At 43.3% G+C, this 57,671-nt stretch carries 56 protein-coding genes and 2 pseudogenes (2 of these 58 running past the window's edge); 27 read left to right on the forward strand and 31 right to left on the reverse strand.

From position 1 onward, the window contains the following. The 5 genes and pseudogenes from myaer_RS09265 to myaer_RS09285 form a co-directional block, all read right to left on the reverse strand. Positions 1–432: the 5' end (the start) of an ABC transporter ATP-binding protein gene (locus myaer_RS09265; RefSeq protein WP_046661875.1), read on the reverse strand. Its footprint begins 462 nt before the window's first position; 432 of the gene's 894 nt are visible here — the first part of the coding sequence; it begins with the start codon at positions 430–432; the stop codon falls past the left edge of the window. Positions 433–659: 227 nt separating this feature from the next. Further along, positions 660–1,433: an ABC transporter permease gene (locus myaer_RS09270; protein WP_008201791.1), complete on the reverse strand. Its 774-nt coding sequence runs from the start codon at positions 1,431–1,433 to the stop codon at positions 660–662. Between the two features lie 84 nt (positions 1,434–1,517). Continuing rightward, entirely contained in the window at positions 1,518–2,804 is a 1,287-nt protein-coding gene (locus tag myaer_RS09275; protein ID WP_046661876.1) for an RNA-guided endonuclease InsQ/TnpB family protein, read from the reverse strand. Positions 2,805–2,943: 139 nt separating this feature from the next. Beyond that, entirely contained in the window at positions 2,944–3,591 is a 648-nt protein-coding gene (locus myaer_RS09280) for a HEAT repeat domain-containing protein (RefSeq protein ID WP_046661877.1), read from the reverse strand. 148 nt (positions 3,592–3,739) lie between these two features. Then, a pseudogene (locus tag myaer_RS09285) lies at positions 3,740–4,003 on the reverse strand (DUF29 family protein); the annotation flags it as partial. Between the two features lie 208 nt (positions 4,004–4,211). On the opposite strand from myaer_RS09285, the gene myaer_RS09290 reads away from it, so the two are divergent. From myaer_RS09290 to myaer_RS21985, 3 genes are all read left to right on the forward strand, one after another. After that, complete coding sequence (locus tag myaer_RS09290) at positions 4,212–4,475, forward strand: helix-turn-helix domain-containing protein (protein ID WP_046661878.1); 264 nt, start codon at positions 4,212–4,214, stop codon at positions 4,473–4,475. Further along, positions 4,472–4,846, forward strand: a complete 375-nt coding sequence (locus myaer_RS21980) for a hypothetical protein (RefSeq protein WP_235614832.1) — start codon at positions 4,472–4,474, stop codon at positions 4,844–4,846. Before myaer_RS09290 ends, myaer_RS21980 begins: the two co-directional genes overlap by 4 nt. Positions 4,847–5,017: 171 nt before the next feature. Then, positions 5,018–5,389: a hypothetical protein gene (locus tag myaer_RS21985; protein ID WP_235614833.1), complete on the forward strand. Its 372-nt coding sequence runs from the start codon at positions 5,018–5,020 to the stop codon at positions 5,387–5,389. Here myaer_RS21985 and myaer_RS09300 read toward each other — a convergent pair. The 5 genes and pseudogenes from myaer_RS09300 to myaer_RS09320 all read right to left on the reverse strand — a co-directional run bounded on the left by myaer_RS09300 (position 5,355) and on the right by myaer_RS09320 (position 11,271). Next, positions 5,355–6,443, reverse strand: coding sequence for a DNA methyltransferase (locus myaer_RS09300; RefSeq protein WP_046661879.1), 1,089 nt, complete (start codon positions 6,441–6,443; stop codon positions 5,355–5,357). The two genes, myaer_RS21985 and myaer_RS09300, sit on opposite strands and share 35 nt — an antisense overlap. 108 nt (positions 6,444–6,551) lie before the next feature. Then, positions 6,552–6,665: pseudogene (locus tag myaer_RS09305) on the reverse strand (DUF29 family protein); the annotation flags it as partial. Between the two features lie 55 nt (positions 6,666–6,720). Further along, complete coding sequence (locus myaer_RS09310; protein WP_046661880.1) at positions 6,721–7,533, reverse strand: HEAT repeat domain-containing protein; 813 nt, start codon at positions 7,531–7,533, stop codon at positions 6,721–6,723. A gap of 111 nt (positions 7,534–7,644) precedes the next feature. Continuing rightward, a complete protein-coding gene (gene pyk / locus myaer_RS09315; RefSeq protein ID WP_046661881.1) occupies positions 7,645–9,420 on the reverse strand; it encodes a pyruvate kinase in 1,776 nt (591 codons plus the stop codon). 156 nt (positions 9,421–9,576) lie between these two features. Further along, entirely contained in the window at positions 9,577–11,271 is a 1,695-nt protein-coding gene (locus myaer_RS09320) for an iron uptake porin (protein ID WP_046661882.1), read from the reverse strand. 651 nt (positions 11,272–11,922) lie between these two features. Between myaer_RS09320 and myaer_RS09325 the strand changes: the two genes are divergently transcribed. From myaer_RS09325 to myaer_RS09335, 3 genes are read left to right on the forward strand one after another with little or no spacing between them, the layout of a single operon-like run. Continuing rightward, positions 11,923–12,738, forward strand: a complete 816-nt coding sequence (locus tag myaer_RS09325; RefSeq protein ID WP_046661883.1) for a Ycf66 family protein — start codon at positions 11,923–11,925, stop codon at positions 12,736–12,738. A gap of 12 nt (positions 12,739–12,750) precedes the next feature. After that, a complete protein-coding gene (locus myaer_RS09330; RefSeq protein ID WP_046661884.1) occupies positions 12,751–13,287 on the forward strand; it encodes a TolB family protein in 537 nt (178 codons plus the stop codon). Next, a complete protein-coding gene (locus tag myaer_RS09335; RefSeq protein WP_046661885.1) occupies positions 13,284–13,802 on the forward strand; it encodes a TolB family protein in 519 nt (172 codons plus the stop codon). Before myaer_RS09330 ends, myaer_RS09335 begins: the two co-directional genes overlap by 4 nt. A 40-nt stretch (positions 13,803–13,842) precedes the next feature. Here myaer_RS09335 and myaer_RS09340 read toward each other — a convergent pair whose 3' ends face one another. Together myaer_RS09340 and myaer_RS09345 are read right to left on the reverse strand one after the other, a co-directional pair. Next, positions 13,843–14,940, reverse strand: coding sequence for a patatin-like phospholipase family protein (locus tag myaer_RS09340; RefSeq protein WP_046661886.1), 1,098 nt, complete (start codon positions 14,938–14,940; stop codon positions 13,843–13,845). Positions 14,941–15,150: 210 nt separating this feature from the next. Further along, positions 15,151–16,440 carry a glucose-1-phosphate adenylyltransferase gene (locus myaer_RS09345; RefSeq protein ID WP_046661887.1) on the reverse strand — a complete coding sequence of 430 codons (1,290 nt, stop codon included), beginning with the start codon at positions 16,438–16,440 and terminating at the stop codon, positions 15,151–15,153. 206 nt (positions 16,441–16,646) lie between these two features. Between myaer_RS09345 and myaer_RS09350 the strand changes: the two genes are divergently transcribed. From myaer_RS09350 to myaer_RS09360, 3 genes are all read left to right on the forward strand, one after another. Continuing rightward, positions 16,647–18,011, forward strand: coding sequence for a hypothetical protein (locus tag myaer_RS09350; protein ID WP_046661888.1), 1,365 nt, complete (start codon positions 16,647–16,649; stop codon positions 18,009–18,011). A 334-nt stretch (positions 18,012–18,345) separates the two neighbouring features. Further along, on the forward strand, positions 18,346–19,341 hold the full coding sequence (gene dusA, locus myaer_RS09355; RefSeq protein ID WP_046663680.1) for a tRNA dihydrouridine(20/20a) synthase DusA: 996 nt from the start codon (positions 18,346–18,348) through the stop codon (positions 19,339–19,341). 15 nt (positions 19,342–19,356) lie between these two features. Further along, positions 19,357–20,169, forward strand: coding sequence for a DUF362 domain-containing protein (locus myaer_RS09360; RefSeq protein WP_046661889.1), 813 nt, complete (start codon positions 19,357–19,359; stop codon positions 20,167–20,169). 336 nt (positions 20,170–20,505) lie between these two features. On the opposite strand, the gene myaer_RS09365 is transcribed toward myaer_RS09360, so the two are convergent. Both myaer_RS09365 and myaer_RS09370 read right to left on the reverse strand, forming a co-directional pair. Then, positions 20,506–20,856 (reverse strand): Rieske (2Fe-2S) protein, encoded by a 351-nt coding sequence (locus myaer_RS09365; protein ID WP_004268484.1) that lies wholly within the window; start codon positions 20,854–20,856, stop codon positions 20,506–20,508. Between the two features lie 8 nt (positions 20,857–20,864). Further along, a complete protein-coding gene (locus myaer_RS09370) occupies positions 20,865–21,446 on the reverse strand; it encodes a DUF1997 domain-containing protein (protein ID WP_046661890.1) in 582 nt (193 codons plus the stop codon). Between the two features lie 362 nt (positions 21,447–21,808). Between myaer_RS09370 and myaer_RS09375 the strand changes: the two genes are divergently transcribed. Next, positions 21,809–22,267 (forward strand): response regulator, encoded by a 459-nt coding sequence (locus myaer_RS09375; RefSeq protein WP_046661891.1) that lies wholly within the window; start codon positions 21,809–21,811, stop codon positions 22,265–22,267. On the opposite strand, the gene myaer_RS09380 is transcribed toward myaer_RS09375, so the two are convergent. Further along, complete coding sequence (locus myaer_RS09380) at positions 22,268–22,450, reverse strand: hypothetical protein (protein ID WP_002763844.1); 183 nt, start codon at positions 22,448–22,450, stop codon at positions 22,268–22,270. Between the two features lie 331 nt (positions 22,451–22,781). Here myaer_RS09380 and myaer_RS09390 point away from each other — a divergent pair, with 331 nt between their 5' ends. The 3 genes from myaer_RS09390 (at position 22,782) to truB (ending at position 26,493) form a co-directional block, all read left to right on the forward strand. Then, positions 22,782–24,353 (forward strand): hydantoinase B/oxoprolinase family protein, encoded by a 1,572-nt coding sequence (locus tag myaer_RS09390; protein ID WP_046661892.1) that lies wholly within the window; start codon positions 22,782–22,784, stop codon positions 24,351–24,353. A gap of 121 nt (positions 24,354–24,474) precedes the next feature. Beyond that, positions 24,475–25,521: a tRNA (adenosine(37)-N6)-threonylcarbamoyltransferase complex transferase subunit TsaD gene (gene tsaD, locus myaer_RS09395; RefSeq protein ID WP_046661893.1), complete on the forward strand. Its 1,047-nt coding sequence runs from the start codon at positions 24,475–24,477 to the stop codon at positions 25,519–25,521. A 90-nt stretch (positions 25,522–25,611) separates the two neighbouring features. Continuing rightward, a complete protein-coding gene (truB, locus tag myaer_RS09400) occupies positions 25,612–26,493 on the forward strand; it encodes a tRNA pseudouridine(55) synthase TruB (protein WP_046661894.1) in 882 nt (293 codons plus the stop codon). 51 nt (positions 26,494–26,544) lie between these two features. On the opposite strand, the gene myaer_RS09405 is transcribed toward truB, so the two are convergent. The 4 genes from myaer_RS09405 to myaer_RS09425 all read right to left on the reverse strand — a co-directional run bounded on the left by myaer_RS09405 (position 26,545) and on the right by myaer_RS09425 (position 30,220). Continuing rightward, entirely contained in the window at positions 26,545–26,802 is a 258-nt protein-coding gene (locus myaer_RS09405) for a cobaltochelatase (RefSeq protein ID WP_046661895.1), read from the reverse strand. Between the two features lie 100 nt (positions 26,803–26,902). Beyond that, positions 26,903–27,949, reverse strand: coding sequence for a histidinol-phosphate transaminase (gene hisC / locus myaer_RS09415; protein ID WP_046661896.1), 1,047 nt, complete (start codon positions 27,947–27,949; stop codon positions 26,903–26,905). A gap of 101 nt (positions 27,950–28,050) precedes the next feature. After that, a complete protein-coding gene (ispG, locus tag myaer_RS09420) occupies positions 28,051–29,271 on the reverse strand; it encodes a (E)-4-hydroxy-3-methylbut-2-enyl-diphosphate synthase (RefSeq protein ID WP_046661897.1) in 1,221 nt (406 codons plus the stop codon). A gap of 34 nt (positions 29,272–29,305) precedes the next feature. Next, entirely contained in the window at positions 29,306–30,220 is a 915-nt protein-coding gene (locus myaer_RS09425) for an alpha/beta fold hydrolase (RefSeq protein WP_046661898.1), read from the reverse strand. Between the two features lie 344 nt (positions 30,221–30,564). Between myaer_RS09425 and myaer_RS09430 the strand changes: the two genes are divergently transcribed. Then, positions 30,565–31,134 (forward strand): TIGR04376 family protein, encoded by a 570-nt coding sequence (locus myaer_RS09430; RefSeq protein WP_046661899.1) that lies wholly within the window; start codon positions 30,565–30,567, stop codon positions 31,132–31,134. A 113-nt stretch (positions 31,135–31,247) separates the two neighbouring features. After that, the gene (lysS, locus tag myaer_RS09435; protein ID WP_046661900.1) at positions 31,248–32,969 is read left to right on the forward strand and encodes a lysine--tRNA ligase; all 1,722 of its coding nucleotides are present in this window, start codon (positions 31,248–31,250) and stop codon (positions 32,967–32,969) included. A gap of 46 nt (positions 32,970–33,015) precedes the next feature. On the opposite strand, the gene myaer_RS09440 is transcribed toward lysS, so the two are convergent. Then, a complete protein-coding gene (locus tag myaer_RS09440; protein WP_046661901.1) occupies positions 33,016–34,662 on the reverse strand; it encodes a DUF3685 domain-containing protein in 1,647 nt (548 codons plus the stop codon). A gap of 58 nt (positions 34,663–34,720) precedes the next feature. Continuing rightward, on the reverse strand, positions 34,721–35,161 hold the full coding sequence (locus myaer_RS09445) for a Fur family transcriptional regulator (protein WP_046661902.1): 441 nt from the start codon (positions 35,159–35,161) through the stop codon (positions 34,721–34,723). Between the two features lie 404 nt (positions 35,162–35,565). Between myaer_RS09445 and myaer_RS09450 the strand changes: the two genes are divergently transcribed. Then, positions 35,566–36,135: a PEP-CTERM sorting domain-containing protein gene (locus myaer_RS09450; protein WP_046661903.1), complete on the forward strand. Its 570-nt coding sequence runs from the start codon at positions 35,566–35,568 to the stop codon at positions 36,133–36,135. A 616-nt stretch (positions 36,136–36,751) separates the two neighbouring features. On the opposite strand, the gene myaer_RS09455 is transcribed toward myaer_RS09450, so the two are convergent. Continuing rightward, a complete protein-coding gene (locus myaer_RS09455) occupies positions 36,752–37,222 on the reverse strand; it encodes a DUF29 domain-containing protein (RefSeq protein WP_002733042.1) in 471 nt (156 codons plus the stop codon). 178 nt (positions 37,223–37,400) lie between these two features. On the opposite strand from myaer_RS09455, the gene myaer_RS09460 reads away from it, so the two are divergent. The 3 genes from myaer_RS09460 (at position 37,401) to recN (ending at position 41,199) form a co-directional block, all read left to right on the forward strand. Next, positions 37,401–38,459 carry a hypothetical protein gene (locus tag myaer_RS09460; protein ID WP_046661904.1) on the forward strand — a complete coding sequence of 353 codons (1,059 nt, stop codon included), beginning with the start codon at positions 37,401–37,403 and terminating at the stop codon, positions 38,457–38,459. Positions 38,460–38,563: 104 nt separating this feature from the next. Continuing rightward, the gene (rppA, locus tag myaer_RS09465; protein ID WP_046661905.1) at positions 38,564–39,244 is read left to right on the forward strand and encodes a two-component system response regulator RppA; all 681 of its coding nucleotides are present in this window, start codon (positions 38,564–38,566) and stop codon (positions 39,242–39,244) included. 200 nt (positions 39,245–39,444) lie between these two features. Continuing rightward, positions 39,445–41,199, forward strand: coding sequence for a DNA repair protein RecN (gene recN, locus myaer_RS09470; protein ID WP_046661906.1), 1,755 nt, complete (start codon positions 39,445–39,447; stop codon positions 41,197–41,199). On the opposite strand, the gene myaer_RS09475 is transcribed toward recN, so the two are convergent. Continuing rightward, positions 41,176–41,817, reverse strand: a complete 642-nt coding sequence (locus tag myaer_RS09475; RefSeq protein WP_046661907.1) for a Uma2 family endonuclease — start codon at positions 41,815–41,817, stop codon at positions 41,176–41,178. The two genes, recN and myaer_RS09475, sit on opposite strands and share 24 nt — an antisense overlap. Positions 41,818–41,938: 121 nt before the next feature. On the opposite strand from myaer_RS09475, the gene myaer_RS09480 reads away from it, so the two are divergent. After that, positions 41,939–43,132, forward strand: coding sequence for an NAD(P)/FAD-dependent oxidoreductase (locus myaer_RS09480; RefSeq protein WP_046661908.1), 1,194 nt, complete (start codon positions 41,939–41,941; stop codon positions 43,130–43,132). 2 nt (positions 43,133–43,134) lie between these two features. Here the strand turns inward: myaer_RS09480 and myaer_RS09485 are convergent, their stop codons facing one another. Then, on the reverse strand, positions 43,135–43,410 hold the full coding sequence (locus tag myaer_RS09485) for a hypothetical protein (protein WP_002768833.1): 276 nt from the start codon (positions 43,408–43,410) through the stop codon (positions 43,135–43,137). Positions 43,411–43,723: 313 nt separating this feature from the next. On the opposite strand from myaer_RS09485, the gene cysS reads away from it, so the two are divergent. After that, the gene (gene cysS, locus myaer_RS09490; protein ID WP_046661909.1) at positions 43,724–45,166 is read left to right on the forward strand and encodes a cysteine--tRNA ligase; all 1,443 of its coding nucleotides are present in this window, start codon (positions 43,724–43,726) and stop codon (positions 45,164–45,166) included. Here the strand turns inward: cysS and myaer_RS09495 are convergent. After that, a complete protein-coding gene (locus tag myaer_RS09495; protein WP_046661910.1) occupies positions 45,149–46,678 on the reverse strand; it encodes a glycine betaine ABC transporter substrate-binding protein in 1,530 nt (509 codons plus the stop codon). The genes cysS and myaer_RS09495 overlap by 18 nt on opposite strands. A 118-nt stretch (positions 46,679–46,796) precedes the next feature. On the opposite strand from myaer_RS09495, the gene myaer_RS09500 reads away from it, so the two are divergent. Together myaer_RS09500 and myaer_RS09505 are read left to right on the forward strand one after the other, a co-directional pair. Continuing rightward, positions 46,797–47,801 carry a CHAD domain-containing protein gene (locus myaer_RS09500; RefSeq protein ID WP_046661911.1) on the forward strand — a complete coding sequence of 335 codons (1,005 nt, stop codon included), beginning with the start codon at positions 46,797–46,799 and terminating at the stop codon, positions 47,799–47,801. Positions 47,802–47,813: 12 nt separating this feature from the next. Beyond that, positions 47,814–49,247 (forward strand): bifunctional orotidine-5'-phosphate decarboxylase/orotate phosphoribosyltransferase, encoded by a 1,434-nt coding sequence (locus myaer_RS09505; protein ID WP_046661912.1) that lies wholly within the window; start codon positions 47,814–47,816, stop codon positions 49,245–49,247. A gap of 236 nt (positions 49,248–49,483) precedes the next feature. On the opposite strand, the gene myaer_RS09510 is transcribed toward myaer_RS09505, so the two are convergent. From myaer_RS09510 to carA, 5 genes are all read right to left on the reverse strand, one after another. After that, a complete protein-coding gene (locus myaer_RS09510) occupies positions 49,484–49,780 on the reverse strand; it encodes a DUF1816 domain-containing protein (RefSeq protein ID WP_046661913.1) in 297 nt (98 codons plus the stop codon). Between the two features lie 112 nt (positions 49,781–49,892). Next, the gene (gene rlmB / locus myaer_RS09515; protein ID WP_046661914.1) at positions 49,893–50,759 is read right to left on the reverse strand and encodes a 23S rRNA (guanosine(2251)-2'-O)-methyltransferase RlmB; all 867 of its coding nucleotides are present in this window, start codon (positions 50,757–50,759) and stop codon (positions 49,893–49,895) included. Positions 50,760–50,805: 46 nt separating this feature from the next. Then, positions 50,806–51,222 (reverse strand): Mini-ribonuclease 3, encoded by a 417-nt coding sequence (locus myaer_RS09520; RefSeq protein ID WP_046661915.1) that lies wholly within the window; start codon positions 51,220–51,222, stop codon positions 50,806–50,808. A 3-nt stretch (positions 51,223–51,225) separates the two neighbouring features. Further along, entirely contained in the window at positions 51,226–51,576 is a 351-nt protein-coding gene (locus tag myaer_RS09525; RefSeq protein ID WP_046661916.1) for an STAS domain-containing protein, read from the reverse strand. Positions 51,577–51,650: 74 nt separating this feature from the next. After that, positions 51,651–52,799, reverse strand: a complete 1,149-nt coding sequence (carA, locus tag myaer_RS09530) for a glutamine-hydrolyzing carbamoyl-phosphate synthase small subunit (RefSeq protein WP_046661917.1) — start codon at positions 52,797–52,799, stop codon at positions 51,651–51,653. Between the two features lie 197 nt (positions 52,800–52,996). Between carA and myaer_RS09535 the strand changes: the two genes are divergently transcribed. Further along, positions 52,997–53,890, forward strand: a complete 894-nt coding sequence (locus myaer_RS09535; protein ID WP_046661918.1) for a transposase — start codon at positions 52,997–52,999, stop codon at positions 53,888–53,890. Between the two features lie 526 nt (positions 53,891–54,416). Beyond that, the gene (locus myaer_RS09545; protein ID WP_046661919.1) at positions 54,417–55,196 is read left to right on the forward strand and encodes a pentapeptide repeat-containing protein; all 780 of its coding nucleotides are present in this window, start codon (positions 54,417–54,419) and stop codon (positions 55,194–55,196) included. Positions 55,197–55,237: 41 nt separating this feature from the next. On the opposite strand, the gene myaer_RS09550 is transcribed toward myaer_RS09545, so the two are convergent. Beyond that, positions 55,238–55,765, reverse strand: a complete 528-nt coding sequence (locus myaer_RS09550; RefSeq protein WP_046661920.1) for a hypothetical protein — start codon at positions 55,763–55,765, stop codon at positions 55,238–55,240. A 369-nt stretch (positions 55,766–56,134) separates the two neighbouring features. On the opposite strand from myaer_RS09550, the gene myaer_RS09555 reads away from it, so the two are divergent. Both myaer_RS09555 and myaer_RS09560 read left to right on the forward strand, forming a co-directional pair. Beyond that, positions 56,135–56,590, forward strand: coding sequence for a shikimate 5-dehydrogenase (locus myaer_RS09555; protein ID WP_046661921.1), 456 nt, complete (start codon positions 56,135–56,137; stop codon positions 56,588–56,590). A 57-nt stretch (positions 56,591–56,647) separates the two neighbouring features. After that, positions 56,648–57,671, forward strand: the 5' portion of a protein-coding gene (locus tag myaer_RS09560) for a protein kinase domain-containing protein (protein WP_046661922.1). 518 nt of this gene lie beyond the right edge of the window; 1,024 of the gene's 1,542 nt are visible here — the first part of the coding sequence; its start codon is at positions 56,648–56,650; its stop codon lies off the right edge, out of view.

The following is a 57,671-nucleotide window of genomic DNA, read 5'->3' on the forward strand; positions in this document are numbered from 1 at the left end:
AATAGCCACAGCAATATTCATTCGCCGCTGCATTCCACCGCTTAAAGTTTCCACCGGACTACGGGCGCGATCAAGCAAATTTACTGCGGATAAACTGGCTTTAATCCGATGACGACGCTGGGGGCGATCGAGTCCATAAATCTGAGCAAAAAAGTTGAGATTTTCCTCACAAGTAAGGGATTTGTACAATAAATTTTCTTGTGGGGCAACCCCAATTAATTCTTTAGTAACTCTAGAAATTGGCAAATAATTAAAGGTAATTTCTCCCGATGAGGGTTTTAATAAATTACAAATTAAGTTAATAGTGGTGGTTTTTCCCGCACCATTGGGACCGAGTAAACCGTAAATTTCCCCCGCTTCAATATGAAAGTTTAATTGATCTAATACTAAGCGTCTTCCGTAATTTTTTTTGACATTATTAATAGTCAGCATTTTTAATAAAGTAACGAGGATAGTCAGGATTTTTTAAGCCATCATCCGTCAGCTAGGTAATAGTAAGAATAACAGGGAAATTGGCTAATTATACTGAAAAATAGGAAGCTGAATAACTGATGGTGGGTTACGGCGAATAGATAAATTAATGATTAAGTCTGATAATTTGTCTCCGCCTAACCCACCCTACCTAACTGATAACTGATCACTGATAACTGATCACTGATTTACAGTCGGCGTTCAAGGTTTAACATTTGTCGATAGGTAAGCCAACCACCTGCTACCATAGCTAGAGCAAAAAGACAGAGAAAGCGAAAATGAGAGCTAATATCTTGTAGATTTTTGCCCTTTGCCCAAACAGCAATTAAAGCTTCATTCATGTGGTAGATCGGGTTATATTTAGCCAGAGATAGAATATTGTCGGGGAATAAAGCAGTCGGAAGAAAAACGCCGCCTAAAATTAATAAAGGAACACCAAAAGTTCCCACCAAGGCATTAACATCTTCCGTTCTTTTCGCCAGTTGAGTACCGAGGATAAATCCTAAACCCACATAGGCGGTGATACTAAGAAAAATAATTAATAATTCTAGAGGAATTGAGCCTTTAAAAGTGGCTCCATACTGTTTAGCAATAGAATAAACTAAAATTGTCTGACAGGCGGCAATCGCACAATGGGCGAGAAAAATGCCAATAAAATAGGAAACACCGCTTAAAGGCGATAAAAATAACCGTTTAATCGTTTGTTGTTCCCTTTCTGCTACTACCGTTGCCACGGTTCCCCCTAAACAACTAAAGAAAAGTGCCGCCCCGACGAGGGTGGGAGGAGTAGCCAGAGCCATTGCCTCGGCAAGCTCAATTTTGCCTTTTTCTGCCATAATATAGCCATTTAAGAGCAGGACAAGGATCGGGAAAATGCCCCAGAGGATTAAGCTACGCCCGCGTCGGATTAATTCTACTAAAATTCGTTGAGCGATCGCTAAAATTTCCTGCCAATATTTCATAGAATGTTAGTGTAATTGTTTCTCCCTGTAGAGAAATAAGTTTTTCTACTTTTGACTTAGGCTTATTTTGACATACTCCCACCGTCAAGCTACGCTGTGACGGGGGATTCTTTCCACATCGCTGTTAGAAATTCCTTGTTCAACGAGACAGCTTAGATTTTCAATGTCTCCATTAAAAACCCAGAGGTCGGACTCTCCCAAGGCGTTTGGGTCGGTTTCTGTTTGCCCAACAGTACCGTTGAGATGATTTCCCAAATATTTCAACCCTTTTTTCAGAATATTTATTGCTGCATTATGATCCCTATCTAAGACTGTTTTACAATTGAGGCATTGATGAGTTCTAGTGCTTAATGATTTTTGAACTCTCGTCCCACAAACTGAACAATCTTGAGTCGTGAAATGGGGAGGAACAGCAATACAAACAATCCGATAAATCTTGGCAAAATAATTCAACCATTCAGTGAATTGATACCAAGAAGCATCGGAAATCGACTTGGCAAGCTTACGGTTTTTTACTAAGTTTCTTACCTTTAAAGCTTCATAGACTACCAAATCATTAGACTGGACTAACGCCAAAGCGTCTTTAATTGCTTTGTCTTTACGTTGTCTTGACACCTTAAGATGAAGCCTAGCCACTTTTATCCGTTGCTTGTGATAGTTGTTAGACTGTTTCTTTCCTTGACGAAATAGTTTTGATAATCGTCTTTGTGCTTTTTTCAGTCGTTTTTCTGACTTTCTTAAATAACGTGGATTCTCTACAGTATTACCTTGAGCGTCAGTATAAAACTCTTTTAACCCTAAGTCAATTCCTGTTATTTGTCCCGTTGGTTCATGGTATTCTTGCCGCTCTACGTCAATTAAAAACTGGCAATAATAACCGTCAGCACGTCTAACAACTCTTACCCGTTTAATCTGTTGTTCTGAATAATAAACTAAGGTTTTCTGACTACACCATAAATCAAATTCTCCTGCTTTAAAACCATCAGTGAACTTGATTTTACGTCTATCATCAGATAGTTTGTAACCCGTTAGTTTATATTCAACCGAACGGCTATGCTTTTTGAACCGAGGAAAACCATTTTTCCCCGCTATCTTAGCATGACAATTCTGGTAAAACCTATTAATTGATTGCCAGGCTCTATCAGCAGCCGATTGACGAGCTTGAGAGTTTAATTTATTAACCCAAGGTGTCTCTTTATTATTAGCTAGTACCGCACAAAGTTTTTGGAGATCATTGCGGGTTGTTCCTTTATTTTCTATCCAATAACGAACACAAGAGTTACGGACAAACTGAGAAGTTCTGATAGCTTCATCAAGTTTCTGATATTGCTCTGGTGTTCCGTTTTTTAGCTTCGCTTCTACGACTAGCATTTAACAATCCACGACCATTGGATAAATTAAGTATAACACAGTTTACCCACAGAGGGTGGAATTAAACCGATGCTCTGGGGTTGATATTCTGGTCAGATTTCATCCCGCGCTAATTTTGGTGAATATCTTGTCGAAAAATCTAGCGGGGGCATTCATCCGACATTTTAGGTAAGTGTTCCAGAGCTTGATCAGCACGCAATCTTACCACTATTTCCGCTTCTGTCTCCCGAATCTGCGCTAAAAGTTCCCGAATCGCCCCGCGAAATGCCGCCGCCGCAGTTCCTAATCCCTCTAATCCGACAATCGCCGCATATCTAACCACCCACTCTGGATCCCCTTGCGAAAGTTTCTCCAGTGCCGCAAAAACAGCCTTCTGAGCCTCAGAAACCCGACTTTCCTCCAAATCAGACCAAATTATATTTCCTAAGCCTCTAGCCGCTCCTCGCCGCACGCTAAAGGAAAAATCACTCACCGCCGCCTCAAGCAATAAGTCCAATCCTCGCACATCGCCAATTCCCCCTAGGGCGCGGGTTGCCCAAGCTCTCGCCCCATAATTATAACCGTCTAGGTTGGCTAGTAAATAGGGGACCGCCGCTTTGCCGATGGCGATTAAACCATCCACGGCTGCCACGGAGGCACCAGGGTTATTGTATCTCAGCACATCGGTGAGGGTGGGTATTGCCGCTTCACTTTTGGCGGCGGCTAAGTTTTCCACGGCTGTTAGTAACTCATTAGCTGAGTCGGCTTTTTCGACGGCAATAATTAAAGTCTCAACGGTGGGAAGCATTGTTTATCAGTAGAGGGGATGAGGGGTTGGGAATTATGAATTATGAATTATAAATTATAAATTATGAAGTGGGAAGAATAAATAAAAATAATCTCCTGACGACTGATTCTTATCTCCTAACCCCACCAACAAACTCTTAAAGATAATTTTATCGCCAAACTTTTTTCTGTAAAATCTGACTAATTTCTTGGGGAAAAGGACAATCATCGGGAAAGTTAAAGGATTGATAATCGGGGTTATCTCGCAAGCTTTTTAAAGCCGTGGCATAGCAATCTAAAAATACTTGATCCCAGTAGGGTTTTAAACTAGGAGAATCCCTCAAAAGTTCTTCTAGTTCCCGTTGACTGCGCCTAATAGTTTCTTGCCAACCTCGATAATCCTCAACGTAATCAGTATAGCAGAGTTTGAGGCAGTGTGTTGACTTCTGCCCAAACTTTCTATCGTTCCAGATCAGCAGCAGCGAGTAACCTTCGCCATTGTACCAAAGACTTCACACCGTCCGCTACACTGGGGGGTGTATGCTGTTTACTAGGGCCGTGGGGAACTTAAAATCCCATTTTGGGATTATTCTAAAATAGGTTTATCTTGGAAATGCTAACTCCTGTGCTCATTAAAGCACGATGAAATCTATTTTTAGCCCAGAGTACCATGTCTTTCGTCAATGCCTGATCGCCGCTCGTAAGGATGCGAATTTAACTCAAGCAGCCCTCGCTAAAGCCATCAAAAAGCCGCAATCTTTCGTTGCCAAATACGAAAATGGTGAAAGAAGATTAGATGTGGTTGAGTTCCTTCTGGTTAGTCGTGTAATCGGTGTAGATCCTTGCGAAATTTTAAAGCAAGTTGAGCAAGCTTGTCAGTCCACATCTTGTGGGGAAGGGTTATGAATACAGAAGATGTTATTAGCCTGGCATCGCAATATCTAGATGATTTGTCTGGACATAGATTTGACCTATTAGACATTGCTAGACCAATATCGGTTGCTGCAGCAGTTAATTTAGCCAAAGTAATTTCAAAGCTATCACCACTATTGGGAAATCTGATTGAATTTAACACTGTTGAGTTTTTGAATAAGCAGGAAATATTTGCGCCGTTTGGTGAATGGAAAAGGCAAGATCCAGGATTTCCTGATACTGTCTTCATGGGTAGCATCCAGCCTACCCCGGGATTAGAAATAAAAGCATGGTTCCCATTAGCTACTGAAATAACAGCCCGTTTCAAAGATAGTCAAAATCATTTTCAGTTTGATCAAACCTAAGTTTCTCTAATAGCTTGGCTGCCTGAAGCGGTAATTTATGGCAAACCCAAGATTCTAGATGTATGCGTTGTCTCTGGCTTTTCAGTGGCTAAAGCGAGAGATGATCATTATCATAATCCTCCTGATTACCTTGTTCTAGAACCCGAAGATACAACCCAAAGGAGAGCAAATTTGCAACAAACAAATACTAATGGATACAAATTTCAAGGGACGGACGAAGAACTATTTCAAGCTGAAGAAATAGTTAATTCTTGGGGAAATGATGGCAGGCTTTATAAGCCGACACAAGAGTATCAAATGCTCTTGCGGGAACTGATCACTCGCTTCAAATATAGATTAGACACTAATTTTGCCAAAATGGACAGGATTTTACATCCAGGAATTGAGGATTTTAAAAAGCGTGTTTATCGAACACAGTTCTCTGGAATGAAAGTTGGACAGTGGAACAGGCTTTTAGCTAGTCGTCGAGAGGAGTTAATTAAATCTGCTTTAAGAGAACACCTTGGCATTAAAGAAGGGAACATTGATGAACTACTTGACTAAACCTTTTGACTCCATAATAGAAATAAGTTTCGTCAATTTCACAAGCGAAAGCTTTTCGATTCAGGATATTGGCGGCTAAAGAGGCACTGAAAAGCCCCCCAAATGGTTCCCAAACCACATCCTGTTCCTCACTTGAAGCTGCAATAATTAATTTCATCAGATCCAGTGGCTTTTGATTTAAGTGAACAGCTTTACCATCCTTAGACTTAATTCGTTCATCATCGCGCAAAGCTGAACGATCCCAAACATTTGTAAAACCATGAGGGCAATTAAATTTAGAGCGCATCTTCTCCCACTCTTTACCTGTTAAAGGACGCTGGCCATTTTTAGAAAAATAGGGTTTTCCCTCTGGGTTTCCGTGTTCGTTGGCATAGAAAACTAATTTTTCAAACATTTCGGGTGGGGGAAAATACCATAAATGTCCTTGATCAAAATATTTTCTTGTTGCCGCATCTGCGACACCACAAGCTAAATTAGCTTGACGCAAAGGTAAGCCCGATCTTAACCATTCCTTTCGGAGCCATTCTTTAATTGTTAAGTCAGCAATTTTGACTTCTCTAACGTATTGGACGCAAACCTCTGTCACCACTGGAAAACGCCTTATTTTTTCTGTGTTGACATTACCTGCAATATGACCTTTTCCTTTATTCCATATATTACAATTAACATATCGCCAGCCAAATTTCTCAAGTATTGGATGTACCACAGCCCAGCCAATTTCTGAGTTCCAAAACCAAAGAGTTGTATTTGGCAAGGCCAACTTAGACCAAGCTTCCACATGAGGTTCATACCATTCAGGTAGGTCAAGATGATCTGATGTATCACCTTCAAATCCTAAAAGACCGTAGCCTCCGTCTGAGATTATTACTATAGGTTGTTCCCAAGAATCATAATGTTCAATGCTATTACCAAGACTCAGACTAACACTGCTGTTATTCCAAGCTGAAAAAGCTAGTTTCTCAGTAAGTTGGACAGTTTTGCCACGCCCAACAGTGCTTGTTGCTTTATTCTTCTTTATACTTGGCAGACGATGGGAAGGCTCAGGTATATCCATGGATTTTTTTATCGTCTTATAAACAGTATGAATATCAATACTCTATCCTGTTTTAGGATATTTGGCTACCCCATAAACCAATGACCTAGAAAGTTAGCCTAAGACTAGCAAACTTTCTATCTCCCCGCTCAAGTTTTCCCAGTCAACTTGATCAAAGTTTTTTTGTTTTAACAGAGTGATTGTTTCGTTCAGCCAGCCAACATAATCGGTTTGAATTAGCATAAAAACCTCTGGATTTTATCGGTTTTAATTTAGATACAAAATAACCAATGATTAATTACAATAAACTATCCATTAAAGTGAGAATTTCCGAGATATTTTCGCCCCTAGAATTAGTTTTTAGATGGTTTTCTAAAAGTTCCTTGAGAGCAACCAGTTTCAGACTATTTTCCGCCAAAGTATTAGCGATCGCAGGAGCAGCCGGCAGATAACCCGTAGCGCCCAAATCCATTAAAGCAGAACGACGCAGCTGTAATTCTTCCCCTTGCAAGGCATTAATCAGAATATCGCCATAGTCGGGGTTAGCCGTGAGTTGATAGAGGGCGCGGGCAGCCGCATAACGCACTTTTTCGACGAAATGCTTTAAAAACGGTTCAATGAGGGGAATCGCTTCCCTCGCTTGCAGGGTTCCCAAGGCTTCGATAATCGCCTCGTAGGGTTGGACTAAATGGGGTTTTCCCGTCACTAAAACGGCCACTTCGATGCCACCCTCTAATAGTTTCTTTAAAGGTGCGATCGCTCTTCGATCCTGAAGCATTTCCAATGCCTGGGCAGCCGATTCGCGCACATAATAATCTTCGCAGTCGAGACAGGCAATCAAAGCGGGAACACAACCGAGATCATCTAATTTCCCTAAAGCACTGGCAGCGTTGCGTCGCAGGGGATAACCGCCGTCAGGAGTGCGATCGCTTTCGTCCTCTAAAGCGGCAATTAACGCCGAAATCGCCTCCGGTTGACGAACACGAAATCTACCCAACCACCAAGCGGCATAATAACGCGCTCCTAGGTCTTCTCTTTGCTGGATATTAGCGATCGCTTGTTGAACAGTATAGGCCGGATTATCGACGGCAGCAGAGTAAGAATCGCTCATAGACAAGTGAAAATGGGTGTGGGGTGTGGGGTGTAGGGAAGGAAACCTCTTTCATCTCTGGTGGTGAAAATTTTTTCATCAGGACTGACTCGGAGAATACTGACGACTGACTCAGTTTTTCATAGTTGCCGCGCCATTGCCAATACCAGAATAAATTAAACCCCGTTGAGCATCGAGACTAATGATCACCCCTTCGCGGATAATTTTCGTGGCATCTTTAACCCCGACAATAACAGGAATGCCCAATTTTAAACCGATAGTAGCGGCGTGATTATTCATGGAGGTATCCTCGGTGATAATTCCGCCAGCTTTCCGCATCATATCCACATATTCGGCACTGGTGGTGGGAACGACTAAAATCTCCCCATGACTAAAACTACCCACTTCTCGGGCATTATGGGCCACTCGCGCCCGGCCACTGGCCATACCCTGGCCGATACCTGTACCTTTGCCCAAAAGGGATTTTACCACTTCCACCTTAATTAAATCCGTGGAACCGGCCACCCCTTGCAGAGTTCCCGCCGTCATCACCACTAAGTCACCATCCGCGAGGAGGTTATTTTCCTGGGCAAGATTCATCGCCACTTGAAAAGTTTGGCTGGTGGAGGGTAAATCGAGCAATAACATCGGTTTTACGCCCCAAACTAGCTGTAACTGCTGTGCCACTTCTCGATGGGGAGTAACGGCTAAAATCGGGGTTTTGGGGCGAAATCGGGAGACATTACGGGCAGTAGAGCCGGTTTTTGTCAGGGTAATAATTGCCGCTGCCCCCAATTGTTCGGCAATTTGACTGACTGCCGAGGAAATAGCGTTAGGAATCGATTGTTTATTGTTAGAGCGAGCGGCACTATTGATCTGTTCCCGTTCGATCCTTTCGGCAATGCGGGCCATGGTTGCCACCGCTTCGATGGGATAATGACCCACAGCCGTTTCATTGGAAAGCATGACCGCATCAGTGCCATCTAAAATCGCATTAGCTACGTCAGAAACCTCGGCGCGGGTGGGACGAGGATTACTGGCCATACTGTCAAGCATTTGAGTGGCGGTGATAATCGGGATGCCTAGCTGATTAGCGGTATTAATCAGGCGTTTTTGCAGGATTGGCACGTCTTCGGCTGGTAATTCTACTCCTAAATCTCCCCTGGCCACCATAACACCATCACAGAGGGATAAAATTTCCCCCATTTCCTCGATCGCTTCGTGTTTTTCAATTTTAGCGATCACGGGGATAGATTTACCCGCACTGGCGATTAATTCTTTAATTTCCAGGATATCTTGGGGATTACGCACAAAACTAAGGGCAATCCAATCCACATCCCACAGCAGTCCGAACATTAAATCTTTTTTGTCCTTATCGGTTAAAGCTTTTACCGACAGATAAACGTTGGGAAAATTTACCCCTTTATTGCTCGATAAGACACCCCCAACCACTACGCGACAGGACAGGTCTCCTTTCAGGCGATCCACTGATTCCACCCGCATTTCGACTTTACCATCATCGAGGAGAATTCTCGAACCTTCTGGGACTTCTTGAGCAAGAGAGGGATAGCTAATGGAACTTATTTCCTGATTACATTCCACATCCCTAGAAGTAAGGATAAAGGGTTCCCCCGGTTTCAGGGTAATCGACCCACAGGCAAATTTACCTAAACGAATTTTTGGACCCTGTAGATCCTGAAGGATGCCAATCGGTTGATTGAGTTCAAAGGCTAACTGACGGATCAGGTTAATGCTGTGACGATGGTAATCGTGATCGCCATGGGAAAAGTTTAATCTAAATGTTGTCGCCCCCGCCTTGATCATCTGACGTAATGTTTCCTTATTTTGCGAGGCCGGGCCAATCGTGGCCACAATTTTAGTGCGACGGGGGAAAGACGGAGAGTGCATAGATAAGCAACTAAATAGGCGAAGTAAATATAGCAGCGTTTGGGACGCTCCGATCATCTTCTCATAAATGGTTATATCCAGTGAAAAGTTAAAAGTAAAAAAACGGTGAGATCTACAAATCCCACCGTTCTTATTGATCAGGTCGGTCAAATCAGCTTAGAAGCGGAAAGTCGTCCGGAGGACACCGACAAAAATGGTGTCGTCATTACGGTTGTTAGCGTTGAAGATCGCATAGGCACCAGGCGTAATCAGGATGTTTTTGGTGACTGGGAACTTATACTGAGCTTCCACCATGTAGGAAGTGCCATCTTCCTTATCGGAACGGGGTACTTGACCGCCACCGATGGACAAGGCCGCACCTTCGGCAAAGAGATCGAGGACAGAAAGATTAAGGTTCCAAGACCAGATACCAGTGTTATTGTCTCCGATCGCAGCATTAACTCCCGTGGCCGAGGCATCAGCATAACCACCCCAGGCCGCTATATTTAAGACTCCTGGGATAACCTGGGCGCTACCCTGCAAACCGAAACGGTTAGCAGTAGTACCAACGTTACCAAAGGGACGCTCGGTGAGAGGGCTGCTGACGTTACCGAATAAACCAGAACTCATACTGGCTGCAGTTTGATAACTGTGAACGTAAACGAAGTTAATATCGGCAAATTTGATGAAGGAGAAACCTACTTGCGCGCCAGTACTGTAGGAACCATTAAATAAACCGCTACCCTCATTAGGATTGCTGGCTCCGTTAACCCCACCCTCGGCTAGGTAGGTTCCCGTAACTTGGAAAACATCGCCAATGTTGAATCTGACCCCAGCACCAACACCCGAAGGACCCCGGAAAACGATGTTATTGTAGCGTTGACCGCGAGATAAAGCACCTGTACCGCTATCGGCGAGGAAGGGGTTAGCAGTGATGAAAACGTCATCAAGGTTAAGGGCGTTAGCACCAACCCAAACGGTGATGTTACCGAAGGGAGTGCCGATGGGAGCGCGGTAGAACAAGTCATCGATGGTTACGTCATTGTCCCGGCCATCATCGTATGCCAGACGGGTCATGTTCGTTCTCGTCGGACCGTTTTGGTTGAAGGTAGAACCAAAGTTACCCGCTTGTAAACGGGTTCTTAACATATCTTTACCAGTGAAGCTGGTTTCAAAGTTGAGTCGTACCCGATTATTAAACACGGCTTGGGTTTGATCTTGATTGCTGCCATCAGTCACCGTACCGTTGGTATTGGTAATGGAAGGCTGATCACCCCAGCTATCGGCAATACTGAAGATTACCTCACCTCTGAGTTTGGTAGTGGTGGAAAATTGATTATTTTCCAAGAAAGCAACCCGCTGTTCCAGGTTATCTACTCTAGCTCCTAAGGCCGCTAGTTCGGTTTCAAATTCTTTAACAAGACGTTTTAATTTATCGATGTCTTCTCTGAGTACAGCGATACCATCTTGAATTAAACGTTCCATGACGTTTAAACAAGCGTTTAAACCGGCGGCAAATTCCCAACGAGTGGTGGCCCGATCACCACGGAAGGTCCGGTCGGGATAACCAACGATACAACCGTAACGTTCTACAAGGCTTCTTAATGCTTCGTAGGCCCAAGCGGTGGGAGATACGTCCCGCAGTTGGTTAACGCTAGTCACCTGAGACATGGAACCCTGATAGACACCTGTATTGATCTGCTGACTACTTTGGGCGCGTTGAAGGCGATCGAGTTGTTGTTGCGCTACTGGATCAACCTTAAGTTGAGGTGTACCGGACATAGTTTGAGCTACGGCACCACCTGCAGCGGCCAGGGAAGCACCTAATACTAAAGGAGTTACCTTGACTAAATTCTTGAATATTTTTGACATGGGTCAATCCTCACACCTTATTCTATGGATTGAATGAACTATGGATACAAGCAGACTATTTACATACATAGCCTGAATTATACTCACATTCTATGCTAATTCCCTCTTGCCTAGGTTAAGTTAACTTTATGGTATGACAGAAAAATTTCTGTCTCATCTTATTAGAATTGGAACTTACGCACTTTACAAATTAACCACGGTGTGCATGAATGAAAATCCGTCGTTTCAGAAGCGATCGCTCAAAAGCCATCAAGAAATCATATTAAAATGCCCGAAACCCATGCCCCACATTTAGTCAATCCCGTCAATGGGTAATCTCTAAAGATTTTGTTAAGATATTGGCCGTCAGCCTTTTCAGTGATCAGTGATCAGTGATCAGTTATCAGATGTGAGTTTTCAGTTCACTGATTACTGTTTACTGTTCACTGATAAAATCTCGCCACTTCCCTAACAACAGTTGTTTAAATTAGGCTCGATCGAGTAAGTTAGAATCGAGGATGATAGATATAGTGCCAGACTTCGGGGTTAGGATATAGCTCGACTCTAGAAGTTAAAAACAGCAAGATTGCTGCCGAAAGCTGACGGCTAATGGCTAACCGCTATAGATAAAGACTCGATTCTTGAATTTAAGCACCGAGAAGGGAGATAAAGATGGTCAATTTTGGGCTGAATTCGGCCAGTATCTTAGGAATTTTTCTGGCAGTGGCCGGAGCCGGGTTATACTTCCTGCGCTCGGTGCGGCCGGAACTTTCCAGGGATCATGATATATTTTTTGCCGCCGTTGGGTTACTGTGCGGTTTAATTCTACTTTTTCAAGGATGGCGACTGGATCCGATTTTGCAATTCGGGCAATTTTTGCTGACCGGGGCAGCGGTGTTTTTTGCCTTCGAGACGGTAAAATTGCGGGGTTTAACCACGGAACAGGCCCGCCGCGGCACGTCTTTTGTGGATGAACGTCCTGTGAGTCGGGAATATCGGGCCGAATTGGAACCCCTCGACACCTACGAACCGGAGGAACGTTACGAAGATAATCCCCGTTTACGCGGTTACGAGGATCCCCGCTCTTCCCGCACTTCTAGTTATCAGGACGAGGAACCCCGCAGCACCCGCACCCGTCGGCCGGCCGATACTGGCAGTCGCAAAACGGCTAATCGTCGTCCCCGCAATAGTTCCCCCACTAGCGATCGAGATGTTTATGATCAGCGCCGTAGCGGTGATGATTGGGAAGAAACCAGTCCCCGTCCCCGTCGTCGTCCCGCTAGTGAAGAGACGAGCAGTAAACCTCCCCGCAGTAGCCAAAAACGTCGTACTCGCCCAATAATTGAGGATGATCCCCCATTTAAAGGGGAATACGTCGATTATCAACCGATCGATCCTAGCGGTACGAGTGATCGAGAAGATTGGGAGAGACCGGATAATAGTGAACGGGAGTCGAGTAATGATAATCCGACTAGGTTTGACTATTAAGGAGTAGGTCCGATGACCAAATCTCCCTTTTTGCTGTTTATCTGCTTGTTTTTAGGGGTTATAGGCGGTTGTAATCTCAATAACCCCGGTTTATCTACAGGAACCCTAAATAGTCGCTATAATGACGAAAAACCTGCCCTGAGCGGTGATGGTCGTTGGCTTGCTTTGCTGTCTAATCGTCGCGGTACTAATCAGATTCTGCTGTATGATTTGCAGACAAAACAATACCAGGCCCTGGGGGGATTATATACGGGTCAAGAAATTACCGATAGCCCTAGTTTAAGCCAAACGGGGCGTTATCTGGCTTATATGGTGATTATTGAAGGTCGTCCCGTCATCGCTTTATACGATCGCATTACCGATCGTTCTGAGTTATTGAGTCAAAATTATCGCGGTTGGTTGCGAAATCCCCGTCTTAGTCCCGATGGTCGTTATCTTGTCTTTGAGTCCGCTCGTCGGGGACAATGGGATGTGGAGGTTCTCGATCGCGGTCCGAATATCGAGTTAGATATTGCCGATGGCAGTCCCGTTGACAGTCCCAAACCGTGAAACGTCATTTTTTTATTAGTCTTGTTGCCGTAATTAGTTTGTTAACTGGATGTGCGGGTTATCCCAGTTTATTGTCTTTTCCTTTCGATCGAGGGGGGAGAAGTTTAAACAGCGCTGCTAGTGAATTAACTCCCTATCTTGCCTCTCGCTATCTCGTTTTTGCTTCCGATCGCAATGGTTCCCAAGCTATCTATCTTTTTGATGCCATCGATCGCCGTTTACTGCCTTTACCCGGCCTAAATTCTCTCGATCAGATCGCTTCTAGTCCTTCCATTAGTGAAGATGGTCGTTATATCGTTTTTACTGCCAGTCGTCAGGGAAAAACGGCTATTTATCTGTACGATCGACAAACTCAACAGAGAAGGGAAATTGCTCCCGATCTGCTCGCGGAAGTACGCAATCCGATCATCAGTGCCGATGGTTCTAAAGTGGCTTTTGAAGCGGCAAAAAATGGGCAATGGGATATTATGATTTACGATCTATCTGGACGGGTATTAGTCAATGAAAATCAGTGATTATTATCACCGCCACCGGGAAGAACTTTTTTAGCAAACCCTATCTTAAACCCATAGCTTTTAGTCGATGTTCTAGAAACTGTTTTCCCTGTTTTTCGCCGTCAGCGATCAGACGCTGGATATTGGCGGGAGAGCGATCGAGTTTACTTTCATAGTTGAGACTATTGGCTAATTCCGCCGACATTTCGATCATCGGGATATGGTAATCTTGATCGGGATCTTCTGGGAAAGATTTAGGAATTTTAAATGGTTCTGTTAAGGCAATCTCCCGCAAGAATTCCTCTTTAAAGGCTCCTTTAAGAAATAATTGATTGAGAAAATCAATCTGATCGAGACCTTGAAATAGGGAAACATTGCCTTCTAATTCATTGCGGCGATCGGCAATATCATCGGATTGCACGGGGATCTTATCTCTAGAGGTGGGATTAATTTTAATTACCCAAATTTCATCGGGAATATTTTCGACTCCGACAAATTCACTGCGAATTAAAGAACGGATGGGGGGATTATCAGAAAATAGTCCATCCCAGTAGGCCATAGTTTCAATGGTGACAGCAGGAAAAATGTTAGGAACACAGGCAGAAGCTAGGATATGTTCAATTTTAACTGCTTCCTGGCGCGAGTTAAATTTACTTAACTTTCCTGTGAGGACATTACAGGCCCCCATTAATAAAATTGGTGGTTCTGGTTTAGCTCCCCAAGTGGCTAATTCCGAGAAATCAATATGCGCTCTTAGTAACTGATCAAAGTTGGTAAAGCGACTGCGTAAACCGTAGGTAGCTAGGGAAAATAAGGTTTTAGTAATCGGAGAGTAAGGACTGAGATTATACTGGGGAATTAATCCTTTGCTGGCTAATTCTAGAGCTTTAATAGCTGAGTCATTAAATAGCTTTTCTTGGGGAGTTCGAGCGCTATTATCTTCCCAAAAATCAATCATTCTTTTCCAAACGATGCTATCACCTTTTTTGAGAGCATACCAGATGAAAAAGGCACAGATAGCACCGCCAGAAGTACCACTGAGACTGACAATATTAAAGTAATCTTGCACTTTATTGTCAAATAATGCTTTTAATGCACCAGCAGTAAAAGCAGTTTGACTGCCGCCTCCCTGACAAGCGATGGCGATTTTGGCTTTCATAAATATCCTTTGAATGGCTTATATCTAAGCCCTAAGTAGGGAGGCACAATTATTTGTAGGATGGTTTAGCGGTAGCGTAAACTATGCGGGCGTTGGGTTTCATGCTTCAACCGTTCGGCAAAAGCTCACGGCCGAAGCCCAACCTACGTTCATCTGATAACTGATAACTGATAACTGATAACTGATAACTGATAACTGATAACTGATAGATTAAATTACTGTCCCGTCGGGAATAGTGGCATTTTTGAAAATAACCACGATGCCGCTGCGAACATAGAAACCTAAATCTTCGCGATTAGCTTCTTCCACACGATCTTTGTTAACAATTAAAACGTTGGCACCAATGCGAGCATTTTTGTCCACAATTGCCCGACGAATAGTGGAACCCGGGCCGATACCCACGGGAACTTTGCCATTTCCGATGAGACCTTCCCGTTCGGGGAAAGACTCATAAAAGTCGGCTCCCATCAGCATTGTATCCTCGATCGTGCAGTCTTTGCCGACTCGACTACGAATACCTAAAATCGAGTGATGGATGCGAGATTCTTTGAGAATACAACCTTCAGAAATCATCGATTCTGTCACCGTACAATTGAGCATTTTTGTGGGTGGCAGATAGCGAGAACGGGTATAGATGGGGGCTTTTTCGTCGTAGAAACTAAAGGCGGGATTGGGTTGTTGGGTCAGGGCGAGATTAGACTCATAAAAGGCTTCAATCGTCCCGATATCCTCCCAGTAACCCTTAAATAAATAAGCCTGAAGATTGTAGTCTTTAGCCGCCGAGGGAATAATTTCCTTGCCGAAATCGGTCTGTTCTTTATTGGCATCGAGCAGATCGATTAAAACATTCTTTTTAAAGACATAAATTCCCATGGAAGCAATGTAGGGACTTTGACGAGCTTGGTCGGGAGTTAAGCCTAAAATCGTCGTATCTACCCGCATTCTTTCCAATTCTGGCCCTTTGGGTTTCTCATAAAAATCGACAATTCGCCCCGAATCATTAATTTTCATCACCCCAAAAGCGGAGGCCCGACGTTCATCGATGGGAACCACTGATAAAGTGATATCGGCGTTGGTTTCCCGATGGCGTTCGATGAACTTGCTGTAGTCCATGCGATAGAGATGATCTCCCGAGAGAATCAGATATTCATCGATATCCCAATCCTTCATCGTCCAAATATACTGTCGTACCGCGTCGGCCGTGCCTTGGAACCATTGAGGATTTTCCATGGTTTGTTGAGCAGCCAAAACTTCCACGAAACCATCACTAAAACCCGTAAAATTATAGGTACGATTGAGGTGACGATTGAGGGAAGCGGAATTAAATTGCGTCAACACATAGATTTTGTCAATCTGGGAGTTAATACAATTGCTGACGGGAATATCGATTAAGCGATATTTTCCCGCTAGGGGGACGGCAGGTTTTGCCCGCAGTTTCGTTAACGGATAAAGGCGAGTTCCGGCCCCGCCACCTAAGATAATAGCTAATACTTTTTTCACGCGCGTAACCCTCGCGATTGGCTGTTTCCTTCTCAAAGTAAGTGTAGGATGATAGCGTACCTTATTGATAGAGGGGAAACAAAAATCTAGATCTAAAAGTCATCAAGAGGGAATTGATCGGAGTCTTTGCGGATAAATTCGCTAAAATCATGAATTTCTGGGCTAAATCATTAATATTCACCTTTTTTCTCCCTTTACCGTACCTAATGCCCGCCACGGTGACTGGCGATCGCTGTTCCTGGTTAGCCCAAAGTTCCGATGTACAAACTTTCGGTAAACAGGGACAAAGCGGAAAAGCTGGCAAGATCGGCAGCCAAGGCAAAAATAGTGACAGTTTAACCCTTTTTCTCGATGGTTCTCCCCTAAAACTCGATATTTCAGGACAAAAAGGGGTCGATGGTGAAAATGGCAGCAATGGCAGCGAGGGCAACTGTAGCGGTCAACCGGGCAACGTCACACGAAATCTCCAGGCGGCCGGTGGTGGTAACGGTGGCAATGGGGGTAATGGGGGTGATGGGGGCAATGGCGGCGCTTTAACCCTCTATGCCACTAATTTAGATTTTTTAAGACAAGTAACGGTCAATGCGGCCGGAGGCGCCGGGGGTTTTGGGGGTCAAGGAGGCCAGGGGGGCAAGGGTTGTCGCTGTTCCCGACCTTTCTGGACAATTCAAACCTGCAGCGGTAGGCCGGGTGATGCCAATTATAGCTGTACCACTAGAGAATTTAGCTGTCAGGATGGTCTGGATGGGGCGACGGGTAATAGTGGTCGTAACGGTCGCGGGGGACGTTTAGGACAGTTAACTTTAATTCAAATCGATCGCCCTTTAACTGCCGATCAACCGAGCGCAACTGTTCCCCTTTCGGAGTTAAAAGAACGGGGTTATATTCTCTCTAAAAATAGTTGGGAAACTCGCACCGGGGCAGTGTCTTTATTTGCCCCCGGTTCCCTGATCGATGATCAATATCGGATTTTAGTAGATCGATCGGAACGTTCTTTTATTTTAATTTGGAATGCGCCCCAAGAGTTTAACCGGTTTGCTAATCAGCGTTTTACTTTAACCCTCGATGCTCAAAAGGAAATGAGGGTAACTGTCCCCAGTGAATTGTGGATCGAGGGAACCACTCAAAAACGCAATAATGTTACGGAATTTGTCGTTTATAATGCTGTTTTTGAACGAGATGTCACCCAATTAGAAGCAAAAGGTATTACAGGAAATGGTACTGATTTAAGGCTTTTTCTTGAAGATAAAGCTTCCCAATCGAATTTAATCGGCACTAAATTTAAAGTGCGTTATCGCGTCACTCGTTGGCAAGCAGACGACCTGCAAACCAGTCCTAGGACTGATTTTGTCACTCGTTATGAAGGAGATATGCCTGCTAATTTGGTCCGACAGGAGGGCAATCAATTTATTCTCGATATCGGTCAATTACCCTTACCTGTGGAATCTTTGCGATCGGGTACAGGGATAGAAATCGAGTTACTTGCTACTCGTTCTTTTGCTGGTTATTCCAAAGAACAAAAAATCGTCATCCGCGACACGATTAAGGGGGCAAATATCCCACGGAGATAAGTCAAAAAAGTTCCCTTCCCCTTTCTCCGGTGCAGTCTTAACCAGTAATTTAGATAGCCAACTTAAGTAGCTGGTTATAATTAAATTAAAAATAGATTTTAGGTTCGATCCCCCCTTAGTCCTAGGGTTGATTCATAGTAGGGTTGATTCATGAATCAACCCTACCCTTAGTCCCCCCTTGATAAGGGTGGTGTCTGATAATTTTTAACGCCTACCTACTTACCAAAAGGCTCTAAAATATGTTGAGAGGAAGACCGGTTCTTCTCTGGGGAAACCCAGAGAATGTCCCGATCAGCGATCAATGGCTACCCTGAAGGAGAAAATCAAGGGAAAGATGGGCAGTATTTTAAGTGTGGCTCCGATGATGGATTATACCGATCGCCATTTTCGCTATTTTTTGCGACAAATTAGCCGTCGTCCCCTTCTCTACACGGAAATGATCACAACGATGGCGATTAAACACGGCGATCGCTATAAGTTGCTGGGGTTCTCCCTAGCAGAAAAACCTCTAGCTTTGCAGTTAGGGGGTGATAATCCCTATCTTTTGGCAGAATGCGCTAAAATAGCCGAAGATATGGGTTATGACGAGGTAAATCTCAATGTGGGTTGTCCTAGTTCTCGGGTAAAAGAGGGCAATTTCGGCGCTTGTTTGATGGCTAACCCGGAATTAGTCGCGAGGGGAATATCGGCAATGAATCAAGCTGTATCGATTCCCGTGACTGTAAAACAGAGAATTGGCATTGATGATCAGGATAGTTACGAAAATATGGTCAATTTTGTCCGTATTGTCGCGGATGCGGGTTGTCAACGTTTTACCATCCATGCGCGCAAAGCTTGGTTACAGGGATTAAGTCCCAAGGAAAATCGCACCGTCCCCCCCCTGCGTTACGATGATGTTTATCGCCTAAAAAATCAGTTTCCCCATTTGTTTATTGAAATTAATGGCGGTATCATTAATTTAGAACAGGCTAGACAACATTTACAATTAGTAGATGCAGTTATGATCGGTCGGGCAGCCTACGATAATCCCTATTTATTTGCCACAGTCGATCGAGATTTTTATGGGGAATCGGTTACTCCTCCTACCCGGGAAGAAGTAATCAAAAAAATGCTTCCCTATATCGATGAGTGGGTGAGTAAAGGTTATAAATTACACCAGATCAGCAAACATCTTTTACAGCTTTTTGCCGGTCAGCCCGGAACTAAGGTCTGGAAACGTTATATTAGTGAAAATAGCCATTTTCCTGGGGCTGATTCTGGGGTAATCTGGCAAGCTTTACAGCAGGTAAACTCCCTAAATGATCTGGCTAATCTGTCAGCTTCCCATTGATTTATTTTCTTTTCTATGATTACCCAATCCTCAATTACTGCTGGGGTAAAAAATTCAGCTATGGCGGATTTTGTTTATCAACCTCCCCCGGCAGCTATCACAGCTAAACGTATTTTAATTAAACCTAATTTAGGTTATCCTGTGCCACCACCAGTAACGGTTAGTTTGCCGGTATTAACTGGAGTTTTGCGGGGATTGAGAGGGGTAAATCCAGGGGCAGAAATTATCTTGGTAGAGGGAGTATGTTCGGCTATTTCTTTGAGAGAAATTATCGATATTTTGGGCGTAAAATCTATTCTCGATCCTGGAATAACTATTCTTGATGCTGATAGTTTACCTCAGCAAGAATATCCGAATCTTTCCCCTTTTCCTGTCCGTTTTCCCTCGATGTTTGCCCCTAAAATTATCGAAGAAGTGGATTGTCGGATCACGATTGGAACCTTAAAACGCACCCATTTAAAGGATAAACCCCTGATTTCTGCTTCTTTAAAAAATCTCTATGGACTCTTTCCCCGTAGTCATTATAAAGCGCGTAGTCCTAACTCGCGGGGGCAATTACATCGCCCCTCCGTACCGCTAATTTTACAGGATGTTTATTTTTGTATCGGTCATCTTTTTGATGGGGCAGTGGTGGACGCTAATCTCAAATATTTTAGTAGTAATTGGCGACCGGATCGAGGAAAATCTATTCCTCTCGGTCAAGTATTTTGGGGTGATGATATGATTAGCGTGGATCGCAGTGCTTGCCTCTTGGGTGATGAACCGATGCCGAGTTATTTAGATGCGATCGATTTGCTTCGTTCTCAACTTTTAAACGGAACCAATTAGGGTTAATAATTCTTGGCTAAAATAGGCAAACACTTGTATTAAATAAGCTCTGGCTTATTATTTCTACTGCAAAGCCTTCCGCTCCTAGGCTGACATGACGCTAAAATCCTGTTTAAAAAATATACAGGAGAGTGGGGATCACCGGAGCGGGGTAGGGTTGATTCATGAATCAACCCTACCTTGAATCAACCTACTATGAGAGCGGAGGGGGGGAACAGTCCATAACTGGGTTTTTATGGAAGGGAGCGCGGTAGGGTTTGACATTCTCAAAGATTAACCAATTGTCGGTTAAAGCAACTGCTCTTTAGGTTGCCCAAAACCCCCCTCGGTGAGCGGTTATGCGTCTATCCAGATGCTGCCGTCTTCGATGCGAAGGGGATAAACGGGTAAAGCTTGGGGTTGAGAAACTGCCGCCATCGCTTTGTTAACCACAGGGGGCCAGGTAATCCAGTCCTTGACAGCACCAGTACAGAGATCAAAAGAACTACGATGCCAGGGACAAACGATCGCGCCGTCCTCGCTAATTTTGCCTTTCGTCATCGATAATTTTAAATGAGGACAACGATTACCGACGGCGTGGAATTGACCGTTATTGTTAATCAAGAGAATGGAATTTTCCCCCACTTTTACCACTTGACGGGCGCCGGGGGCAAGGGAATCTACAGATAGTACTTTTGTCCAACTCATATTTTTATTTAACTAAGGGAGAGATCGAGAATGGTTTCGGGGTAATTTTGGGCAATAATATCCTGTTTAGCCCATTGTTGGTAATCTTGCAACAATTGACTCATTAAACGCTGTTTAATCCGCAATAAAACCCCTTTTAGGAGACTATTGCCGGTGATTTCTAACAACGGACGCGGGGTTAACCATAATGGCGGTGGTAGGGCGACTTTCACCTCAAGATTGGCTTTCCCCGCTAGATAGGTTTGATTATTTTTTTCCACCGGAGCGAGTTTGCCTTGAACATTGAGGCTAAAGCGATCGTTGATATAATCAATACCTTTGATCTGACAGTCTTCTGATTGCAAAAATACCGTCCCCCCAGAGGTGGCCCAGACATTGAGAATAACTGTGGGCTGAAAATAGTACAGATCCAAGAAGTTGAGGGGACGCATTTTTAGGCGAAACCGATTCTCAGACAAGTGTTCTGTTAAGCTAGTCTCAACGATAGCCTGTACTAATCTTTGCGGTTGGCGCAGATAATGCTGAATCGGGATGGTTTGTTCAGCAACAAAAATTTCTAGGGATTCGGCAGCGGTAAAAGTTACTTCCATAAGTTGGCCATCTTAAATTTGTCTCCCTTCTTAATTTTACTTTACAAAACTTATACTCTTCGACGGTCCAGATGTAGAAATTTTATCGCTAAGAGGGGACACAAACCAGATTTTTGCCCAAAGTTAGGCCTTTTTCAGTGATCAGCGCTCAGTTAAGCTAAGACGTATTTAAACTGCTTATTCTTCGATTAGCCGAATCTCCTCCAATCCCTTTACTGTTGCCTCTTGCCTCTTGCCTCTTGCCTCGTCTCAACAAGCAATTTAAATTACGAACAGCTTATCAGTGGGGGGTTTTAAGGATGGGGAAGTGGGGTGATGAGAAGTGTCCTGAAGTGAAGACCAAAAGACCAACAGCCCCTACAATGATAAGAAGTGAGACCGCCAAGTATAGGAAAATGATTATAATGAAGCCGATAGAACCAATTAAAGTTTTAATTGCCGACGATCACGAGCTAACTTGTTTAGGACTCAAGATTTTAATTTCCAAGCAGCAGCATTGTCAGGTGGTGGGAATTGCGGTTAATGGTCAACAGGCGATCGACTTGGCGAAAAGTTGTCAACCAGATGTAATTATTTTAGATATACGGATGCCTGTCTTAGATGGACACAGCGCCGCTATTCAGATCAAACGATTTGACCCTTATGTCCGCATTATCGCCTATAGTTCCTTGGCAAATCTTCCAATGGAAAAAAATAATCAAAGTACAGCCTTTGACCTATACTGCTCTAAAGATATATCTTCCCAAGATCTGATCAAAGCGATCGATGACTTGGGAAAATTAGCACAATCGGACAAATCTCAATTCCGTCGAGTCGGATAGTTAACTAAGTTTTTCTTCAGGAAAAGTTGCTTGAAACTCATCGAGTAATTCATCCAACTCCTCAAGAGCTTGATTAACATCTAATCTCAGTCCCCCAATGTCGGGTTTATCGCGCAATTGCAGTAAATAATCGCGTTTATTAGCCATTTGTTGCACTTTATCGATCAAGCTGGTTTTATCCATAATTCACCCTCTGGTACTGACTGCGATTATATCTCAGTCAGCCCCTATCAGTGGATCTGCTCCAAAAATCAAAAATCTTCTCTTGGGTGAGGAGACAGGAGGTTCCCAGGCTCTCTTGGGTTTGGTGGGTAAAATGTGTTCTAAGATATAGTCTGGCGAGCAAGTGGAATGAACCACAGAGACACAAAGGACACAAAGATCGCTCCTATACAAGTTAAACTGATCACACAAAGAATAAGAGAGCCACTCCGACAGAGGAGGATAAAAAAGACAAGAGACAGCTAACTGATAACTGATAACTGATAACTGATAACTGATAACTGATTTTCCTATGTTCCCTCTCAATTCTCACCGCACAGAAATAACTACCGTTGCCGATCCTATTTATCTAGAAATATTTAAAAATCTCTATCAATTTATTGCCGAAGAAATGGGGATTACTCTGCAAAATACGGCAGCAAGTGTCAATATTAAAGAGCGCCTAGACTTCTCCTGTGCTATCTTTGATGAGGTGGGAAATTTAATCGCTAATGCTCCTCATATTCCCGTCCATTTAGGCTCTATGGCCGATAGTGTTAAAAGTTTAATTCAGGATAAAGGTGAGACGATTCGTCCGGGGAATGTTTATCTGGCTAATAATCCTTATAATGGCGGTACTCACCTGCCAGATGTCACCGTAATTAGCCCTATTTTTGACCGCCAAAATCAGGAAATATTATTTTATCTTGCCTCCCGGGGACATCAAGCTGATATCGGTGGCATTACCCCCGGTTCTATGCCTCCCCACTCTGTCCATATTAGCGAAGAAGGAATTTTATTCGATAACTTTTTGCTGGTAGCGGCGGGACAGTTTCGGGAACAAGAATTAATTAATCACTTAACTAATAGTCCTTTTCCTGCACGCAATATCGCCCAAAATATTGCCGATTTTCAAGCACAAATAGCCGCTAATGCCAAGGGGGAAAAAGAATTACATAATATGGTTAATCGCTACGGATTAGCTATGGTTAAAGCCTATCAACAGTTCGTTCAAGATAATGCGGAATTAGCGGTTAGAAAAGCTATATCTGTCCTGAAAGATGGTGAATTTACCTATTATCTGGATAACGGTGCTGTCATCAAGGTTAAAATCAGCATAGATATTGATAATTGTCAAGCAACCATTGATTTTACTGGCACATCTGACCAGTTAAATAATAACTTTAATGCACCCCTGGCAGTGACAAGAGCGGCGGTTTTATACGTTTTTCGTACCCTTGTGGAGGAGGCAATTCCTTTAAATGCTGGCTGTTTTAAACCCCTCCATTTAATTATCCCGTCTGGCTGTTTTCTTAATCCCGTTTATCCAGCGGCCGTGGTAGCGGGAAATGTGGAAACTTCCCAGGCAATAGTTAATGCTTTATACGGTGCTTTAGGCGTTCAAGCCGCCAGCCAAGGGACGATGAATAATTTCACTTTTGGCAATCAAGAATATCAATATTATGAGACTATTTGTGGCGGTTCTGGTGCGGGGGCAAATTTTGCGGGAACTGCTGCCGTGCAAACCCAGATGACTAATTCCCGTCTCACCGATCCGGAAGTATTAGAAATGCGCTATCCTGTGTTAGTAGAAAGTTTTAGCATTCGCCCCGATAGTGGCGGTAAGGGACAATATTCTGGAGGTGATGGTGTGATTAGAAGAATTAAATTTCAAGAGGCGATGACTGCTAATATTTTATCGGGTAATCGCCTAATTCCCCCCTTTGGACTGGCGGGAGGAAAAGCCGGTAAAATAGGACGTAATGCCGTGGAAAGAAACGATGGAACTATCGAAGAATTGCCCGGGACTGCGACTGTAGAAATGAACCTTGGTGATATTTTTATTATTGAAACCCCCGGCGGTGGTGGCTATGGAAATTGTTGAACGATAATTTTAATTAAGTACCTAAGCAAAATTAAGTAAGTGGTTATAATTAAATTAAAGATGGATCCCCCCTTAATCCCCCCTTAATAAGGGGGGTGTCTGACGATTTACTGATTAATTTATGACAATTATCTTAGCGATCGAAACCAGTTGCGATGAAACTGCTGTGGCTATTGTTAACAATAACCATGTGTTGAGTAGTGTAGTTTTTTCTCAAATTGATCTCCATCGTCTCTATGGTGGTGTTGTGCCAGAAATGGCCTCGCGACAACACCTAGAAACCATTAATTTTTGTCTAGAAAAAGCTTGGCAAGAAACGGGGTTAAATTGGTCAGAAATTGATGGAATAGCGGCCACAGTTGCCCCCGGTTTAGTAGGTGCTTTAATGGTGGGAATGACGGCAGCCAAAACCCTCGCTATTGTCCACGATAAACCCTTTATCGGCATTCATCATCTCGAAGGTCATATCTATGCTTCCTATCTCGCTGAATCTGATCTTAAACCTCCTTTTTTATCTCTTTTAGTCTCCGGGGGTCATACCAGTTTAATCCATGTGCAGGCCTGCGGTAAATATCAACAATTAGGAACCACTAGAGATGATGCAGCCGGAGAAGCTTTTGATAAAGTGGCACGATTATTAAACTTAAGTTATCCGGGTGGTCCGATCATCGATCGCATGGCTAAAGATGGTAATCCCCAAGCTTTTCCCTTACCTGAAGGTAAAATATCTTTACCAACCGGCGGTTTTCATGCCTACGATTCCAGTTTTAGTGGTTTAAAAACTGCTGTTTTGCGCTTAGTAGAGAAATTCGAGCCAGATAATTTACCCGTAGCTGATATAGCCGCTAGTTTTCAAGATACGGTAGCCAGAAGTTTAACCCGTCGGACTATCAATTGTGCCTTAGATTATGGCTTAAAAACTATCGCGATCGGGGGAGGAGTGGCGGCTAATAGTGCCTTGAGAAATCATCTGGAAACTGCCGCCAAAAATCATCATTTAACCGTCTATTTTCCGCCGCTTAAACTCTGTACCGATAACGCCGCTATGATTGCTCGCGCTGCGGTTGATCATTATGATCTGGGTCATTTTTCTGACCTTTCCCTCGGTGTTCGTTCCCGTTTACCTTTAAGCGAAGTTATGCAATTATATAATACGTCAGATTTTTAGCTATCAGCCGTCAGTATTCAGAATTGAGGAGATTGCTTTTATCTATTCTCCCCGTCTCCCCACTTCATAATTCATAATTGATAATTTATAATGTTTGGCTTTTTAAATCTCAATAAACCCCCCGATTGGACTTCTCACGATTGCGTGGCCAAAGTCCGAAAAATTCTTAAGACAAAACGAGTCGGCCATGGCGGAACTTTAGATCCTATGGCTACGGGAGTTTTACCGATCGCCGTCGGGGCTGCCACCCGATTACTGCCCTATTTACCTGAAAATAAGGCTTATCGGGCAAAAATCCAGTTAGGACTCAGCACCGATACCGATGATATTACGGGAAAAGCGATCGCTACTTGTCCCTGTGCCGATTTAACTTTAGAGGCAGTTAAGCCTCATTTAGCGGAATTTATCGGTAATATCGCCCAGATTCCGCCGATGTATAGTGCTATTCAAAAGGATGGTCGCCGTCTCTACGAATTGGCTCGCAAAGGGGAAATAATCGCAGTGGAGCCTCGTCAGGTCAAAATTGACCAAATTACGGTTTTAGGCTGGTTAGAGGGCGAATTTCCGCAGATAGAGCTAGATATTCACTGTGGATCGGGGACTTATATCCGTTCCCTGGCCAGAGATTTGGGCAAGGTGTTAGCTGTGGGTGGCACTTTAGCCAGTTTAACTCGCACGGAAAGCTGTGGTTTTCAATTAGCTGATAGTATTAATCTGGAAGCTTTAATGGCTAATTCTGAGGGTTTAATTTCGCCTCGCATTGCCTTGGCGCATCTAGACTGGATTTCTTTGACATCAGAGAGAGTTATCGATTGGTTTCACGGCAGAAAAATTAATCTAACCGATACAAATGTTATGATCGGTTCTCTGGTTGCTGTGGAGTCTTTAGAGGCTCAATTTCTCGGCATTGGTGAGATAGTTGTCCGAGAAGATGAATACTACCTACAGCCTAAAATAGTTATTCAGCAATAGGGGTAATAATAAACACTTTTTCTATATCTCAAGTATGCTTATCTGGACAAACTAAGCTTTTTTATCAACAGTATAAACCCACTGATTATGATTTTTTTTGGCCACGACTTTTTTAGAAGCGACCAAAGATTTTAGACAAAGATTGAGCATAGAAACGGGACGATTTAAGCGCTCACTCAATTCTTGAACTGTGATTCCTTGGGGATAAAATTGCATAAGTTCAAAAATTTGTGCGCTAGTATTTAATCCTTTTGTGGGACTAATAATCTTGATAGCCAAGGCTAGTAATCGGGAGAAACGACAGGCCATTAGACCCTTGTTTGTCGCTGCTTTGTTCCGATCAATCTAGCCTTTTTTTGAGAAGTTATTAGGGGTTAAAGTGTTAATAAAACCTTGACGAAAATAGAGATTAATTTGTTCCCATAATCTCTTGAATAGCAGATAAAAGGCGATCAATTTCCCCATCAGTGCCGATAGAAATCCGTACATAATTCTGAATGCGAGGATGTTTAAAATATCGCACTAATATCTGACGCTCTTTGAGTTGAGTATATAACTCACTGGCACTAATTTGGGGAGGAGAAGCGAGGATAAAATTAGCTTCCGAGTCAAAAACAATAAATCCCAACTCGCGCAGAGAAGTAATTAAACGGCTGCGGGTTTGACGGACTTTTTGCCAAACTTGCTCAAAATAATTATGTTGTTTTAAAGCTGCTGTGGCTAAAGTTTGAGCGATGCGATCTAAATTATAGGAATCACGCACCTTATCCATCTGTTCGATAATTGCCCTGGAAGCAAAACCGAAACCGACTCTTAACCCCGCTAAACTATAACTTTTCGACATAGTGCGACTAATGATGACATTATCGTAACGGGAGAGAAAATCGAGATGATTGTCATCACTAAAATCCACATAAGCTTCATCAATTAATACCAATCCCGAGGCATTAGCACAGGTTGCTTCTAAATAGTCGCGATCAAGATGTTTACCGAGGGGAGGATTAGGAGAAGCTAGAAAAATTAATTTAGCTTCCGGACAAATAATCGGTCCTGCTAATGCAAATTGATCATTAGTGGGAAATTGGATAATATTTGCCCCGTGTACCCGAGCAATTGTCTCGTAAAGGGAATAGGTTAAATCCAAAAAAGCGACACTTTCGCCAGGGTTAACAAAAGTTCGCAGGGCGATATTAAGGATATCATCGGAGCCATTACCCGCGATTATCTGATCGGCTGTTATGCCGTATAATTCCGCCGCCGTTTGCCGTAACTCTTTGGAGATAGGATCGGGATAGAGTCGGACTTTCTCTAATTGCTCTTGCAGGTGGGCAAAAATTTCCGCCGGTGGGGGATAGGGATTCTCATTGGTGTTAAGTTTGGTAAATCCGGCGCTTTGGGGCTGTTCTCCCGGAGTATAAGCGGGGGTTTGACGAACACAATCGCGTGTAGGTAGCATGAACTCTCTGGGGCGGCAATTTCTAGCAAGCCTTTTATTATAACAAATCCTCGCCGATGATCGGGGGTTGAATAGATGTCAACCCCTACCGGTAAAACTAATTAAGGTTCTACCCAACGGCCATCGGCTTTAATTAAATTAATCAACTCGCTGACACCTTCACTCTCGGGGACGCGTTTAATTTCCTCGCGACCGCGATAAAGGGAGATATAACCGGCCTGTTTCCCCACATAACCATAGTCTGCGTCGGCCATTTCTCCCGGTCCATTGACAATACAACCCATAACGGCGATATCGAGTCCGGTGAGGTGTTGAGTCGCTGCGCGCACTTGCTGCAGGACATCTTCTAAATTAAAAAGAGTGCGACCACAGGAAGGACAGGCAACGTATTCGACCATGGTTTTCCGCAGTCCCAGGGCCTGGAGAATGCTGTAACAGACGGGAATTTCCTTTTCGGGAGCTTCCGTCAGAGAGACGCGAATCGTATCACCGATACCGTCCGCTAAGAGAGTGGCAATCCCGGCAGTGGATTTAATTCGTCCGTATTCCCCATCTCCTGCCTCAGTAACCCCCAAATGTAGGGGATAATCCATACCTAACTCGTCCATGCGCTTAACCATGAGACGATAGGCGGCCACCATCACCGGCACGCGGGAAGCTTTCAGGGAAACCACCAGATTGCGAAAATCGAGGGATTCGCAGATGCGGATGAATTCTAAAGCCGACTGTACCATTCCTTCGGGGGTGTCGCCGTAGGTAAAGAGCATTCTTTCGGCCAGAGAACCGTGATTAACGCCGATTCGCATCGCTTTACCTTGATCTCGCAGAGAAATCACTAAAGGTTTCAGGGTTTCGGCAATTTTTTCGCCAATTTCATCAAATTCTGCTTGACTGTACTCGCTGCGGTCGGCTTTCGGTTTCTCGAAAACGTACAAACCGGGGTTAATCCGCACTTTATCGACGTGCTTGGCCACTTCTAGGGCGATTTTCATGCCGTTGTGATGTACATCGGCTACTAACGGCACGGGTTGATAGGTGGCGAGCAGTTTTTCCCTAATTTTAGCTAAAGCGGTGGCGTGGGACAGACTCGGCACGGTGACGCGGACAATTTCACAGCCGATTTCATGGAGGCGACGGATACCGGCCACGGAACCATCTATATCAAGGGTATCCTCGTTAATCATCGACTGCACGACCACGGGATGACCACCACCGATGGTAACGCTACCTACCCGGACGGGACGGGTTTTGCGTCGGTGAATCGTGGTGTCGAATTCGGAGGCAGTTGCAGGGGGGTTGAGCGTCGATTCCAAGGTTTGCATAGGACTATGACCAACAATCACTCTCCCTATTCTCTCAAAGAACAGGAACAGATTCTAGCCACTCTAATAAAATTGGGTTAAAACGGTCAGGACATTCATCCTGTAAACAATGACCGGCCCGGTCAAATTCTACATATTTAATCCTAGGATTAAGGGAGACAAAACCCTGCGCTAACTGGACGGGAACCATGCGATCTTGCTTGCCCCAACATAATAAAATCGGGATTTCTAAGCGTGGTAAAGTTAACTTTGCTGGTGGACAATATTCGGGATGATTGACAGCTTGTGCTAGGGAAATAAAGGCCTCGGCTGCCCCCTCATCTAGGGTTGGGGCGGCGATAATTTGTACTAATTCGTCGCTGACTGCTTTCTTGTCTTCGTAGGCGATTCCTGTCCATTTTTTCAAGACTTGCGGACGACGCAGATAGTAAAATATCGGTTTTAATAGCCAAGGAGAAGTGAAAAAGTTTTCGATGGGAGTGACGATATTTAATAACCAATCGGCGATCATTTCCCGCCGACGGCTGACATCGGGTAAACTGAGCATAACTAATCCGGCTACCATTTCCGGGTATTTACCCCCTAGGGCCATACTAACTAAAGAACCGATCGAATTTCCCACTAATACCACCGGTCTATTGATAAAAGTTTGCCAGAAATCGTGTATTTGTTCCACCCAGAGATTAACGGTATAGGGAACCTGCACTTTGCGCGAACCACCAAAACCTAATAAATCTACCGCGTAAACTCGATGATTTTGGCTGAGAATAGGAATATTATGGCGCCAATGTTCGATCGCCGCTCCAAATCCATGCAGTAAAATTAAAGGGGGATTATCGGCATCTTGGGGGTTTTTTGCCGGCATAAAACTATAACGAATTTGCCAACCGCGCCACACCCAATCCCGTTGATAACCGATGCGTTCTGTCCAAGCTGGTGAAGTTGTCACTTAAGTCAAACAATTAAGAGGTTTTCAGGAAATATCACTCTAAGTAGGTAGGAGTTAAAAATTATCAGATGCCCCCCTTATTAAGGGGGGACTAAGGGGGGATCGGCACCCCCCTTATCAAGGGGGGAAGGGGGGATCGAACCTAAAATCCATTTTTAATTTAATTATAACCAGCTACTTAGTTTTATTATACGGGTTTCCCCGTCCCTAACCCGCGGCTGAATAACATCTTTGTACTACTTTTCCTAAATATATTTAAATCTAGGGTTGATCTAGCCTATGCTAAAAAGAGGGGGATTAAAATCGCTCCTAAACTTTAATGGCAAATTTAGGATACTGCACAGATGGGCAATCTATTTGATGATGTCAGTCGCTTTCTTGAAACCCAACTGGAAGAATTTCTCAGAAGTCATCCCCAATTAGAATTACAGGCGCTGGTAGAGCAACTGCGCGAACAGGAGCGCGATACTGCTAAACTTATTACCGCCCTAGAAAATGAGCGTCAACGTCTCGAACAGCAAATTTTGGCCACTGCCCAAGATATCCAAACTTGGCACGCTAGAATTGATAAGGCTAAGGCCGCTGGACGGCAGGACTTGCTTAAGGCTGCTAGTGAACGCGAGGCAGCCCTATTTCGTCAGGGTAATCAACTTTGGGGACGGATGGAAGGGGTGAAAAAACGTCTGACTCAATCCCAAGAGTTACTGCAACAGATCCAACAACGTCGTCAAGAAGTGCAAATTAAAGCCGAAAAAGCCCCTAAAAATCAGTCGCGTGACTGGGAAACCACTTTTTGGGATCAACCCCAAGAATCGGACTATCAGCGCTCGAACTACGATCATCTCGATCTAAAATTTAAAGAATGGGAAATGGAAGAAGAATTGAAAAAATTAAAGCGAGAAATGGGACGATAATTTTTCAGTGAGCAGTAAACTGATAACTCACATCTGATAACTGATCACTGATAACTGATAACTGAAATCCCCAACACCTAAAAATTCCCCAGAATTGTTCCTCTTAGAAAACGATGGCATCTCAAGCACAAAATCCTGAAAATCAACCCTCCTCTACCCTCGAAGAAATCCGGGCTGCTCGTTTAGAAAAAGTGGCAGGATTGCAAAAAGCTGGCTTAAATCCCTACGCTTACCAGTGGAAATCTACCGCTCACGCTCAACAATTACAAGAGCAGTACGCTGACTTAGCACCGGGAGAAGAAATTAGCACAGAAGTAGCCATTGCTGGTCGGATTATTGCCCGAAGAATTATGGGTAAACTAGCCTTTTTTAACCTGCAAGATGAAACGGGAACGATTCAATTATACCTCGATAAAAAACGCATTAGTGAAACCATGGCCGCCGTGCCGAATGCCTTTAACACGGTAATTAAACTGACCGATACGGGCGATATTTTAGGAGCAAAAGGCACAATTAAACGCACAGAACGCGGCGAATTATCTATCTATGTAAACGAGTATGAAATTCTCACCAAATCCCTCTTACCTCTCCCGGATAAATGGCACGGTTTAACCGATGTAGAAAAACGTTATCGCCAAAGATATGTGGATTTAATTGTTAATCCGGAAGTGCGACAAACTTTTCGCCGTCGCGCCCAAATTACCGCTGCCATTCGCAGATATTTAGACCAAGAAGGTTTTATTGAAATTGAAACTCCGGTGCTACAAAGTGAAGCGGGAGGAGCCGATGCTAGACCGTTTATCACCTATCATAATACGCTGGAGATGGAGTTATATCTCCGCATTGCCACCGAATTACATCTAAAAAGATTGATAGTGGGTGGTTTTGAAAAAGTCTTCGAGTTAGGCAGAATTTTTCGCAATGAAGGGGTTTCTACTAAACATAACCCTGAGTTTACTTCCATCGAAATCTATCAGGCCTATGCCGATTATTATGACATGATGGAGTTAACTGAAAACATTATTGTTAATGCCGCACAGGATGTTTTAGGTACGCTGAAAATCACCTATCAAGACACGGAAATTGACCTAACTCCCCCTTGGCGACGAGTGACTATGCACGAATTAGTCCAAGAAATAACCGGGGTTGACCTTAATAGTTTTGAGGATTTCGAGTCGGCTCGTATTGCCGCAGAAAATGCCGGCATTGGCGTTCCAGAGGACTGTAAAACCATCGGTAAGCTCCTAAATGAAGCTTTTGAACAAAAAGTCGAAGAAACCCTAATACAGCCCACTTTTGTGCTAGATTTTCCCGTGGAAATTTCGCCTTTAGCTAAACCCCATCGCTCAAAAACTGACCTCGTGGAAAGATTTGAATTATATGTGGTTGGACGGGAATTAGCTAATAGTTTTTCTGAGTTAACCGATCCCATCGACCAACGGCAAAGATTGGAAGCACAGGCACTCAAAAAAGCGGCCGGAGATTTGGAGGCCCAAGGCGTTGATGAGGACTTTTTAACCGCTTTAGAATACGGAATGCCCCCCACGGGAGGCTTAGGAATTGGCATCGATCGCCTGATCATGTTATTAACCGATTCTGCCAGTATTCGCGATGTGATTGCTTTCCCCTTATTAAAAAGTCAAAGTACAGCGATTAAATCTTTTGACTACGATGAGGAAAAAAAAATTCTGAAAGTGGAATTTAATCACGGTGGTATCTATCTTTATCATGATCTACCTTTGGCAGTATATAAAGACTTTCAGTCTGCACCATCGAAAGGACAGTTTTTTGTCGGACAAATTCGCGATAAATACAGTTTTGATAAGGAATTGTAAAAGTTAGGGTCACTTCAGTTATCAGTTATCAGTTATCAGTTATCATTCATGATCCCTTTTTACCTTTGACTTCCTGCCAAGTGTTACCGACTCCCTGTAAAACCCCGCGAACTACTAAACCAATACCGCGACCGATAACTTGGATCAGGATATAGACTACTCCCTTACCCACCACCCGAAAAAAAGCGCGTAAACGGGGAGATAAAGAGTCTCTTAATTCTAAGGCGATCGAAACTAACCAGGGTATGCCTGTTAAACTGTTTAATTCTTCCTGTCGGGGGGAATAAATGGCTAAAGATTTGATTTGTCCCTCGCTATAGTGAAATAATTGATATTGACTTTCAAAGATATCTTTGGGTTCTTGCCAGTATTGTTGCCGTCGGTATTTCCAAGATAATTCATTGCGGATTTTAGCTAATTTTCTAGCGATGAGAAATTCTGACCGGTAAAGTTTTTGTTTGATTCTTTCCGATTCCGAGAAGTTATTGAGAATAATTACCGTCACTGCATTGGCAAGATTATGAATGAGATTTTGCAGGAGAATTTCGGCTCTGGCGATGGTTTCAGGAGCATTAGCCCGGTATTCTACTCCGTCAATATTTAAACTATTTTCGTACACTAAATAGGAAAATAAGTCAAGAGTAAAAGGAATTTTATTGAGGATTTCTGTTTGAATTGCCTCTCTTTCTTCTAGAATAATTTCGTTAAGTCTGCTTTTACTAATTTCGTCAGAAACCGAGGCATTAATTTCTAAAAATTTACGCGTAACTTTCTCCCAAATATCGTAAATAATCAGATTTAGGCGACTGTTTAATTCCCCACTGCTAACCTGTAAATATCTCATTTCATCGACATTTTTACGAATTTCATCGAGAACTAAATACAATAATTCCCGTTGCCGATTATCCTGTAAAACATCAATTTCAAAACTAATCTTTGTTCTATTAATTAAAGGCGATCGAATGACTGCTAAAGTGGACTCAAAAACTGCCGAAACACACAGGGGACGCTCGCGGCTTAAAATTGGTAATTCCCGATCGATATTGTTAATTATTACCGGAGGTGTCACTGAAGCTGAATTGTAATAGCTACCTTCCAGGGGAATTAGTTTTCTCACTAGCCATAGGGCGGCTAAAAGTTCTCGTTTTCTCCCCTGCCAATAAAAGCGATCAAAGCTGGATAAAGACTGTTGATTGAGATGGAGATCAATTAAATGTAATTCACTTTCGATGCGATTTAATCCCGTTCTTCCGGCAGCGATTAACCAATGACTAGGGGCTAAACTTGGACGGGTAGCAATGGTGAGAGCAGAAGGGGCAACATCTGGGGATTCATCCCGGGAAATTTGTCCTAAAATACTGATAAATTGCTCTAGGTTTGTGCCTTTGGGAATATAACCGGCGATGCCTAATTCTCTGGCGATTAGTTGCTGTCTGGAATCGAGAGGAAAGGTTAATAGAACAATTTTACTTTCGGGGTAGCGAGAGTGGAGAATTTCACAGTAAGACCAATCAAAAAGAGGATCGATAATAATAATTTCGGGGGAGGGATTCAGAGTCAAAGCGAAAATTGTTTCTAAATCCCCTTCGGTGACGATACTAATATTTTCTATCCGCGACAAGGCCTGCACCAGACCCAAGCGGAAAATCGGGTCATTATCGATGATAATTAAGGTGAGAGGGCGATCGATCACAAGAGTTGCAGCCTGTCAACGGATACTATTCACAGGGCCAATTATACAGTTATCTGGCTCATTTATTTTGTTTATAGCCATAGAAATCGATGCGATAATCGGTAATTTTTACCCCCGTCGATGCCTCGACCTGTTTAATTAATTCCGGGGGAAGTTGGATATGCACATCGATGATTTCTTGACTGTCCAGACAATTGACGTGACTGTGGGAGTCGCTGATGTTACCGTAGAGTCTGCCGTCCCAGCGTTCCACAGATTCGATAATGCCTTGACCCGATAGAGCCTCTAGGTTTTGGTACACTGAGGTATGACCGATGTTTTTTCCTTGCAGATTAAGACGATCATAAATTTCTCGCGCTGATAGGTGTTCCTGCGCTTGCCACAGCAATTCTAAAATATAGCGACGCTGACGACTAACCCGCATTCCTAAAGTTTGACACCTTTCGATCGCATCTTCTAAACACCGGATCGGTTTTTGTTTTACCTCCAAATTGTCCATAGTTGTATCCGTTGACCTCCGCCCTAATACATAGTCATTACCAGTTTAGCTTAGTCTTTCGATCGATGTCCACATTGCGCCAGTTTTTAGCCCCTCTTCAAACTGAGATAAAAAATCAGCAGCGCCAGATTCGAGTAGATTTGCGGGCGAATGAGTGAAACCAACCACTCCAGACACAAAGGAGACAAAGATCGATCGCTACTATATAAGTTACACCGATCACACAAAGAATAAGAGAACCAACCATTTACTTATCTATATAGATAGGATTGAATATTTTCATAAAAAATCCTCTTGAAAAATATTTTGATCAACCTTAACTTTAAGGGGTACATTAATTTATTTTTAGGGCCATGGCCACCAAATCGCCAAAATTATTCGAGTCATTGCGGTCATAGACCGCAATGACTGTCACTACTGTTGGCCTCACCCTAGCCGCTGCTTCTGGTGCTAGTGCCGCAACAGTGTCCGGTTTCCAAACTCCCTACGCTCCCATTAACTGGACATTTACCAATAGTAATGCCGACGGGTCGGTTAATACCGGCGGCGCTCCCGCGTCCATTAGCCTGACTGGGGGGGACAATGGTTCTATGATTTCTGGAACCACAAACTACACCACCACTGCGGCTGCGGCTGGGACGGTGACGTTTAATTGGAACTATTCGACTAATGATAGTGATGGGCCTTTTTCCGATCCCTTCGGATATCTGCTCAACGGCAGCTTCACCCAAGTAACTAATGATGGGGGAGGTGTTGTCCAAAACGGGACATCGACGTTTAACGTCCTAGCTGGCGACAGCTTTGGTTTCCGTATTTTCACTAGAGACAACACCCTCGGACGGGCTAGTGTGACGATTTCTAACTTTTCTGCCCCTGCCCCTGTTCCTGTCTCTGTTCCCGAACCGTCAACTGTGCTGAGTTTGCTGGTACTAGGAGGCTTAGGCGCTGGACTGAAGTACCTTAAGCGGAATTGATATTCCAAAAAACAGGGGACTAGGAGTTGACCTCTCCTCCTAGTTCCCAACTTGATTAGCTGTTGACTGTCTGCGAGTGCCAGAGTTTGGAGCGGGGAGAGTTGCACAATTCTGGCTTTAAGTCAATAGCCTTTACAAAACTTCAAAAATTGCAACATAAAAAAATTTCATCACTGGCGGCTTTTTTTGGGCAAGAGAATCGATATAGTCCCCTGATTGTCTTGGTTTTCCGTTGATTTAAAGTTTAATGCTTAAACTAAGCCCACAGCATACCACGATCATACCATATTAATAAATGTAGGCAACCCCGATTTACAGCCAAATTTTGGCAAATTCTGGGAAAATCAAAATCTTGTAACTTGCTTGTTACACTTGACTAATCGCGCCAAATATTTAAATATTTTAATTATTTACCTTAAATTTATAATTTTTACTTATTCTTGAAGGCTGATTAACTAGGGTTGGGCAAAAAAGCTTGTAAGCTCTATTTAAAGTCAGTCGAATCGCTTAGTATCGGGAGACAGATGTGACTTGTATAGCTTCCCAGTTTTTGAGATTTGAAGACTTTTTAGAAGCATTTTGAAAGTGTCTTAGCTGATGGATTAAATATGAATTATCAGCCATAGAAATCTTCGTCAAGAATCTGTTCTAAGGAAAAAGGGCAGTCTAAGGGATATGCTTCCTCTGGAGGAATCGCAATTCCAAAGTCAGCCAATTTACTTTCCTTGATGGCAATTTTGCGACCTTTAGGATAGGTTTTATCGATGGCGATTGCTAAATGAGATTTCAAAGAAGGGGTGTTTTCTAGTAAGGCGACAACTCGTTCCCTGTGTTCGACAATGGAGCTATACCAGCTAGATTTCATGCTTTCAGGGGCGGAGGATTGTACTTTTAATTTCAGTAAATGAGCCAGCAAAATCATTAAATTTCCTTCCAAGGCATTTTTATCTGATTTACCCAATTCTTTTAACTCCTCAACCAAATGAGATACATCTAATGCCTGAAAATCTCCTTGTTCCAACTGACCTATTGTTGTTATCAGCCATAATTGAAAATCTTGTTCATAGAGTTCTGATTTAGTTATCATAATTGCTTCGATAATAGTTAATCTAGACTGAATTATACTCTATTTTGCAGATTTCGGATGTTTCTAGTGGTAAATGTTAAGTTTTATTACAGGATCTAACATCTGCGCCTATGCCCTATTCCCTTATCCTTAGGATAAGCGGTTAAAATACATCTTAGCTTAAGGACTAGAGAATATTATGAGACTAGAAAAAGAAGATTTTGATTGGGCAGTACAACAAAACCTAATTACTGCCAGCCAAGCTGAAAATTTATGGACAGCTTTTTTGTCCCGTTATCCCCAGGAAGATGAAGTTAATCGCCCTCGCTTTAATTTTGCTAATGTGGCCTATTATTTTGGGGCATTAATTGTTATCTCTGCCCTGGGGTGGTTTATGAATGAAGCTTGGGAGAGTTTCGGTGGTGCAGGACTATTTTTTATCGCCCTGTTTTATGCAATTTGTTTTATTTTCACCGGTAAAAATCTCTATTTTCAGCAAAATCTCAAAATCCCCGGCGGTCTTTTATTTACCATGGCAGTGGCAATGACTCCCTTAGCAATCTATGGTTTACAACGCTGGACAGGATACTGGCAAGCCGGATATCCTGGCATCTATCGAGATTTCCATACATGGATTAAAGGCAGTTGGTTTTTAATGGAATTAGGCACGATTATCGCGGGATTAATAACTTTGCGATTTGTTAAATTTCCTTTTTTAACTGCACCGATCGCCTTTAGTCTGTGGTATATGTCAATGGACTTAACTCCTTTACTATTTGGGGAGAACGAATATACATGGAGACTGCGACTGTGGGTATCCTTTTGGTTTGGAATTGCCTGTTTAATAACTGCCTATTTAATTGATGTACGTCAGCGCCGTAGTCGGGGTGATTTTGCTTTTTGGCTGTACCTATTCGGATTGATTATGTTTTGGTTTAGTCTATCTCTCCTCATCGATGATAATGAAGCGCAACGATTTTTGTACTGTCTAATTAACTTGGGATTGATGTTATTATCCGTCCTGCTAAAAAGAAGATTATTTGTAGTTTTCGGAGGTGTCGGAGTATTTGCCTATCTTTCCTATCTCTCCTATCGTATCTTTGCCGATTCAATTTTCTTTCCCTTTGCCCTAACCGTCCTAGGACTTGGTATTATCTATATGGGAGTTTTGTATCAGCGTCATTACCAAACCCTGGCTAGATTTATTGAAAGTTATATCCCTCTCGAATGGCGCAATTTATTCCCCAAAGATCGATAATTAGGAGAAATGGGGATATGGGGAGATAGGGGAAATGGGGAGATTCAACTAAAAAACCCCAAAACCCCAAAACCCCAAAACCCAACACCATCTTTTTTACTTTTATGAAAATACTTATCGTTGACGATGAAAAAGAATTAACCGAACCCTTAGAACAAATTCTTGCTCAAGAAGGCTATGAAGTTGATATTGCTGATAATGGTCGGACGGGGTTAGAATTGGCACGAGAGAATAATTATGACCTCTTAATTCTCGATTGGATGTTACCCCAGCAATCCGGATTACAAATCTGTCAATATTTACGGGATCAGGGGGACACCACTCCCGTTTTATTTCTAACCGCTAAGGATACCATAGACGATCGAGTGGCGGGATTAGATGCCGGTGCTGATGATTATTTAGTCAAACCCTTTCAACTGCGAGAATTATTAGCGAGAGTCCGTGCTTTATTGCGTCGTTCTCCCAATTTTGAAGCTAGTAATAGCAGTAAATTAAAATGTGCTGATTTAGAACTCGATAGCGAAAATCAATTGGCCTATCGTCACGGTCGCACGATTAGTTTATCAGCAAAAGAAGTACAATTGTTGACTTTATTTATGACCCATCCCGGGCAACTTCTCACCCATGAACAAATTTATCAGCATCTCTGGTCAGAAGGAGAGCAACCTAATAGCAATGTAGTTGCTGCCCTCATGCGCTTGCTGCGTCGTAAAATCGAAGCGGCTGGAGAAACACCTCTAATTAATACTGTCTATGGGAAAGGCTACCGTTTCGGGGAAAATTAGGGAATGCTGAAAGATAATGAGAATAAGTAACTGGTTATAATTAAATTAAAAATGGATTTTAGGTTCGATCCCCCTTGCCCCCCTTAATAAGGGGGATGCCGATCCCCCCTTAGTCCCCCCTTAATCCCCCCTTAATAAGGGGGGTGTCTGATAATTTTTAACGCCTACCTACTTAGCAACTGATTACTGATTACTGATATATGTTATCCTGCCTACAAATTGAAAATTTTACCCTCATCGATCGCCTAGAATTAACTTTCGGGAGCGGATTAAATGTACTGACCGGTGAGACGGGGGCAGGAAAATCAATTATATTAGATGCGATCGATATTGTTCTCGGTGGTAAAGTCAATCATCGCGTCATCCGTCAGGGAAGCCAACAATCAACCCTAGAAGCGACTTTTTCTCTAACTCCAGAATTAATTGCTTGGCTAGAAAGTCAGGAAATTGACCTATTAGAGGATAATAGTCTGACCATCAGCCGGGAATTAGTGATTACTAATAATTCCTTGCGTTCTCGTTCTCGGATTAACGGAGTCGTCGCTAATCGCCAACAAATGGCGCAAATAAGAGATTTTTTGGTAGAAATCACCGCCCAAGGTCAAACAGTTCAGTTAATGGACGCTAATCGACAGAGGGAATTATTAGATCTCTACGGGGGTGAGTCGCTGCTGCTGCAGCGGGAAAAAGTAGCCACAGCCTACCTTAACTGGCAAGAAAGCAAGAATATTTTAAATAATAGGTTGCAATCGGAACAAAATCGCCTACAGAGATTAGATTTATTAGAATATCAACTAAAAGAACTAGAATCAGCTAATTTAACTGACGCTGACGAGTTGGAACAGTTGGAACAGGAAAGAAATCGACTCTCCCACGCTGTCGATTTGCAAAATTCCAGCTATCAAGTCTATCAACTCCTCTACCAAAATGATCGCGATCAACCGGCCGTCGCTGATTTGTTAGGAAAAGCTGAAAATATCTTGACAAATATGATGGTTTATGATAGCAGTTTAGAGCCAATTTTAGAGATGGTGCGATCGGCATTAAATCAGGTAGTGGAAGCGGGACAGGAAATCAACGTTTATGGGGATAGTCTAGAGGCAGATCCCGAGAGATTGAACGAGATAGAAGAGAGAATTGTCCAACTTAAGCGCATTTGTCGCAAGTATGGCCCAAGTTTAGCCGAAGCACTCGATTATTATCAGAAATTACAGCAGGAATTAGCGGAGTTGACGGGAGAAGGACAATCCATTGAAGAATTAGAAAAAATTTGTCAGCAACAGGAAAACATCTATCGAGAAACTAGCACCCAGTTAACCTTTTTGCGACAAGAAACCGCTAGTCAACTAGAAAAACAATTGGTACAGGAATTAAAACCTTTAGCCATGGAAAAGGTGATTTTTGTCTGTCGGATTGACCCGGGTAATCCTAGCAGTCTGGGAGTCGATCAGGTGGTATTTTATTTTAGTCCCAATCCGGGGGAAAAAATCCAACCTTTATCCAGTACCGCTTCCGGAGGAGAAATGAGTCGTTTTCTCCTAGCATTAAAGTCCTGTTTTTCCCAATCCCAATCGGCAGCGGCAACCCTAATTTTTGACGAAATTGACGCGGGAGTATCGGGAAAAGTTGCCCAGGCAATTGCCGATAAATTAGATCAATTAGGTCAACAATATCAAGTTTTATGCGTTACTCATCAACCCTTAGTGGCTGCTTTAGCTGATCACCATTTTCGGGTTTATAAACAAATGATTGCCGAAGATAATTCCACTAATCTCTCGGAAATTCGCACGGTTGTCCGGGTTACTTCTCTCGATAATCGTCAGACGAGAAGGGAAGAATTGGCACAATTAACGGGAGGAAATTCGGCAGCGGATGCCCTCGCTTTTGCCGAGTCTTTATTGGAGAAAGCGGCTGCTAAAAAACCGCAGGATTTAACCTTGAAATTGACTGATTAACCAACGTCCCACCTGACTTTGATCTCTGGTGCGTGCCTGTTGTAAAGCTGACTCTAAAACCGCAAGTTTTAAATTAGGTAAAACCTTTGATATATCAATTCTTTTGCTACCTCGATCGATTATTTCAAAAGCGAATATTTGGGGATAATCGACGTTAACACTCCAGTATTCACTAACCCCTAATTCTTCATAGAGTAAGCGTTTATTACCTAAGTCATCATTAAGGGTAGATTTTGAGATTTCAATGACTAAATCTGGTGGGGGATACTGATTTAAATCAATCAGCGAAGTACCGTAGGGAATCAGATTAGCTTTTTCTGCAAAATAATAAGATATATCCGGTTGGAATTCTCGATAACCAGACTTGCGAAAACTGCAATTATCCTTGGCATTAAAGGCCAGATTTTTTAGGGTAGCATAGAGACTAACAGCGAAGATCAAAATAGCATGATCGCTGGCATGATCGTTACCAATAGGAGTCATTTCTAATCGATAATAGCCATTGTAATAATAACTTTTTCCTTGATTCTCTGGGAGGTGGTTAATTGCTGCTAAGTATTCTTCCCAACTACCTCTAATCCATCGGTCAGTTATCCCCCTAGTTTCTAGCTGTTGCATAGTTATCCTATCCCCCTTTGAACTTTTTCTGTAATTATAGCAATTATCGACAAAATCAGAACCAAGGAACCGAGCAAGTATAATGATAGAATAGATTAATCGAGGAAAAATTAGCCCAATTATGACCACAACTTATGATTATATAATTATCGGTGGTGGTATCACCGGTTCCGCCTTAAGCTATGAACTAGCCAACCTAGGCAGTCGAGTCCTCTTATTAGAAAAAGAAACCCATCCCCTCAACGCCACTTTCTACAGTTACGGGGGTTTAGCCTATTGGTCGGCTACCACAGAAATCGAGAGAAAATTATATCAAGAAGGTCGAGAAATTCAGCGCAATTTATCCCAAGAATTGGGCATAGATAACGAATACCGGGACATAGACTTAATTCTCACCGTTAACCCCGAAGATGATCCGGTCACTGTGGCCGAAAAATTTGCTATCTTTGCTATTACCCCCGAAATTCTCGATCCGCAAGCAGCGATCGCTTTAGAACCTCTATTAAATCCCGCAGCTATTTCGGGAGTTTTACGACTGCCCCACGGTCACATTAACGCCGAAAAAACTAATCTTGCCTATCAACAAGCTTTTCTGCGTCTGGGAGGCAAGATTATTCGGGAAGCTGTCATCGAATTAATTGAAACTGCATCGAGAATTACCGGCGTAAAAACTCCTAAAAATAATTATCATGCCGGGGAAACTATCGTTTGTGCGGGGGGATTAACCCGGTCTTTACTGCAAAAATCTGGTATTGCTGCTCCCGTCTATTTTACCCATGCCCAGGTGATCAAAATTCCCCCCAGCGAAATCAAATTAAACACCCTAGTTATGCCTGCAATTCCTGCCAGATTGGTATTAGAGCAAAAAATCACCCAACTAGAAAATCAGGGCATTTGGCAGAGAGAAACCCCAGAAATAATTGCCAGTGTTTTAGAAACGGGGGCGGTACAATTCCGGGATCAAAGCCTTTATCTAGGGCAAATTAGCGCCATTATCACCGATCCAGGTGCGATTTTAAACCCTCTGGCGGGGGAAAAAGCAATACGCACCGCCGTGGGGACATTGCTGCCCTCTTTAGCCTCTCTCCCCGGAAGTTGTCATCATTGCCTAGTGGCCTTTGCCCCCTCGGGACGGGCCCTAGTGGGAGCGATCGCCGATAAACTGGGATTGCAGGTATTTTCTGGCTTTACCAGTACAATTGTATCGGCTCCGCCCCTGGCCCGACGTTTTGCGCGTCATCTGCTGGGGGAAAATGACGAGATAATTACTAATTTACAAAAGTTAAGAGAGAAATTAACTGATGGTTGCAATTAATCCTAATCGACTTTTTCCAACTGCCAAAGAATTTGGTTTCCCTCCCGTCTGACCCGGGAGATTACCCAATTTCGCCACGGCCAATGGTCGCCGCGACTGGTAACGGCCCCTGGATTAATATCCATTAAATCGGCCACTTCGGCGCTGGTAATCAAATAACCGCGATTGGCCACTTCATCGGCAATGCGTAGGGTTTCGATGAGATTTCTTAGCTGGTCAACTCTTTCTCCCCGGGGTAATTGGATTTCATCGCCAGCGCTATTAGGTGGTTCATTCATGGTGATGGTCTGGTCAAAGTTGATTAACAATAAAAATTGTCGGTTGAGGCAAACAATCAAGCTTCCCCTATCGTTATTCTATCGATTTCAACAATAATAGTCCTCATCAAAACAGTCCTATCTCCTCGAATCTTACCGTCACATCTTTACTAAAACCCTAAAAACCCCTTGACAAAAAACACAAAATATAGTAGGGAAATCAGGGAAAGTGGTTAGCGGTTACTGATAACTGATCACTGATAACTGATAACTGATCACTGATAACTGCTATAAAATTGGACTAGCCTTTTTCCCCAGAAAAAAATCCCCATCCATGACCTTAATCCTCTACAACACCCTCAGTCGTCGCGAAGAACCCTTTACCCCCCTCATCCCCGGCATTGTCTCCATGTATTGCTGCGGCATTACCGTCTATGATTATTGCCATTTGGGTCATGCGCGTACCTGTGTGGTTTGGGATGTGGTGCGGCGTTATTTAGAGTATCTCGGCTATAAAGTGCGCTATATTCAGAATTTCACCGATATTGACGATAAAATTCTCAATCGGGCTAAAAATGAACATACCACCATGGCAGCCGTAGCCGAGAAATTTATCCAGGCCTACTTTGAGGATATGGCAAAATTAGGAGTCAGACCGGCGGACGCTTATCCCCGGGCCACTCATACCCTCGACGGCATCAAGCGCCTAGTCTATGAATTAGAACAAAAAGGCTATGCCTACCCCAGCGATGGCGATGTTTACTATTCCGTCCGTCGTTTTTCCGATTATGGCAAACTATCAGGGCGAAAACTGGATGATTTGCAAGCCGGGGCCAGCGGCCGGGTAGAAACCGACGACCCGGAAGCAATTAAAAAACAAGACCCCTTTGATTTTGCCCTCTGGAAAGGGGCAAAACCGGGGGAACCTAGTTGGGATTCTCCCTGGGGCCAAGGTCGTCCGGGGTGGCATATTGAATGTTCGGCCATGGTCAAAGAACAATTGGGAGAAACTATCGATATTCATGTGGGGGGAAGTGATCTAATTTTTCCCCACCACGAAAACGAAATTGCCCAAAGTGAAGCGGCTACGGGTAAACCTCTGGCCCAATATTGGTTACATAATGGCATGGTTAAGGTGGCAGGGGAAAAAATGTCAAAATCCCTCGGTAATTTCATCACTATTCGCGAGTTATTGGCAAAATATGACCCCTTAGCCGTGAGATTATTAATTTTAGGCGCCCAATACCGCAAACCGATTGATTTTTCTGATGAGGGATTGCAGGCGGCCACTAATGGCTGGCATACTTTACAAGAGGGTTTATCCTTTGGTTATAAGCATCTTCAGCAAGATAATCCCGCAATTACCGACCAAGAGCTAGAAAATCGCTTTCAAGAGGCGGTAAATCACGATTTTAACTTTGCCGGTGGTTTAGCGGTGTTATTTGAAATCGCTAAGGAATTACGCAAGGAGGGTAATAATTTAACCCATGCGGGTAAGACAGACAGCAATCTCGCCCAATTAGCGGTAAAATGGCATACTTTGGTGAAATTGTCTAGGGTTTTGGGCTTAGAAATGGCCGCTGACCAGGGAGAAACCCCTGTTTCTGAGGGAATTAGTGCAGCGGATATCGAAAATCTGATCCAACAACGGACAGAGGCGAAAAAAGCGAAAAATTACGCCGAAAGCGATCGCATTCGCGCAGAATTAAAAGCCCAAGGCATTAGTTTAATCGACCAACCCGGGGGAGTGACTAAATGGTTAAGAGAGGGAGACTAGAAATTCTTTGACCACTTCCTCCACCCTACGATCGCGTCCATCCACCTGATAGTTTAATTTCTGCATGGCTGTGGAGGTAATTTTGCCGGTGAGTTTGGCTAAAACCTGTCGCAATTGTGGATATTTTTGCAAACTATCCAGGTTAAAAATCGGTACCGCTTCGTAGGGAGGAAAATAGCGTCGATCATCTTCTAGGATGACTAAATCTAGCACGGGAATTAAGCCATCGGTGGAATTTCCCGCCACTAAATCCACTTGTTTTTCGGCTAAAGCGCGGTACATTAACCCTAAATCCATCACTTTCGGGGGTCGGGCAAAATTTAGCCCGTAGGTCTTCGCTAATCCCTTGTAACCGTCTTCCCTTTCCAAAAATTCATAACCAAAACCCGCTTGCCAATTGGGGGTATATTTAGCCGCTTGCGAGAGAGTTTTCAGATTGTATTGACTGGCGGTTTCTCCCCGGATAACAATGGCGAAAGTATTCTCGAATCCTAAACTGGGAAAGACTTCTAGATTAAATTTTTCTGGATAAATCTCTTGCAGCTTTTCAGAGACTAATCGGGCATCGTTAAGGGGTTTTTCTTGCAAAATTCCCGTGAAAGCCGTGCCAGAATACTCCACATAACCGTCGATTTTACCCGCTTTCACCGCTTCATGACAGATCAGAGTACCGCCGAGATTAAATTGACGTTCGACCCTTAAATTCGTCTCTTTTTCGATCTCCTGTGCCAAAATTTCCCCTAAAATCACCTGTTCGGTAAAATTTTTGGAACCGATCACCACGGTGCCGGGGGATGAATGGAAAATCTGAGTCAAGAGGAAAGATAGCAAGGCCAACCCGATTAAACCTAAGCCCCATTGCCATTTAGAGGGCTTTTTCGGACGTTGCGAAGGGGAAAAGGTCTTTTCTAGCCAACCGAGACTCCAATCGGCAACAAGGGCTAAAAAAGCGGCAGGAATTGCTCCCGCCAAAATTAACTGATTGTTGACCGTGGCAATACCGCGAAAAATAAACACTCCCAAACCACCGCCACCGATAGCGGCTGCGATCGTAGCCACACCGATAGCAATCACCGTCGCAATTCTCACTCCTGCCAAAATTGTCGCCCCGGCCAGGGGTAATTCGATATAGCGCAGGATTTGACCGTCGGTCATGCCTAGGGATAACCCGGCTAATTTTAATTCGGGATCAACTTTTTTGATGCCCAGATAGGTATTTAAAACAATTGGCAGTAAAGTATAGAGAGTTAGGGCAACAATAGCGGGAATTTTGCCGATTCCTCCCAAAAAAGGCACGGAAATTAAAAAGCCAAATAGGGCTAAACTGGGGATAGTCTGTAGGGTGTTAACGATCGCTATAATCGGTGGGGCGAGAATAGCTTGACGACTAATTAAAATACCTAGAGGAATCCCGATTAAGCTACCCATAGCCATGGCTATTCCCGTCAAGAAAAGATGCTCTCCAGTGCGAAAAGCGATTTCCCCCGCATAATCTAGCCAAAAACTATCCATAAACTTCTCTTAAAGCTGCTGCTTCATCCTATTGTGTAGAATAAATGGTATCTATTAGTTCCAGTCTTTATTTAAAGATTCTATCACCATCTTGACATTATTTCCTCCCTAAAGACAAATGACTAACAAATTTAATCCTCAAGCTAAAACTGTTGCCGATTGGGCCTATATCGGTATTGATAAACATTTTCATAAAGTTCTTAAACACGAAGTTGGGGTTTTACTCGATCAGGATACGGAAGAATTACATCAAATTCGTGTGGGAATGCGCCGTCTTCGCAGTACCTTAACCGGTTTTGCCCCCGCTTTAACCATGCCGAAATATGCCGATCAAAAACGGGTGGGTAATCTGGGCAGAATTTTAGGAGAATTGCGGGATTTAGATGTGTTAAAAGAGGCTTTTATCGGTCATTATCAGCCAATTTTACCACCGAAAGAACAGGAGTTACTAAAGAAAGTTTTAGAGGTTCTCGAAAGCCGAAGAAAGAAGGCTTTTGCTAAGGTAGAAAAACTCTTAAAGTCCGATAAATTTCTCAATTTTAAGGCAGATTTTGCCCGTTGGTTGGATAATCCTACCTATCAACCGATAGGAAAATTAGATATTGCCACGGTTTTACCAGACTTATTATTACCGCAAGCGAGTCACTTTTTACTCCATGAAGGCTGGTTAATTGGGGTAAATTTAGAGGAAGATCAAAAAGTACGAGAGTTTTCTAGTCAAGAAATTGATGCCTTATTGGAAAAAGAAGGATTATTACTGCACGATCTCCGTAAAGAAGCCAAGCGTTCCCGCTATAATATGGAGTTATTTACTCAGTTTTATGGCGACAAGTATCGAGAATATCTAGAAGATATTAAAAACCTTCAAGGTATTCTCGGAGAAATGCAGGATTGTTGTGTTCTCTCGGATTTTCTTAGCCAAATTTTCCCTAATTGTCTTGCCAAGGAAATGCCCACTTTACTAGAAATTTTCCAAAATATCCGTCACCAAAAATGGCAAGAATGGCAACCACTACAAAAGAAATTCCTTGACGCTGACACCAGAAAAAGTCTGCACCAGACAATTTTACAGCCTATTTTTCGGCCAAATAGTGTAGAATTAGAGACTAATCCAGAATCCTGAGATTAGGAACCGATGAATTTTTTTCAAAAGTTAAACCACGCCATTGGTCAAAACCAGACTCTACTTGTCCTCGGTTTAGATGCTAACCCCGAAATGATGCCCTCCACCCCGGGAGAATTAATCGTTAATTTAGAACAGTGGCTCAAGTTTATTATCGATGAAACTGCCCCTTTTGTCTGTGCCTACAAACCAACTTTAGGCTTTTATCAAGCTTTGGGAGCGGCAGGGTTAGAATTATTACAGCGAATTTTAACGGCAATTCCCCCTCATATCCCGGTCATTTTGGATGCTAAACACGGCGATATTAATACTAGCAGTGTTTTAGCTGAGACTATCTTTAAAACTTGGCAGGTGGACGCGGTTACTCTCAATCCCTACTCCGGACAGGATCACGTTGCTCCTTTTTTAGTTTACCCCGAGCATGGCGCTTTTATCCTTTGTCATACTTCCAATCAAGGTGCGATTAATCTGCAAGAATTCCCCAGTCGCGACAATCCTTTTTATCTGCAAGTTGTCAAAGAAGCTTGCACTTGGGGAACTCCCGAACAGGTGTTTTTAGAAGTGGGAACCACTCAACCAGAGATTTTGAAAAAGATTCGCAATTTTGCCCCCGAAAGATTGATTTTATTACGCAGTATTTGGGAAGAAAAAAGTAAATTCTCCGAGTTAATTACTGTGGGTTTAAATAGCCATGGCGAGGGTTTATTAATTCCTGTACCCCAAGACTTTTTATCTCAACCTGATTTGGGGGCAAAAGTCAAGGATTTACGCGAGGAAGTCAACAAGATTAAACAAAATCAAAGGCAAGAATCGAGCGGAGATGATACTTGGACTGCTAACGTTTGTCTTTTAAAACAACATCCTCATCAGGATTTAATTCTACAATTATTTGATATTGGTTGCTTGATGTTTGGCGATTATGTGCAAGCGTCGGGAGAAACTTTTTCCTATTATATCGATCTGAGAAAAATTATCTCTAATCCTAATATTTTTCAGCAGGTAATTGAAGCCTATGGAGAAATATTAAAAACCTTGACATTTGACCGCATTGCTGGTATTCCCTACGGCTCTTTACCTACAGCTACGGGTTTATCTTTATTATTAAATCATCCGATGATTTTCCCCCGCAAAGAAGTAAAAGCTCACGGCACAAGAAGAGTAATTGAAGGTAATTTTCAAGTGGGGGAAACGGTGGTAGTGGTGGACGATATTTTAATTTCTGGCAAAAGTGCGATCGAGGGGGCAGAAAAAATTAAATCGGCGGGATTATTAGTTAATGATATCGTGGTTTTTATCGATCATGGTGGCCCTGTTAAAGATAAACTTCGTAGCCATGGTTATCAACCTTATTCGGTTTTAACCCTAGCAGAAATTACCGATACTCTCTACGAAGCAGGAAGACTGACAGAAGCAGAATATAGCTGCTTTTTAAATCGATCCCATTGATATTTAGCCATCAGTTATCAGTTATCAGTAGGAAAATAGAATATTAAGTGAGCAGTATTACGGTCTTTATCCTCAAGAGGCAGTTTAACCTAATTCGGTATTCATCCTGACTCCCAAAAACGAAAACTTCCTATCTCAGCCTTAAGATAACTGCCATAAGTAGCAGCCTTATGCTGTCTTTTCACTGTTTACTGATCACTGATTACTGATCACTGATTACCGATCACTGAAAATTGTTAAGAAACTTGACTGCGTAACACCTTTAGGGGATTGAGGAGCTTGCTTTCTTCTTTTTCCTCAAAAATAGTTAAATCTTTCGGTTGACAACGTTTTATATCTAATTTAATCCCCTGCGCTCCTTCTGTTTTCAAATCTTCTTCGTAACCGGCTTGAGCGACTTCAGCCTCGTCTTTAGCGAGAAAAGGACCGAAATAATAAGTACATCTGGGATAGTCGGTTTTAATCTCGACCCAGTAGGCTAATCCGAACCTTTCGAGTAAGCTAATCAAAAATTCTTTCATTTCGTTCCCCATCTAAATCTACTCTGGTGGTTTTGTTACGTTTGTTTACATTTCGCAAACTTCCTTCCTATTTTATTTATACTTTCTCCTTTTGGCTATTGGGAGTGTCGAAAAATACAGATTTTCAGTCGGGGGAATTTTGCCAGCGTTGACGGTAAACCTCGTAAAGAGCCATAGCTGCCGCCACCGAAGCATTGAGACTGGCGGTTTTGCCTGCCAAGGGGATAGATACCAACTCATCGCAGGACTTTTGGGTCAACAGACTCAACCCCTCACCCTCCGAACCTATTACCAATCCTATCGCACCCGTTAAATTGATTGTGTGTAAAGATTTACCAGTTTTTGCCGCCGTGCCGTAGAGCCAAAAACCAGCCGCTTTTAATTCCTCTAAAGCACGATTGAGATTGACCACCCTGGCCACAGGTAAATATTCCAAGGCCCCCGCCGCCACTTTCATCACCGTCGATGTCACCCCGGCGGCGCGACGTTGGGGAATAACCACCCCCTGACAACCCATGGCCTCGGCGGTGCGAATAATTGCCCCCAGGTTATGGGGATCCGTAATACCTTCAGCGATAACAATCACGGGGTGGCGACTTTTGCCCTTAGCTTTCTCGATCAGATCGGCTAATTCGATATACTCATAGGGGGACATCTGGGCCGCAATCCCCTGATGATTGGCCTTACTGGTAATCTGATCGAGACGCAGATCGTCCACCTCATCAATCACCGTGCCGTTGGCTTTGGCCTTTTCCAAGAGGGTATGATAACGGGGATCGTAACGGAGTCGATTAACCACCCAAATCCGATTCAGTTGGCGCTCCTCCTCCATGGCCGTTAAAACCACCCGGCGACCGTAGAGCAGATCATCAGCTTCTTGGTTTTCTGGAGTTACTGCCAGGGATTTAGTCAGAATTGGCCCAGTTTTTGGCCGCGAGGGCCGGCGAGAATTACGATTATCGGACTTATCACGAAATGGTCGATCGCTCATGGTTGCATGGATTAATAAAAGGGGGGTCGGGAATAATACCTGAGGGCTATAATTCTAGTTTTTCTAATAGTTGATGTAATCTTGAGGGGTCTTGCAGATAAAGATAGCCGAACAGGGTTTCTAAACTGCTGGCCTGCTGATAGACTTGGGCTGTCAGACGACGGCGTTTTCCCGTGACCGCATTGCGTCCCCGGCGCAGAATTTCTTTTTCTTGGTCTGTCAGATAGGGCTGCAGTTGTGCTAAATCTAAAGCCTGTTGTTCGGCCCTGACTTTGCCCACCACCTGAGCGTGATAGTCCCCGAGACGCTGGGGCGGCAGTAAATAATAGGTGCGGATGTATAATTCATAAACAGCATCCCCCAGATAGGCCAGAGAAGCGGGCGATAATCGGTCAAGACCCTCTAGGAGTGGTGAACCCTCGCCATTGACCTGTAAGCGAATTTTTTCGAGAGGAGATTCCACGATTTACGCTTTTTCTAGATGTTTTATCGCTTCTTCTAGGGTGGGTTGCAGGGAAAAAAACTTCTCCAATCGCACCAGTTTTACGGTTTGAGTTACCCGGGGATTGGTAACAATTTGTAAACTGCCCCCTTCGGTTTTGGCCTTTTTCACCAATTTTACCAAAGCCCCTAAACCGGAGCTATCGATAAAATCAATCTGAGCCAGGCTAATAATCACATCCTTGGGACCTTCCTCCACATAGCCTTCGATCACCTTACAAAAAGTCGGTTCGGAAAAGGCATCTAAAAGACCCGTCAAACGGAAAATTTGGTACTTATCTCTGACCTCACGCGTGCCTCGCAAGCTGACAGTCAAGTTAATTGCTTCTGGAATAATCGCCTCCTAGCTCGAGAGCCGTAAAAATCAAAACCCTAGTATATCCTAAAAATTTACGACCGATCCTTTTTTGCTTGCCGCATTAAATCAACAAATTGGCCAAACAGATAATCAGCATCGTGGGGGCCGGGACTGGCCTCGGGGTGGTATTGTACCGAGAAAAAGGGCAAAGACTTGTGTTTTAACCCCGCTACGGTGCGATCATTGAGGTTGAGATGGGTAATCTCCACTTCCTGGTTTAAAGAGGCTTCCTGCACCGCAAAACCGTGATTCTGACTGGTAATTTCCACCTGTTGCTGCAGTCCACAGGGTTGATTTAACCCGCGATGACCAAATTTCAGTTTAAAGGTTTCTGCTCCTAGGGATAGCCCTAAAATTTGATGACCCATACAGATGCCAAAAGTGGGTTTTTCCCCTTGTAAAAGTTGCTTGGCTAGGGCAATACCTTCGGTAACAGCCGCTGGATCTCCCGGTCCGTTGGAAAAGAAAATACCATCGGGATTATATTCGGCGATTTTTTCCGGGGGAGTGTCGGCGGGAACCACGATTACCCGACAACCGTAGCTGGCTAAACGCCGGAGAATATTGCGTTTGATGCCAAAATCGATCGCCACCACCGTTAATGCCTCTTGATCACTATCAATTGGCGCAAATTCCCAAGCGGAGGGGGTGGGAGTCGTCCATTCGTACACTTCCTTGGTGGTTACTTCTTTGACGAGATTTAACCCGGCCATACTGGGGGCTGCTTGCACCAGCCGCAGTAAATCATGATAATCGAGTATTTCCGTAGAAATTGCCCCATTCATCGCCCCAAACGAGCGAATTTTGCGGGTCAGGGAGCGGGTATCGATGCCGTAGATGCCAATAACATGATGAGCGGCCAGATAATCCGGTAGGGATTGGCTAGAACGCCAATTACTGGGCCGGTGGCAGATATTTTTGGCGATCGCTCCTTTCACCTGGGGACGAATTGACTCCTCATCCTCGGGGTTAACCCCCGTATTTCCCAATTCCGGATAGGTAAAAGTGACGATTTGACCGGCATAACTGGGATCGGTGAGAACTTCCTGATAACCGGTCATCCCCGTGTTAAAGACAACTTCGCCGACAGTGGTTCCCTTGGCTCCGAAGGAATAACCCTCGTAAACCGTACCATCGGCCAGAACTAATAAGGCTTTTTGACTAGCAGCACTTGATATCATCGTCAATTTTTTAATCTTGAGTAGTGGTGAGAAACAGAAGTCAAGGATAGACTAGAACAGGGACTAGAAAACGAATTGCTTAGTTTTAATTGGCTAGAGCGTTTTATGATTAAGAGTACATCCGCTTAAAGACAACAGCTTCCCCTGACTAGCCATCGGCAAGATCCTATCGCTTAAAAAATAACTATATAAGTAATATGAGTCCAAGAAAACTGACTGATGCCACGAAAAAAGAAATTCTTAAGCTTTATCGGGAAACGGAGTCCACCACTTCCACCTTAGCCGAGCGTTATGGCGTGAGTAGCTCTACGGTCAGTCGTTTTCTCAAAAATTCTTTTTCTAGCGAGGAATACGAGCAGTTAATCCAGAAAAAACGCTTGGCCCGCAATCCTCGTGGCCTCGAGGAGGAGGGAGCAGCAGCGGATTTACCAGAAAAAGCGATCGAGGTGATTAGTTTTCGGGCAGCGCGCATCGAAGCTAAGGATGAGCAGGCTTTTGAGCAACCGATCGCTTCTGTGGAACAATTAACCCTGTTAATGGATACCTCTTACCCGTCAGAAGCAGATAATTCGGAAGATACAGAAATTAATGGCGATAAACCCCTAGAAAACTCTAATTTAACCGAGTTTTTCGTCGAAGCTATCGAGGAAGAGGAGGAAGATGAGCTTGACGAGGATTGGGATGAAGAGGAGGATGAGGAGGATGAAGATGAAGATGAAGATGAGGAGGATGAGGAACTAGCGGGGAGCTATTTAGGCCCGACTATCGTTAAAACAGCCCAATTACAGATATTACCCCTATCGGCGGCGGCTTTTCCCAAAACCTGTTACTTGGTGATTGATCGCGCTGCCGAATTAATCACCCGTCCCCTCAAGGATTTTGCCGAATTGGGTAAGGTTCCCCCTCAGGAAATCCAGCAGCGCACTCTCCCCATCTTTGAAAGTCATCGCATCGCTCGTCGTTTCTCCAAGCGCAAGGAAAAAGTGATTAAAGTTCCCGACGGTCGCCTGATCGAAAAAGCTCACGCTCAACTGGAAGCGAAAGGGATCACCCGTCTGCTCATGGATGGTCGTATCTACGCTTTAGAGTAGGGAATTAGCGGGTTAGCAGGGGTTAGGAGATGGAGGAAGTGGGGTGTGGGGTGTGGGGTGTAGGGTGTGGGGTGTGGGGTGTGGGGTGTCGGAAGAATAAATAGAAATAATCTCCTGTCTCCTGTCTCCTGTCTCCTGACTCCTGACTCCTGACTCCTGACTCCTGACTCCTGACTCCTGACTCCTGACTCCTGACTCAAGGCTGACGGCTAAAAAGCTGAATAATCGAGTTTAAACAATAGATAAGTTTTTTAACAAGAGTAGTGTTAGATACTAATTACCCGATGGACTGGGGTAGAATTGGAAAAACCAGTCAAACTGTTTTAGCCAAGCTATTTAACTATGATGAAAATTAACTTGCTGTTCGGGTTATCTTCTCTTAAAAAATCGACAAAAAACTTTACATAAACTCAAAAGAGAGCCTGATAAATTTCTTATCTAAAAGCTGAGTTAGTTATCGGACGAGGTTTTTAGGTGTTTTTGTTGATTACTTCTTAACCACCATCTTATAAGTAGAAGAAGGGAGATGAAAGTTAATCAGTTACTAAGACTCTACGAACAAGGAGAGCGGGATTTTTTAGCCATTGACTTGATGAGTCTAGATCTACAACAAGTGACTCTAATCGCTGTCAATTTTGCTGCGGCCAATTTGCGCGGAACTAATTTGAGCCGCTCTTTTCTGACTAAATCAAATCTGCGGGGAGCGAGTTTGAATTGGGCGAATTTAACCTATGCCAAATTAAGTCAAGCGCAATTAGTGGAAGCGGACTTAACCAAAGCCAATCTCACCGGGGCCTTTATGGTACAGGCTAACCTGCGTAACTCGCGATTAAGTGGTGCGGATCTTTCCCATGCTAATCTCCGGGGGGCGAATTTATGCGGGGCAAATTTATGCGGGGCGAATTTATACTTAGTTAATCTCTTGGAGGCAAACCTAGATAAAGTCAATCTCAATTGGGCTAATTTGCAGGAAGCGCGGTTAAGTGGGGCTAAATGTCGTCAGATTTCCGCAAGGGAAGCCAATTTTAGCGGCTCTTTTGTTAAAGAGGTGGACTTTCAGGGGGCCAATTTAGAAAGGGCTAATTTTAGCGAGGCACGTCTGACGGGTAGTGATTTACGCGGGGCCAATTTAGCGGGTGCTAATCTAGCGGGAGCGCGTTTACAAGAGGTAAATCTACAGGGAGCGGACTTGAGGGGTGCTAACTTGACGGGGACTTGTTTTGAGAGTGTCACTGGTTGGACAGAAATCGTCCAAGAAGATGATATTTTTCCCCTAGACTGGTTTCAGCCTCGTTTTGCCACTTAAAAGTCAATATATCTGCCGAAAGCCCCTCCTTTTTCTATCAATTAACGATTAGCTGGACTGGTTAATCTTTGCTTAGGAATGGGGATTTGGGGAGCATTATTCGGCTCGTCCTCGAAGGGTAAAGCAGGGGGAGGAGGAGGAGTGGTAGCACTGGGAGATGGTGCTGGAGATGGACTGGGATTAGCCACAGCGGGGGGACTTTTCGGGGTGAGGACGGGTGCGGGAGAGCTAAAACCGAGGAGAGCTTTGCCAAAGGGAAAAACATTTCTCCAGCGTTGAATATTGGGATGGCCAAACCAATCTTGACGGGATACCTTCACCGAGAGGATAGGTGCGATCGCACCTGATTTTTCGGCCGTTATTAATAAATCAATTTTATTAAGACCCTGTTGTTGATTAAAACGACTGATGATAGTTTTCTCCGCTAATTGCGATGCTCTAGTCAATAATCCTTCGTAGGATTCTCCTCGTTTAACTGTGATGGGAAGATTAACAGTGGATTGAGCAAAAACCACATCAACGGCAATAATTCCCGTCAGCAGCGTTAAAACAGTAATAGACTTGTACATAGGACAGACGGTTAAACAGGCACTGCCTGTCTAGGGTCGGGAGTTTCCCTCTTAGAGTTCCCCAATCGCCTTCTTAAATTACCATGATCGATCTGTGGCCACAATTGAAAATTTTCCGGTAGCAAAATCGTCCTTGGCTCCTAGCAATAGGCAATAGGGGAATAATTAGGGTTGGCTGAATAAATCTAAAAACTTTGTTGGATAATATCCTTAGGCTTTTTTGAAATCAAAAAGTGCCAGCCATTGGAGTAATCGGGGGGAAAATTCGGGTACTTCTTTCCTGAAAATTGGGTAAAACCCCACACCCACGAAAAACTTTTTCAGCATAACCTAATTATATTTGGCTATATCGATCCGAGGGTTTTAATTATGAATCAAACTAGCGAAACCGTTACCTATTCTCTCGAATCTGTCCTGACAAGGATCGAGAGTAAAATCGACAATCTCCAAAGAGATGTTAATCAAAAATTTGACAGTCTCCAAAGAGATGTGGATCAGAAAATCGACAATCTCCAAAGAGATATGGATCAAAAATTTGACAGTCTCCAAAAAGATGTTAATAAAAAATTTGACAGTCTCCAAAAAGATGTTAATGATTTAAAGGTGGAAGTCACAGAAATCAAAGGAGATATTAAAATTCTTGATCAGAAAGTCGAAACAATGGATAAACGACTGGAAAAAGTCGAAGATAGTTATGCAATCCTAGTTAAAGATATTGCGGACTTGAAAGGGTTTAAATCTCTGATTATCCCCATGCTTGTGGCTTTTTTAAGTGCCGTGGTCACTTTGGGATTGCGCGGCTTTTTTCTTGGCAATAAACCTTAAATATATCAGTGGATATTTTAATCATCAAGTTTATTTTGTACTCTACCAATAAAATCCATGAGTTTTTGTATTAATCCTCATTGTCCTAAACCGAAAAGTATCACGGAGAGTCGTTACTGTCAATCCTGTGGTTCCGACTTGCTTTTAAACGGTAAATATCGAGTCACAAATTTATTGAGTGCCAAAGGTGGATTTGGTAATACCTATGAAGTGATAGATGAACATAAAATGCCCAAAGTATTAAAAGTTCTTACCTACGATTCCAGCAAAGCTATTGATTTATTTCAACAGGAAGCCAATCTTTTAAAACAATTAAATCACCCTGGTATTCCCAAAGGAGAAAACTATTTTATTTATCATCCCCGGGAAAGTCAAACTGCTTTACACTGTTTAGTTATGGAGAAAATTGCTGGTATTGACTTAGAAGAATATCAAAAACAAAGAGGATTTAAACCGATTGATTATCATCTCGCTTTGGATTGGTTAACTCAGTTAGCTAATATTCTCCACGAAGTTCATAAACATAAATTCTATCATCGTGATATCAAACCCTCTAATATTATCTTAAAACCCGATGGTCAATTAGTTTTAATTGATTTTGGAGCAGCGCGACAAGTGACTAAAACCGTCCTAGCAGGAGGCAAAAATACAGGAATTTATACCCCCGGATATGCTCCTCCCGAACAATCTCGCGGTCACTCTGTCCCCCAATCAGACTTTTATGCTTTGGGCAAAACTTTCGTCTTTTTGTTAACTGGTAAAGAACCCAGTGATCCGAAAATTTATAATATTAATACAAATGAATTTAACTGGCGTAAATATGCCTCAAATATCCCTTCTCGATTAGCAGATTTTATCGATAATTTAATGGCAGAAAAACCTATTGATCGTCCAAAAGATACCAAAACTTTGCTAAAAATAATTATCGATATTAAAACTAATCTCCATCAAACTAAAAAAACTAAAAATTCTCCTCCCGAAAAAACTCAAGTTATTCTTATTCGGAATTCTGCATCTATTCCTGATTTACTTTCTTCCAGTTATGCTGGGTTTTGGCTCCGTTTCAAAGCCTCTTTAATTG

Source organism: Microcystis aeruginosa NIES-2549 (assembly GCF_000981785.2).
Taxonomy (GTDB): domain Bacteria; phylum Cyanobacteriota; class Cyanobacteriia; order Cyanobacteriales; family Microcystaceae; genus Microcystis; species Microcystis aeruginosa_C.

What these genes read in the sequence shown, in the direction of transcription:
- dusA (WP_046663680.1), top strand. Translation starts at nt 18,346, where the DNA reads ATGGGCAGTATTTTAAGTGTGGCTCCGATGATGGATTATACCGATCGC.
- myaer_RS09405 (WP_046661895.1), bottom strand. Translation starts at nt 26,802, where the DNA reads ATGGCCTGTCGTTTCTCCCGATTACTAGCCTTGGCTATCAAGATTATT.
- myaer_RS09370 (WP_046661890.1), bottom strand. Translation starts at nt 21,446, where the DNA reads ATGGAAGTAACTTTTACCGCTGCCGAATCCCTAGAAATTTTTGTTGCT.
- myaer_RS09360 (WP_046661889.1), top strand. Translation starts at nt 19,357, where the DNA reads ATGATTACCCAATCCTCAATTACTGCTGGGGTAAAAAATTCAGCTATG.
- myaer_RS09450 (WP_046661903.1), top strand. Translation starts at nt 35,566, where the DNA reads ATGACTGTCACTACTGTTGGCCTCACCCTAGCCGCTGCTTCTGGTGCT.
- truB (WP_046661894.1), top strand. Translation starts at nt 25,612, where the DNA reads ATGTTTGGCTTTTTAAATCTCAATAAACCCCCCGATTGGACTTCTCAC.
- myaer_RS09300 (WP_046661879.1), bottom strand. Translation starts at nt 6,443, where the DNA reads ATGGATATACCTGAGCCTTCCCATCGTCTGCCAAGTATAAAGAAGAAT.
- myaer_RS09380 (WP_002763844.1), bottom strand. Translation starts at nt 22,450, where the DNA reads ATGGATAAAACCAGCTTGATCGATAAAGTGCAACAAATGGCTAATAAA.
- myaer_RS09500 (WP_046661911.1), top strand. Translation starts at nt 46,797, where the DNA reads ATGACTAACAAATTTAATCCTCAAGCTAAAACTGTTGCCGATTGGGCC.
- myaer_RS09325 (WP_046661883.1), top strand. Translation starts at nt 11,923, where the DNA reads ATGGTCAATTTTGGGCTGAATTCGGCCAGTATCTTAGGAATTTTTCTG.
- myaer_RS09505 (WP_046661912.1), top strand. Translation starts at nt 47,814, where the DNA reads ATGAATTTTTTTCAAAAGTTAAACCACGCCATTGGTCAAAACCAGACT.
- myaer_RS09485 (WP_002768833.1), bottom strand. Translation starts at nt 43,410, where the DNA reads ATGAATGAACCACCTAATAGCGCTGGCGATGAAATCCAATTACCCCGG.
- myaer_RS09330 (WP_046661884.1), top strand. Translation starts at nt 12,751, where the DNA reads ATGACCAAATCTCCCTTTTTGCTGTTTATCTGCTTGTTTTTAGGGGTT.
- hisC (WP_046661896.1), bottom strand. Translation starts at nt 27,949, where the DNA reads ATGCTACCTACACGCGATTGTGTTCGTCAAACCCCCGCTTATACTCCG.
- myaer_RS09495 (WP_046661910.1), bottom strand. Translation starts at nt 46,678, where the DNA reads ATGGATAGTTTTTGGCTAGATTATGCGGGGGAAATCGCTTTTCGCACT.
- myaer_RS09340 (WP_046661886.1), bottom strand. Translation starts at nt 14,940, where the DNA reads ATGAAAGCCAAAATCGCCATCGCTTGTCAGGGAGGCGGCAGTCAAACT.
- rppA (WP_046661905.1), top strand. Translation starts at nt 38,564, where the DNA reads ATGAAAATACTTATCGTTGACGATGAAAAAGAATTAACCGAACCCTTA.
- myaer_RS09310 (WP_046661880.1), bottom strand. Translation starts at nt 7,533, where the DNA reads ATGAGCGATTCTTACTCTGCTGCCGTCGATAATCCGGCCTATACTGTT.
- pyk (WP_046661881.1), bottom strand. Translation starts at nt 9,420, where the DNA reads ATGCACTCTCCGTCTTTCCCCCGTCGCACTAAAATTGTGGCCACGATT.
- myaer_RS09550 (WP_046661920.1), bottom strand. Translation starts at nt 55,765, where the DNA reads ATGTACAAGTCTATTACTGTTTTAACGCTGCTGACGGGAATTATTGCC.
- myaer_RS09430 (WP_046661899.1), top strand. Translation starts at nt 30,565, where the DNA reads ATGGGCAATCTATTTGATGATGTCAGTCGCTTTCTTGAAACCCAACTG.
- cysS (WP_046661909.1), top strand. Translation starts at nt 43,724, where the DNA reads ATGACCTTAATCCTCTACAACACCCTCAGTCGTCGCGAAGAACCCTTT.
- carA (WP_046661917.1), bottom strand. Translation starts at nt 52,799, where the DNA reads ATGATATCAAGTGCTGCTAGTCAAAAAGCCTTATTAGTTCTGGCCGAT.
- myaer_RS09270 (WP_008201791.1), bottom strand. Translation starts at nt 1,433, where the DNA reads ATGAAATATTGGCAGGAAATTTTAGCGATCGCTCAACGAATTTTAGTA.
- recN (WP_046661906.1), top strand. Translation starts at nt 39,445, where the DNA reads ATGTTATCCTGCCTACAAATTGAAAATTTTACCCTCATCGATCGCCTA.
- myaer_RS09535 (WP_046661918.1), top strand. Translation starts at nt 52,997, where the DNA reads ATGAGTCCAAGAAAACTGACTGATGCCACGAAAAAAGAAATTCTTAAG.
- myaer_RS09275 (WP_046661876.1), bottom strand. Translation starts at nt 2,804, where the DNA reads ATGCTAGTCGTAGAAGCGAAGCTAAAAAACGGAACACCAGAGCAATAT.
- myaer_RS21980 (WP_235614832.1), top strand. Translation starts at nt 4,472, where the DNA reads ATGAATACAGAAGATGTTATTAGCCTGGCATCGCAATATCTAGATGAT.
- myaer_RS09290 (WP_046661878.1), top strand. Translation starts at nt 4,212, where the DNA reads ATGAAATCTATTTTTAGCCCAGAGTACCATGTCTTTCGTCAATGCCTG.
- tsaD (WP_046661893.1), top strand. Translation starts at nt 24,475, where the DNA reads ATGACAATTATCTTAGCGATCGAAACCAGTTGCGATGAAACTGCTGTG.
- myaer_RS09545 (WP_046661919.1), top strand. Translation starts at nt 54,417, where the DNA reads ATGAAAGTTAATCAGTTACTAAGACTCTACGAACAAGGAGAGCGGGAT.
- myaer_RS09460 (WP_046661904.1), top strand. Translation starts at nt 37,401, where the DNA reads ATGAGACTAGAAAAAGAAGATTTTGATTGGGCAGTACAACAAAACCTA.
- myaer_RS09390 (WP_046661892.1), top strand. Translation starts at nt 22,782, where the DNA reads ATGTTCCCTCTCAATTCTCACCGCACAGAAATAACTACCGTTGCCGAT.
- myaer_RS09365 (WP_004268484.1), bottom strand. Translation starts at nt 20,856, where the DNA reads ATGAGTTGGACAAAAGTACTATCTGTAGATTCCCTTGCCCCCGGCGCC.
- myaer_RS09475 (WP_046661907.1), bottom strand. Translation starts at nt 41,817, where the DNA reads ATGCAACAGCTAGAAACTAGGGGGATAACTGACCGATGGATTAGAGGT.
- myaer_RS09350 (WP_046661888.1), top strand. Translation starts at nt 16,647, where the DNA reads ATGCCCGCCACGGTGACTGGCGATCGCTGTTCCTGGTTAGCCCAAAGT.
- myaer_RS09445 (WP_046661902.1), bottom strand. Translation starts at nt 35,161, where the DNA reads ATGGACAATTTGGAGGTAAAACAAAAACCGATCCGGTGTTTAGAAGAT.
- myaer_RS09480 (WP_046661908.1), top strand. Translation starts at nt 41,939, where the DNA reads ATGACCACAACTTATGATTATATAATTATCGGTGGTGGTATCACCGGT.
- myaer_RS09320 (WP_046661882.1), bottom strand. Translation starts at nt 11,271, where the DNA reads ATGTCAAAAATATTCAAGAATTTAGTCAAGGTAACTCCTTTAGTATTA.
- ispG (WP_046661897.1), bottom strand. Translation starts at nt 29,271, where the DNA reads ATGCAAACCTTGGAATCGACGCTCAACCCCCCTGCAACTGCCTCCGAA.
- myaer_RS09280 (WP_046661877.1), bottom strand. Translation starts at nt 3,591, where the DNA reads ATGCTTCCCACCGTTGAGACTTTAATTATTGCCGTCGAAAAAGCCGAC.
- myaer_RS09555 (WP_046661921.1), top strand. Translation starts at nt 56,135, where the DNA reads ATGAATCAAACTAGCGAAACCGTTACCTATTCTCTCGAATCTGTCCTG.
- lysS (WP_046661900.1), top strand. Translation starts at nt 31,248, where the DNA reads ATGGCATCTCAAGCACAAAATCCTGAAAATCAACCCTCCTCTACCCTC.
- myaer_RS09510 (WP_046661913.1), bottom strand. Translation starts at nt 49,780, where the DNA reads ATGGGGAACGAAATGAAAGAATTTTTGATTAGCTTACTCGAAAGGTTC.
- myaer_RS09375 (WP_046661891.1), top strand. Translation starts at nt 21,809, where the DNA reads ATGATAAGAAGTGAGACCGCCAAGTATAGGAAAATGATTATAATGAAG.
- myaer_RS09455 (WP_002733042.1), bottom strand. Translation starts at nt 37,222, where the DNA reads ATGATAACTAAATCAGAACTCTATGAACAAGATTTTCAATTATGGCTG.
- rlmB (WP_046661914.1), bottom strand. Translation starts at nt 50,759, where the DNA reads ATGAGCGATCGACCATTTCGTGATAAGTCCGATAATCGTAATTCTCGC.